The 57,671-nt window shown below is 66.9% G+C and carries 49 protein-coding genes and 3 pseudogenes (1 of these 52 running past the window's edge); 32 read left to right on the top strand and 20 right to left on the bottom strand.

Annotated elements, in window-relative coordinates:
* On the bottom strand, window positions 1–292 hold the 5' end (the start) of the coding sequence (locus ACLQ3C_RS17150; protein ID WP_425706287.1) for a DUF222 domain-containing protein. It extends 1,019 nt beyond the left edge of the window; the window shows 292 of its 1,311 coding nt (coding positions 1–292); the start codon lies at window positions 290–292; its stop codon lies beyond the left edge, outside the window.
* Between the two features lie 177 nt (window positions 293–469).
* A complete protein-coding gene (locus ACLQ3C_RS17145; protein ID WP_425706286.1) occupies window positions 470–1,369 on the bottom strand; it encodes a helix-turn-helix domain-containing protein in 900 nt (299 codons plus the stop codon).
* A gap of 113 nt (window positions 1,370–1,482) precedes the next feature.
* On the opposite strand from ACLQ3C_RS17145, the gene cysD reads away from it, so the two are divergent.
* From cysD to ACLQ3C_RS17125, 4 genes and pseudogenes are all read left to right on the top strand, one after another.
* Entirely contained in the window at window positions 1,483–2,436 is a 954-nt protein-coding gene (gene cysD / locus ACLQ3C_RS17140; RefSeq protein ID WP_425706320.1) for a sulfate adenylyltransferase subunit CysD, read from the top strand.
* Window positions 2,436–4,319, top strand: a complete 1,884-nt coding sequence (cysC, locus tag ACLQ3C_RS17135) for an adenylyl-sulfate kinase (RefSeq protein WP_425706285.1) — start codon at window positions 2,436–2,438, stop codon at window positions 4,317–4,319. Before cysD ends, cysC begins: the two co-directional genes overlap by 1 nt.
* A 1,623-nt stretch (window positions 4,320–5,942) precedes the next feature.
* Window positions 5,943–6,134 (top strand): annotated as a pseudogene (locus ACLQ3C_RS17130) (hypothetical protein); the annotation flags it as partial.
* Between the two features lie 133 nt (window positions 6,135–6,267).
* A pseudogene (locus tag ACLQ3C_RS17125) lies at window positions 6,268–6,461 on the top strand (YoaK family protein); the annotation flags it as partial.
* A 23-nt stretch (window positions 6,462–6,484) separates the two neighbouring features.
* Here the strand turns inward: ACLQ3C_RS17125 and ACLQ3C_RS17120 are convergent.
* Window positions 6,485–7,772, bottom strand: a pseudogene (locus tag ACLQ3C_RS17120) (ISL3 family transposase).
* 149 nt (window positions 7,773–7,921) lie between these two features.
* On the opposite strand from ACLQ3C_RS17120, the gene ACLQ3C_RS17115 reads away from it, so the two are divergent.
* Together ACLQ3C_RS17115 and ACLQ3C_RS17110 are read left to right on the top strand one after the other, a co-directional pair.
* Entirely contained in the window at window positions 7,922–8,320 is a 399-nt protein-coding gene (locus ACLQ3C_RS17115; RefSeq protein WP_425706319.1) for a DUF1275 family protein, read from the top strand.
* 197 nt (window positions 8,321–8,517) lie between these two features.
* Window positions 8,518–9,282: a 3'(2'),5'-bisphosphate nucleotidase CysQ gene (locus tag ACLQ3C_RS17110; protein ID WP_425706284.1), complete on the top strand. Its 765-nt coding sequence runs from the start codon at window positions 8,518–8,520 to the stop codon at window positions 9,280–9,282.
* 10 nt (window positions 9,283–9,292) lie between these two features.
* Here ACLQ3C_RS17110 and ACLQ3C_RS17105 read toward each other — a convergent pair whose 3' ends face one another.
* Window positions 9,293–9,742, bottom strand: coding sequence for a hypothetical protein (locus tag ACLQ3C_RS17105; RefSeq protein WP_425706283.1), 450 nt, complete (start codon window positions 9,740–9,742; stop codon window positions 9,293–9,295).
* Window positions 9,739–11,541 carry a type VII secretion AAA-ATPase EccA gene (gene eccA, locus ACLQ3C_RS17100; protein ID WP_425706282.1) on the bottom strand — a complete coding sequence of 601 codons (1,803 nt, stop codon included), beginning with the start codon at window positions 11,539–11,541 and terminating at the stop codon, window positions 9,739–9,741. The genes ACLQ3C_RS17105 and eccA overlap by 4 nt, the downstream gene beginning before the upstream one ends.
* Before the next feature lie 147 nt (window positions 11,542–11,688).
* Between eccA and purL the strand changes: the two genes are divergently transcribed.
* The 3 genes from purL (at window position 11,689) to ACLQ3C_RS17085 (ending at window position 15,637) form a co-directional block, all read left to right on the top strand.
* Window positions 11,689–13,983 carry a phosphoribosylformylglycinamidine synthase subunit PurL gene (purL, locus tag ACLQ3C_RS17095; RefSeq protein ID WP_425706281.1) on the top strand — a complete coding sequence of 765 codons (2,295 nt, stop codon included), beginning with the start codon at window positions 11,689–11,691 and terminating at the stop codon, window positions 13,981–13,983.
* Between the two features lie 115 nt (window positions 13,984–14,098).
* The gene (locus tag ACLQ3C_RS17090) at window positions 14,099–14,743 is read left to right on the top strand and encodes a hypothetical protein (protein WP_425706280.1); all 645 of its coding nucleotides are present in this window, start codon (window positions 14,099–14,101) and stop codon (window positions 14,741–14,743) included.
* Window positions 14,744–14,848: 105 nt separating this feature from the next.
* Window positions 14,849–15,637 (top strand): hypothetical protein, encoded by a 789-nt coding sequence (locus ACLQ3C_RS17085; RefSeq protein ID WP_425706279.1) that lies wholly within the window; start codon window positions 14,849–14,851, stop codon window positions 15,635–15,637.
* A gap of 24 nt (window positions 15,638–15,661) precedes the next feature.
* On the opposite strand, the gene ACLQ3C_RS17080 is transcribed toward ACLQ3C_RS17085, so the two are convergent.
* Complete coding sequence (locus ACLQ3C_RS17080) at window positions 15,662–16,510, bottom strand: glycerophosphodiester phosphodiesterase (protein WP_425706278.1); 849 nt, start codon at window positions 16,508–16,510, stop codon at window positions 15,662–15,664.
* Between the two features lie 72 nt (window positions 16,511–16,582).
* Here ACLQ3C_RS17080 and ACLQ3C_RS17075 point away from each other — a divergent pair, with 72 nt between their 5' ends.
* The 4 genes from ACLQ3C_RS17075 (at window position 16,583) to ACLQ3C_RS17060 (ending at window position 20,969) form a co-directional block, all read left to right on the top strand.
* Complete coding sequence (locus ACLQ3C_RS17075; protein ID WP_425706277.1) at window positions 16,583–17,680, top strand: diacylglycerol kinase; 1,098 nt, start codon at window positions 16,583–16,585, stop codon at window positions 17,678–17,680.
* 178 nt (window positions 17,681–17,858) lie between these two features.
* Window positions 17,859–19,082 (top strand): PepSY-associated TM helix domain-containing protein, encoded by a 1,224-nt coding sequence (locus ACLQ3C_RS17070; protein ID WP_425706318.1) that lies wholly within the window; start codon window positions 17,859–17,861, stop codon window positions 19,080–19,082.
* The gene (locus ACLQ3C_RS17065) at window positions 19,079–19,456 is read left to right on the top strand and encodes a hypothetical protein (protein WP_425706276.1); all 378 of its coding nucleotides are present in this window, start codon (window positions 19,079–19,081) and stop codon (window positions 19,454–19,456) included. Before ACLQ3C_RS17070 ends, ACLQ3C_RS17065 begins: the two co-directional genes overlap by 4 nt.
* A gap of 205 nt (window positions 19,457–19,661) precedes the next feature.
* On the top strand, window positions 19,662–20,969 hold the full coding sequence (locus ACLQ3C_RS17060; protein ID WP_425706317.1) for a DUF222 domain-containing protein: 1,308 nt from the start codon (window positions 19,662–19,664) through the stop codon (window positions 20,967–20,969).
* Window positions 20,970–21,066: 97 nt separating this feature from the next.
* Here ACLQ3C_RS17060 and ACLQ3C_RS17055 read toward each other — a convergent pair whose 3' ends face one another.
* Window positions 21,067–22,575: a glutamate--cysteine ligase gene (locus tag ACLQ3C_RS17055; protein WP_425706275.1), complete on the bottom strand. Its 1,509-nt coding sequence runs from the start codon at window positions 22,573–22,575 to the stop codon at window positions 21,067–21,069.
* 74 nt (window positions 22,576–22,649) lie between these two features.
* Here ACLQ3C_RS17055 and ACLQ3C_RS17050 point away from each other — a divergent pair, with 74 nt between their 5' ends.
* The 3 genes from ACLQ3C_RS17050 (at window position 22,650) to purM (ending at window position 26,005) form a co-directional block, all read left to right on the top strand.
* Window positions 22,650–23,051, top strand: a complete 402-nt coding sequence (locus ACLQ3C_RS17050) for a sterol carrier family protein (RefSeq protein WP_425706274.1) — start codon at window positions 22,650–22,652, stop codon at window positions 23,049–23,051.
* Window positions 23,052–23,294: 243 nt separating this feature from the next.
* Complete coding sequence (gene purF / locus ACLQ3C_RS17045; protein ID WP_425706273.1) at window positions 23,295–24,878, top strand: amidophosphoribosyltransferase; 1,584 nt, start codon at window positions 23,295–23,297, stop codon at window positions 24,876–24,878.
* Between the two features lie 71 nt (window positions 24,879–24,949).
* Complete coding sequence (gene purM, locus ACLQ3C_RS17040) at window positions 24,950–26,005, top strand: phosphoribosylformylglycinamidine cyclo-ligase (protein WP_425706316.1); 1,056 nt, start codon at window positions 24,950–24,952, stop codon at window positions 26,003–26,005.
* A gap of 189 nt (window positions 26,006–26,194) precedes the next feature.
* On the opposite strand, the gene ACLQ3C_RS17035 is transcribed toward purM, so the two are convergent.
* The 3 genes from ACLQ3C_RS17035 to ACLQ3C_RS17025 form a co-directional block, all read right to left on the bottom strand.
* A complete protein-coding gene (locus ACLQ3C_RS17035) occupies window positions 26,195–26,371 on the bottom strand; it encodes a DUF3073 domain-containing protein (RefSeq protein ID WP_425706272.1) in 177 nt (58 codons plus the stop codon).
* A gap of 170 nt (window positions 26,372–26,541) precedes the next feature.
* Window positions 26,542–27,216, bottom strand: a complete 675-nt coding sequence (locus ACLQ3C_RS17030) for an MOSC domain-containing protein (RefSeq protein ID WP_425706271.1) — start codon at window positions 27,214–27,216, stop codon at window positions 26,542–26,544.
* Window positions 27,217–27,233: 17 nt separating this feature from the next.
* Window positions 27,234–28,451 carry a YgfZ/GcvT domain-containing protein gene (locus ACLQ3C_RS17025; protein WP_425706270.1) on the bottom strand — a complete coding sequence of 406 codons (1,218 nt, stop codon included), beginning with the start codon at window positions 28,449–28,451 and terminating at the stop codon, window positions 27,234–27,236.
* 98 nt (window positions 28,452–28,549) lie between these two features.
* On the opposite strand from ACLQ3C_RS17025, the gene ACLQ3C_RS17020 reads away from it, so the two are divergent.
* The 7 genes from ACLQ3C_RS17020 (at window position 28,550) to ACLQ3C_RS16990 (ending at window position 37,797) form a co-directional block, all read left to right on the top strand.
* Window positions 28,550–29,440 (top strand): aminodeoxychorismate lyase, encoded by an 891-nt coding sequence (locus ACLQ3C_RS17020; protein WP_425706269.1) that lies wholly within the window; start codon window positions 28,550–28,552, stop codon window positions 29,438–29,440.
* Window positions 29,441–29,652: 212 nt separating this feature from the next.
* Window positions 29,653–31,245: a cytochrome ubiquinol oxidase subunit I gene (locus ACLQ3C_RS17015; protein ID WP_425706268.1), complete on the top strand. Its 1,593-nt coding sequence runs from the start codon at window positions 29,653–29,655 to the stop codon at window positions 31,243–31,245.
* Between the two features lie 11 nt (window positions 31,246–31,256).
* Window positions 31,257–32,336 (top strand): cytochrome d ubiquinol oxidase subunit II, encoded by a 1,080-nt coding sequence (gene cydB / locus ACLQ3C_RS17010; RefSeq protein ID WP_425706267.1) that lies wholly within the window; start codon window positions 31,257–31,259, stop codon window positions 32,334–32,336.
* An 8-nt stretch (window positions 32,337–32,344) separates the two neighbouring features.
* Window positions 32,345–34,024 carry a thiol reductant ABC exporter subunit CydD gene (gene cydD / locus ACLQ3C_RS17005; protein ID WP_425706315.1) on the top strand — a complete coding sequence of 560 codons (1,680 nt, stop codon included), beginning with the start codon at window positions 32,345–32,347 and terminating at the stop codon, window positions 34,022–34,024.
* Window positions 34,025–34,034: 10 nt separating this feature from the next.
* On the top strand, window positions 34,035–35,753 hold the full coding sequence (gene cydC / locus ACLQ3C_RS17000) for a thiol reductant ABC exporter subunit CydC (RefSeq protein WP_425706314.1): 1,719 nt from the start codon (window positions 34,035–34,037) through the stop codon (window positions 35,751–35,753).
* 390 nt (window positions 35,754–36,143) lie between these two features.
* Window positions 36,144–36,932 (top strand): hypothetical protein, encoded by a 789-nt coding sequence (locus ACLQ3C_RS16995; protein ID WP_425706266.1) that lies wholly within the window; start codon window positions 36,144–36,146, stop codon window positions 36,930–36,932.
* Between the two features lie 91 nt (window positions 36,933–37,023).
* The gene (locus ACLQ3C_RS16990) at window positions 37,024–37,797 is read left to right on the top strand and encodes a hypothetical protein (RefSeq protein ID WP_425706265.1); all 774 of its coding nucleotides are present in this window, start codon (window positions 37,024–37,026) and stop codon (window positions 37,795–37,797) included.
* A 33-nt stretch (window positions 37,798–37,830) separates the two neighbouring features.
* Here the strand turns inward: ACLQ3C_RS16990 and ACLQ3C_RS16985 are convergent, their stop codons facing one another.
* From ACLQ3C_RS16985 to ACLQ3C_RS16975, 3 genes are all read right to left on the bottom strand, one after another.
* Window positions 37,831–38,502, bottom strand: coding sequence for an FABP family protein (locus tag ACLQ3C_RS16985; RefSeq protein WP_425706264.1), 672 nt, complete (start codon window positions 38,500–38,502; stop codon window positions 37,831–37,833).
* A gap of 243 nt (window positions 38,503–38,745) precedes the next feature.
* Window positions 38,746–39,051 carry a DUF1416 domain-containing protein gene (locus tag ACLQ3C_RS16980; protein WP_425706263.1) on the bottom strand — a complete coding sequence of 102 codons (306 nt, stop codon included), beginning with the start codon at window positions 39,049–39,051 and terminating at the stop codon, window positions 38,746–38,748.
* Window positions 39,052–39,053: 2 nt separating this feature from the next.
* Window positions 39,054–39,893: a sulfurtransferase gene (locus tag ACLQ3C_RS16975; RefSeq protein WP_425706262.1), complete on the bottom strand. Its 840-nt coding sequence runs from the start codon at window positions 39,891–39,893 to the stop codon at window positions 39,054–39,056.
* 33 nt (window positions 39,894–39,926) lie between these two features.
* Here ACLQ3C_RS16975 and ACLQ3C_RS16970 point away from each other — a divergent pair, with 33 nt between their 5' ends.
* Window positions 39,927–40,256 carry a hypothetical protein gene (locus tag ACLQ3C_RS16970; RefSeq protein WP_425706261.1) on the top strand — a complete coding sequence of 110 codons (330 nt, stop codon included), beginning with the start codon at window positions 39,927–39,929 and terminating at the stop codon, window positions 40,254–40,256.
* A 9-nt stretch (window positions 40,257–40,265) separates the two neighbouring features.
* On the opposite strand, the gene ACLQ3C_RS16965 is transcribed toward ACLQ3C_RS16970, so the two are convergent.
* Window positions 40,266–41,231, bottom strand: a complete 966-nt coding sequence (locus ACLQ3C_RS16965; protein WP_425706260.1) for a DUF2993 domain-containing protein — start codon at window positions 41,229–41,231, stop codon at window positions 40,266–40,268.
* A 180-nt stretch (window positions 41,232–41,411) separates the two neighbouring features.
* On the opposite strand from ACLQ3C_RS16965, the gene ACLQ3C_RS16960 reads away from it, so the two are divergent.
* From ACLQ3C_RS16960 to pstB, 6 genes are all read left to right on the top strand, one after another.
* A complete protein-coding gene (locus tag ACLQ3C_RS16960; RefSeq protein ID WP_425706259.1) occupies window positions 41,412–42,206 on the top strand; it encodes a winged helix-turn-helix transcriptional regulator in 795 nt (264 codons plus the stop codon).
* Window positions 42,184–43,164 (top strand): mycothiol synthase, encoded by a 981-nt coding sequence (gene mshD / locus ACLQ3C_RS16955; protein ID WP_425706258.1) that lies wholly within the window; start codon window positions 42,184–42,186, stop codon window positions 43,162–43,164. Before ACLQ3C_RS16960 ends, mshD begins: the two co-directional genes overlap by 23 nt.
* A gap of 175 nt (window positions 43,165–43,339) precedes the next feature.
* The gene (gene pstS / locus ACLQ3C_RS16950) at window positions 43,340–44,464 is read left to right on the top strand and encodes a phosphate ABC transporter substrate-binding protein PstS (RefSeq protein WP_425706257.1); all 1,125 of its coding nucleotides are present in this window, start codon (window positions 43,340–43,342) and stop codon (window positions 44,462–44,464) included.
* 53 nt (window positions 44,465–44,517) lie between these two features.
* Window positions 44,518–45,606, top strand: coding sequence for a phosphate ABC transporter permease subunit PstC (gene pstC, locus ACLQ3C_RS16945; protein ID WP_425706256.1), 1,089 nt, complete (start codon window positions 44,518–44,520; stop codon window positions 45,604–45,606).
* On the top strand, window positions 45,603–46,532 hold the full coding sequence (pstA, locus tag ACLQ3C_RS16940) for a phosphate ABC transporter permease PstA (RefSeq protein ID WP_425706255.1): 930 nt from the start codon (window positions 45,603–45,605) through the stop codon (window positions 46,530–46,532). Before pstC ends, pstA begins: the two co-directional genes overlap by 4 nt.
* A gap of 65 nt (window positions 46,533–46,597) precedes the next feature.
* Entirely contained in the window at window positions 46,598–47,374 is a 777-nt protein-coding gene (pstB, locus tag ACLQ3C_RS16935; protein ID WP_425706254.1) for a phosphate ABC transporter ATP-binding protein PstB, read from the top strand.
* Window positions 47,375–47,400: 26 nt separating this feature from the next.
* Here pstB and ACLQ3C_RS16930 read toward each other — a convergent pair whose 3' ends face one another.
* The 6 genes from ACLQ3C_RS16930 to ACLQ3C_RS16905 form a co-directional block, all read right to left on the bottom strand.
* The gene (locus tag ACLQ3C_RS16930) at window positions 47,401–47,550 is read right to left on the bottom strand and encodes a hypothetical protein (RefSeq protein ID WP_425706253.1); all 150 of its coding nucleotides are present in this window, start codon (window positions 47,548–47,550) and stop codon (window positions 47,401–47,403) included.
* Between the two features lie 91 nt (window positions 47,551–47,641).
* Window positions 47,642–48,298, bottom strand: a complete 657-nt coding sequence (gene phoU, locus ACLQ3C_RS16925) for a phosphate signaling complex protein PhoU (RefSeq protein ID WP_425706252.1) — start codon at window positions 48,296–48,298, stop codon at window positions 47,642–47,644.
* A gap of 95 nt (window positions 48,299–48,393) precedes the next feature.
* On the bottom strand, window positions 48,394–50,658 hold the full coding sequence (locus ACLQ3C_RS16920) for an LCP family protein (protein WP_425706251.1): 2,265 nt from the start codon (window positions 50,656–50,658) through the stop codon (window positions 48,394–48,396).
* Window positions 50,659–50,823: 165 nt separating this feature from the next.
* Window positions 50,824–51,957 carry a tRNA dihydrouridine synthase DusB gene (gene dusB / locus ACLQ3C_RS16915; RefSeq protein WP_425706313.1) on the bottom strand — a complete coding sequence of 378 codons (1,134 nt, stop codon included), beginning with the start codon at window positions 51,955–51,957 and terminating at the stop codon, window positions 50,824–50,826.
* 140 nt (window positions 51,958–52,097) lie between these two features.
* Entirely contained in the window at window positions 52,098–53,090 is a 993-nt protein-coding gene (locus ACLQ3C_RS16910) for an acyl-ACP desaturase (RefSeq protein WP_425706250.1), read from the bottom strand.
* Between the two features lie 207 nt (window positions 53,091–53,297).
* Window positions 53,298–53,849, bottom strand: a complete 552-nt coding sequence (locus ACLQ3C_RS16905; protein WP_425706249.1) for a nuclear transport factor 2 family protein — start codon at window positions 53,847–53,849, stop codon at window positions 53,298–53,300.
* 147 nt (window positions 53,850–53,996) lie between these two features.
* Between ACLQ3C_RS16905 and ACLQ3C_RS16900 the strand changes: the two genes are divergently transcribed.
* Both ACLQ3C_RS16900 and ACLQ3C_RS16895 read left to right on the top strand, forming a co-directional pair.
* Window positions 53,997–55,400 (top strand): WS/DGAT/MGAT family O-acyltransferase, encoded by a 1,404-nt coding sequence (locus tag ACLQ3C_RS16900; RefSeq protein WP_425706248.1) that lies wholly within the window; start codon window positions 53,997–53,999, stop codon window positions 55,398–55,400.
* A 41-nt stretch (window positions 55,401–55,441) separates the two neighbouring features.
* Window positions 55,442–57,499 (top strand): NAD(+) synthase, encoded by a 2,058-nt coding sequence (locus tag ACLQ3C_RS16895; RefSeq protein WP_425706247.1) that lies wholly within the window; start codon window positions 55,442–55,444, stop codon window positions 57,497–57,499.
* Window positions 57,500–57,671 lie beyond the last annotated feature (172 nt).

Below are 57,671 nucleotides of genomic sequence, written 5' to 3'. Positions count from 1 at the left end.
CGGTGCCGATCCGTACGAACCGGGCGGCGACGGCGGGCGCGCACCCCATCACGACCAGCAGTTCCCGCAGGCGGCGCCCGTGGCCGTCGGCGACACCCAGGCGGTCGAGTTCACCGGTGAACGCGGCTGCATGATGGTCGGCGAGGTTGCGGATCAGCAGGATCTGTTGCAGTGCGGCGTGTGCTTGCGGCCCGGTCATGTCGGGGCGGGTGCGGAGTTCGGCCAGCTGGTCGACAATGCCGGCCAGAATGGCTGCGGTGTCAGTGCTTTCGATGGTGTCGTCGGCGATCATGGTGCCCCCCTTGGCGATCGATGCGATGTCTCCATCCTACACGCATGCGCCGACAATGGCACCCGAATCTGCGCATTCTGTGGATCGAATGCCGCTTGTGGACAACACGTTTCGAGGTATGAATGGGCGTTCGTTTCTGTCGGAGGGCTGTGCTAGCGCGCTGGCATGGCAGTGCAGCTACCCGTTTCGTGAAGCGCTCGCGCGCTGGGTTCCCGGTGCTGCGCCCAACTGCTCGGCGGCCGCTCGCGTCGCGGCGACGATGCGGTCCAGCTCGGGCACGGCGATCGAACGGTTGGGGCAACTCACCACCGAGGCCACCACGGAGCCCGAGGCGTCGAGAACGGGCGCGCCCACGGTCACCACCGCCACCCGCTCACCGGCGGCCGCGGCCAGCTCGGCGGGCAGGTAGTCGATGGCCGTCAGATGCCCGAGCAACTCGCCGACCTGGGATCGCACACCCTGCGGCACAGCCGTCCGTTCCAACGAGTTCAGTGCGGTCAGGACGGCGACGTGGTCGTCGGTCATCCGCTCGATGGATGCCCCGCGCTCGCGGACGGCGTCGAGGGCGAGGCCCAGTCGGGTGCGTAGCGCGACCGGGGCCTGCGCAATCCACTCCGCACGCACCTCGGCAGGCTCCCAGGCGATGAATTCTCGGCAGACCGGCGGCCGTAGGGGCAGGACCGAGCCCGCTGCCGTCCTGTCGGCACCGGTGTGGTGATCGGGGCCGGGGCGGTGATCGATGATGACGATCTCGTCGCCGACGCGCCGCGCCACAAAGCAGTCGACGCCGAGTTCGCCGGCGAGGGCATCGAGCGTCGGGCGTGCGCGGCGGGTGAGGTGATCGGCGCGCGTGATTCCTGCGGCGAGACCGATCAGCCGGGATCCGGTCGTGTATGTGCCGTCGGGCAGGCGCATCACCCATTCTCGATTGCAGAGTTCGGTGACGACGGCGTGTGCCGTCGCGCGGGAATGGCCGGTCCGGCGGACAATGTCGGCAAGGGCCAGTGGGTGCTCATCGGCGCAGAGGGCCTCGATGACCTGCACGACGCGTGCGGTGGGCGGTGACGGTGACCGCATCGGTTGTTGACCGTGGCCGTTCGACTCGCTTACCGTGTCCGTCACATAGTCAATACTCGGTGTCGACTATTCGACATGTCAAGGAGCGCAGAGTGACAGCGTCATCCGCGGAAATCCCCGCACGTGGACACGATGTGTCGAGGGGGCATGATGTGTCGAGGAGGCACTACGAACTGGGTCACCTCGATGCACTCGAGGCCGAGTCGGTCCATATCTTCCGGGAGGTGGCCGCGACCTTCGAGCGGCCGGTGCTGCTGTTCTCGGGCGGCAAGGATTCGGTGGTGATGTTCCATCTCGCCCGCCGCGCGTTCTGGCCGGCGCCGGTTCCGTTCCCGCTCATGCACGTCGACACCGGACACAACTTCGACGAGGTGATCGACTTCCGCGATCGGGTTGCCGCGCAGACCGGGGTGCGGGTGGTGGTCAGTTCGGTCCAGGACGACATCGACGCCGGGCGCGTGGTCGAGCAGACGGGTCCGGGAGCGAGTCGAAACCGGTTGCAGACCACCGCATTACTGCGCGGGATCACCGAGAACCGCTTCGACGCGGTGTTCGGCGGAGCCCGGCGCGACGAGGAGAAGGCGCGCGCCAAGGAACGGATCTTCAGCTTCCGCGACGAGTTCGGCTCCTGGGATCCGCGCGCACAGCGGCCGGAACTGTGGCACCTCTACAACGGCAGGCACCACAATGGCGAGCACATCCGGGTGTTCCCGCTCAGCAACTGGACCGAACTCGACATCTGGCAGTACATCGCCGCGCAGCACATCGAACTACCCCCGATCTACTACGCACACGACCGTCCGGTGATCGCCCGTGACGGAATGCTGTTGGCCGACACGAGATTTCTTGTGCGTGCACCGGGGGAGAGTGCGCACACCGAGCGGGTGCGATTCCGGACGGTCGGGGATGCCACCTGCACCGGATGCGTGCGCAGCGACGCCGACACCGTCGCGAAGGTGATCGAGGAGGTGGCCACCACCCGCGTGACCGAACGCGGCGCGACCCGCGCCGACGACCGCATCTCCGAGGCGGGCATGGAAGACCGCAAGAAAGAAGGCTACTTCTGATGAATGCCGTCCCCGTGACCGCCGGCGACATCCAGACACCGGGTGCGGCAGGCGAATTGCTACGGCTGGCCACCGCGGGATCGGTCGACGACGGCAAGTCGACGCTCATCGGCCGGCTGCTGTATGACGCCAAGTCGATCTTCTCCGACCAGCTCGAATCGATCGAACGCACCAGCGCCGCACGCGGTGACGAATTCTCCGACCTGGCGCTGCTCACCGACGGCCTTCGCGCCGAACGTGAGCAGGGCATCACCATCGACGTGGCCTACCGTTACTTCTCCACGCCGAGAAGGAAATTCATCATCGCCGATACGCCGGGGCACGTGCAGTACACGCGCAACATGGTGACCGGTGCATCCACCGCAGATCTGGCGATCATCCTGATCGACGCCCGCAAAGGCGTGCTGGAGCAGACCCGGCGGCACGCCTTCCTGGCGTCGCTGTTGGGCATCCCGCACCTGACGGTCTGCGTCAACAAGATGGACCTCGTCGACTTCTCGGAACGGCGATTCGCCGAGATCTGCGCGGAGTTCACCGATTTCGCGTCGAAGCTCACCGTCGGCGAGATCACCTTCATCCCGATCTCGGCGCTGCGCGGCGACAACGTCGTCGACGCCTCACCGGCGATGGCGTGGTATTCCGGCCGCACCCTGCTCGGTCATCTCGAGAACGTGCACATCGCCTCCGACCGCAACCTGATCGATGCGCGGCTGCCGGTGCAGTACGTGATCCGGCCGCAACGCGGCGACGGCGCCGATCATCGCGCGTACGCCGGAACGGTGGCCGGCGGTGTCTTCGCCCGCGGCGACGAGGTGGTCGTGCTGCCCGGCGGTTTCACCACCACGATCACCGGGATCTGGGGGCCCGGCGGCACCGAGGTCGACGAGGCGTTCGCCTCGATGGCGTGCTCGGTGGAACTGGCCGACGACATCGACATCGTGCGCGGGGACATGCTGGCCCGCCCGAACAATCGGCCCTACGTCGCACGCGACATCGACGCGATGGTGTGCTGGTTCAGCGCCGACACCACCCTGGCCGAACGGAGCCGCTACCTGCTGATGGCCGGTACCCGGGCGAGCCGGGCCGAGGTCACCGGAGTGAACTACCGGCTCGACGTCAACACCCTGCACCGCGAAACCGGACCGACATCGTTGGCGCTCAACGAGATCGGTCGGCTCACCCTGCACACGCAGCAGCCCGTCATGTTCGACTCCTACCGGCGCAACCGGGAGACCGGCAGCTTCATCCTGATCGACGAGACCACCAACGAGACCGTTGCGGCCGGAATGATCACGGCGCCGGTCAGTCACGACAGCCACATCGTGTGGCAGGCCACCAAGGTGTCCCGGGAGCACCGGCCCTACCCGGGCGTCACCATCTGGCTCACGGGGCTGTCCGGGTCGGGGAAGTCCGCGCTGGCAACCGAACTGGAACGTCGCTTGGTCGCCGAAGGGCGCCCGGCCTATCTGATGGACGGCGACAACCTGCGTCACGGCCTCAACTCCGACCTCGGCTTCGGCGACGACGATCGGCGCGAGAACATCCGCCGCACCGCGGAGGTCGCCGCGCTGTTCGCCGACTCCGGGTCGGTGGCCATCGTGTCGCTGATCTCGCCGTTCGCCGACGAACGCACCCGCGCCCGCGAGATCCACGCCGAACGCGGCCTGCCCTTCTACGAGATCTTCGTCGACACGCCACTCGACGAATGCGAGCGCCGCGACCCGAAAGGGTTGTACGCCAGGGCCCGGCGCGGTGAGATCGGCCAGTTCACCGGCATCGACTCGCCGTATGAACGGCCCGAACACGCCGACCTCGTTCTCACCCCGTCCGACGGCGCGCCGGCCGAGGCGGCCGAGACGGTGCTCCGAAACCTGGGTCTGTGACCGGGAAACGTAGCGCACAAGCCGAGATCCCATTCAGCTCCGGCGTACTCACGTAACTCGGATGAGCAGCGACTGCTCCACACTTCCCGATAGAGCCCGTGTGCCAATTTGCCGAAGCTTCTGCCGCGTGCTTTAGTTTCACACATTGAAGTTCAGAATGACACATCAACGGTGCGTGATAACGGATCGAACGGGCTAGGAGACTTTGATGGCAGTGGGCACGAGTTCGCGTGAACGACGGCGGGCAGGTAGGTCGCGTCGGGTGCCGGCTGGTGTTGCGGCTGTGGTGCTGGCGCTGACCGCCTTCGTTAGCGGAGTCGGCGTGGCTGGTGCGGCGCCGGGTTCGTTTGCTGATCAGGAGACGGTCAAGCGTGCGGGGTGACGGTGGGATATCACGCGTGTACCCGACTTCGAAGCCTGGTGCAGTGAGTCTGAAGCAACGATTGAGGGGGCGGGTAGGAATTTAGTATGGCGACGCCAACGCATTTGATCAGTACCGGTTTGGGTGACCTATACCTCGGTCCACACGAGACGGCCGACGATTTCGAAGTCGAGCTACGCGGACTCGACGGTCACTCCAACTGTTCGATAATCCTATGTAAGCTGCCAAGGCCTGGTTGGTCTGGAGACTTCGCATCTCCGGAATTGCTAGCAGCCAAGAATTTCTACATACAGGCTGCGGGGCGGGCTGACAAGATGACGCTCGAGATACGAAGAACTGAGAAAGGTCAGGTCGCCCAGTTTGTTGTCGGGTTAATTTCTGAATGTGATCAATCGAGACATCCAAACATTGTGATAGGGATTGGCAATAGCGCGACGACGGTGTACGAGAGCGAGGTCTTCAACGCGCGGTCGGCGGCACAAGTTCTCTATGAATATTACCTAAACGAGGATATTCCGCAGTCGTACGCCCTTAGAAGGATTGAAGTGTGAACTTCATTTGATACGCAAGTGACGTCACAATTGCGCTCTTGTGATGTAGATGTGGGTGGTCTGAGCGTGGTGTGGGGCGCGACGCCGGTGTCTCGCTTAGCCTAATTATTGGGAGCCAAGTTGCGTAAATTAACACATGCTGAATTGCAGCTCATAAGTGCGGGCATACTGAACGGTATTGATGCAACACCGAGCGACTACTTCTATCTCACGTTGGGAGTGGGGGAGAACCATGGCAATTTCAGAAATTCTAGATCCGTTCAATGATGCTGCACCGAATTCGCTTACGCCAGAGGAGATATCGCGATGCATTGAGTGCGCGAAGTTGTCGGTAATGTTTGTGGCAGACTTCGCATACCACGTCAGGATGGGTGTCGACAAGGCCGACGTTCTTGCGTTTATTGTCGCCATGGAGACCACCGGCGAACCTCCAGAGTACTACCCGAATAACCTGAGGTAGGTACTGCTTCGTGGACCGGTAGCGAACTACCTCAAGCGGTATACAAAGCCAACAGCTTCACAGCTGTGCCGGCAGATGGGCATCCGGCAGTCGATGGGCCGAGTCGGATCGTGTCTCGATACGCTGCCGCCGAGCGGTCTACTCGTCGGTGCAGTGGGAAGTGTTGTCACGCAACGCGTTCGAATCGCTTGCAGACGTGAAGCCCGGTGTGCCGTAACTGGTGTTACGGCTTCTACAACCACGAGCGTCGGCACTCCACGATGGGGCTGGTCAGTCCCATCGACTACGAGAACGCAGCTGTCGCGGCGCCGCACAGAGCAGTCCTTCACCATCTGGGGGGCACACACCTCAGGTCGCAGGTATCGGCGTGGCTCACTTGCGGTGACCGCGTTGGTCTACGGAGTCGGAGCCGACGTGGCTGATGGGGCCGCCGGACTCGTTTGTTGCGAGCGTACTGGACCCGGAGGTGATCGTTGATGGCGAGGCGGTTCTGATCAGTTGACGCCGATCGAAGTCGGGATCAACACCAGCCGTGATTACTGAGAGAATCATGACGTGACAGCAACCTCGACGTCCCTGCGTTCGCGCTGCTGTTGACCGCGGCCAACGGCTTTCTCGATTCTTACACCTCTCTGGCTCGTGGCGGGGTGTTCGCCAATGCGCAGACCGGTAACGTGATCTTCTTGGGAATCGGTCTGGCGCACCATCATTGGGTCCAAGCCATCGAGCACGTCGGTCCTATCGCGGCTCTTCGAGGTTAGCCGGGCACTGCTCAGCAATGGAATTGGATGTTGGCCCGCTGGGCGCGGGTGCAGTGGAATCGTATCCGGCGGCGTGAGTTTTCGGTATTGCGGAATCCGCAGGCGACGCGTTTGACCTGTTTGACAAGCCGGTTGTAGCCCTCGGTGCGGGCGTTGGTGATCCCGGTACGCAGGAACGCCAACACTGCCGGCCACCAGGTTTCGATCGTGGAAGCCAGCCGGGCGACCTCGGGGATGTTGGCGTCGGCGCACCAGGTGTAGAACGAGTAGAGCTTGTCGCGGATCTCAGCATCCTCGGCTCCGTGATGTGCGAGGGAAAGAAGTTGGCGCAGTTCTTCTTTGGCGATGTAGGCGACGATGATCTCGTGAGTGGGGTCGCTGTCGATCAGCGCATTCCACATCTTCGCAAAAGACTTGGGAGACAGTCGTTCATGCGCCGTCAACAGTCGCCGCCGGTTTGCCCATTCCGGGTCCCGGGCGCGGCCCCGACGGCCATGAGCGTCGAAGGTCACCCGGCGGCGGACCGCGGTCACCATGTCGTTGGCGAGTTTGACCAGGTGGAAGTGATCGACCACCACTTGCGCGTTCGGCAGCAACTCGGTGGTGACCGCTGCCGCGTACGCCGCCGACGGATCGATCGCGACGTGGGTGATCGTGTCCCGGAACTGCGCGGGTTGAGCGGTCAGCCAGTCGGTGACCGCGGCGCCCGAGCGTCCTTCGACCTGCCCCAACAAGCCCTGATTGCCACCGAGATCGACGAACCCGGTGTCCCACGGGTCCACGCGTATCCAGCGGCGCCATCCTTGTCGCGAGTCCAGCGGGGCTTGCCGCGGCGGGTTTCGTCGATCCCGAGGACTCGTACCGGTTCTGGGTCGGTCAACACGGTCTTGGCGTGTTCAACGAACGCGGTGTGCGCGGTCGGCCACGACACGCCCGCCGCGGCGGCGACCTCGACTACCGAACGCGCCGCCTCACCGATACTGCGGCCGATCTGAGTGCGCAGCCGGGTCGTGGTACGACGTCGTCGCGGCACCTGTGCGATCGATTCGGTGAACGAGCGCCGCTCACACGACCGGTTCCGGCAGTAGTACCGTGTTTTGTTCCAACACCACGTGATTGGATGGTCGCCGTACTGGATATCGCGGGGCCGGGTGACTGCGTGGCCCTTCACCGACGACGAGACTGCCTTGCAGTCCGGGCACCGCGTACCCCCGGACCAGCGGTCACCACATCCACCACCCGAGAACGATCGGCCAGTCGAGTGACCGCCCTGACCTCGAGACCTTCCAGACCCAACAACGACGTAGAGCATCAGCCATGCCCCTGGTACTCCTCACCGAATCGGAATGTTTCGCAACATCCAGATTTCACCGAGACCAGGGGCGTCTCACCTCAACGACACGCCAGCCCTCTGACCAGACACTGCCCGCTCACCTCGAAGAGCCCCTATCGCCGCATTCGCCCTGGGTGTGTTCGTGTATGCGCTCATCAAATCCGGGCGCATCGACCACGTGCTGCCGCACCCCCTTCGGTGGGTGATGGCAGCGCAAGCCCTGGTCCTGCTCGCTGCAGGATGTGTGCCACTGACCGTTCCGCACAGCTACGTCACCGTCCCGATCGCTTTCATGGCCGGTGTACAACTGGGTCTGTTCAGAAACATCGGCGACTTCAATTACGTGGCGATCGCGACCACCGGGAACCTCATGCGCCTCGTAGAGTCGGCTTTCGGCGTTGTCATCGACAAAGACCCCGTTGCCATCACAGCATTCGGGATCTACGTACGGGTGATCGGGATCTTCGCGGGCGGGGCCGTCATCGGGGCGTTCGCCACCCTGGCATGGCATTAATTAACACTCCGCTTGGATACCAGCTGCCCTGCTGGCCCTGACTCTGGCACTGTTCATCCTCGACGAACGGCAGCGGTAGTCGTTCCCACCCCGTACGTGGATCGAAGGCGTTGAGTATTGCGGCCCACGCCGAGACCATCGGTCTCGGTTCCCGATTAGAGTAGCGAAGGTCACGGACATCGAAGTGGGAGACGAGTATGGACGACGACCGCGCACTCGCGGGCGAACTGGCCACCGCGGCAGGGCGTTTGCTGCTCGATATCCGCGCGAACAGCGGACTGGCGGGTAAGGAACTCGGTGACGCAGGCGATCAGCGGTCCAACGAACTGCTGATTCGCCGGCTGGCCGAGGAACGACCCGACGACGCGGTGCTCTCCGAGGAGTCGGCCGACGACAAGTCGCGGCTGAGCGCCGCACGGGTGTGGATCGTCGATCCGGTCGACGGCACCCGCGAATACGGCAAGGGCGACCGGGCCGACTGGGCGGTGCACGTGGCGCTGTGGTCGTCGGCAGACGGCGGCGGCCTGATCGCGGGTGCGGTGGCGTTGCCGGCGCTGGGCGTCACCTACGTCGACGATCCCGGGCCGGTCCCGCCGACAACAGGTCTGGCGAGTTCACCGAAGGGTGACCGGCCGCGGGTGGTCGTCAGCAGCTCACGGCCACCGGCCTTTTCGCAGCCGGTGGCCGACGCCATCGGCGGCGAAGTGCTGTCGATGGGGTCGGCGGGGGCCAAGGCGATGGCGGTGGTGCGCGGCGAGGCCGACGCCTACGTGCACTCCGGTGGCCAGTACGAATGGGATTCGGCCGCCCCGGTTGCGGTGGCCCGGGCAAAAGGGCTGTGGTGCGGGCGCATCGACGGCTCGCCGCTGGTGTACAACCGCGACGACACCTATCTTCCCGACCTGGTGATCTGCCGTCCCGAACTCACCGAGCAGATCATCGCGGTGACCGCTGCTGGTTGAGAACCTTCGGTCAGTTCGGTAGGCGTCCGGCGACGAGGTCGGCGATGAGCGCACCGGGGTAGCCGGGACACACGGAGTTGTAGATGTCGATGGCCACCCCGAGTCGGGTGTTGTCGGCGGTGGCGCCGTTGGCGCGCAACACCGCCGCCTGGGTCGACCGATCGAGTGTCACGAACTGGCTGCACGTCATCGTCGTTGCGTTCGGTGGCGCGGGCACGTCGCTGATCGGTGCGTCGGTGCTCGAATGGGGTTCGGTCGAATCCGGTTCTGTCGCATCGGGAGCTGGGGAGTCGGTGGTGGCGTCGGGGTCGGTGGTCGTCGTGGAGATCGACGCGGCGGCCGGGTCGGCCACCGGGTCGCCGCTGACGGTGCACGCGGGCACCGCCGCGAACACCACCGCGGCGAGCGCGATCATTGCCACCCGGATTCGGCGGGTCCTCATGGATGTCCCTGTGGTCATGCGTGACTCCTCGCCGGTGCCAGCCCCGACAGCACCGACGTCAACGCGGCACGCAGGTCGGTGACCTCGATACGCATCAGCTGCTCGTGTGAGAGCGACTCGAGATCGCCCGTCGCCGACAGCCGGTGTTCGCGTTCCTCTTCGGCCGCCTCGATGACATTGCGGATGAACCGTCCGTTGCCGGCCAGGTCGGTGGCCCGTTGCGGACCCGAGGCATGCCGGCGCACATCGTGATACATCGGTGTGCAGGCCTGCTCGAGTTCGGCGACGGCGTCCTCGGTGAGGATCGAGTCGCGGCGGGCGGCGATGAATTCGCCGATGCGCGCCAGTTCTTCGGGTGTGTAGGACTCGAACCGGATACGGCGTGCGAAGCGTGAGGCCAACCCGTCGTTCGCCGCGAGGAAGCGGTCGATCTCGGCGTCGTAGCCGGCAATGATCACGACGAGCCGATCGCGGTCGTCCTCCATCCGGGCGAGCAGCGCGTCGACGGCTTCGCGACCGAACGCGTCACCGCCGGAGAGTCCCTGCTGGATCAGGGTGTAGGCCTCGTCGATGAACAGGACACCGTCCATCGCGGAGTCGATGAGCGCCGCGGTCTTGATGGCGGTGGAACCCAGGTGTTCACCGACGAGGTCGCGGCGCGTCGCCTCGATCACCTTGTCGGACTTGATGAATCCGAGTCCGCAGTACAGCTTGGCGATCACGCGGGCGACGGTGGTCTTGCCGGTGCCGGGTGGTCCGGTGAATGCCAGGTGCAGGCTGCGCGCCGACGTCGACAGTCCGCGGTCGGCGCGGATCCTCGCCAGCGTGGCCGCCGACTGCAGCTTGGCCACCTGCTCTTTGACCGAGGCGAGTCCGATCTGGGCGTCGAGTTCTTGCTGGGCCTGCGTCACGAGGTCCTCGGATCCGGGCGCCGAGCCCGACGACGTGTCCGGGGCGGGCACGGACGCCGGATCCCACCGGTCGCTGCGGGCCTCGATCTGCTCGGCGCTGGTGACGCTCAGCCGGATCGTCGGACTGCGCATCGCCTCGCCCGCCGCACCGAATGCCGGATCACGCGCAAACGCCTGCTCGAAGGCATTGCGCGCCTTGTCTTCCTGGCCCTCCTCGCGGAGGGCGAGGCCGAGGGCGAACAGGGCACGGGTCGCACAGGCGGCGATCGGACCGTCGACGGCTCGCTGCAGACGGCGCGACCCCTCACCGAACATGCCCAGCTGGACACAGGCGCTGCCGCCCATGTAGTCCGCGGCGGTCCGCAGATAGTCGTCGGTCCAGGTGTCGGCATGCGGCAGCGCGGTCAGGACGTCCGGCCAGCGCTGCGCCGAGAAATGCAGGACGGCCGTCATGAATTCGACGATGGGGGAGCCGGCGCGGATCTGCGCGAGCACCTCGGCCGCCCCGGCGAGGTCGTGGCCGCGGATGAGGGTGGCGGCGTAGGCGGCGGTGGCGTGGTCGGCGTCGATGAGGGGGTAGTCGATGAACATCCCCGTGTACCAGCGGCCGACGAGGAGTCCCGGCGGCAGCCCGAGCCGCCGCTGCTCGCGACCGAGCGCGTCGCGATTGCGGTAGATCGCCAGCAGGGCCTCGTTCACCCCGTCACCGGAGCCGCCGGTGGCGGCCGGCCCGCATGCGAGCCGCCCGATCCACGCATCGGCCATGCCGGGATCCCACTCGGTCGCCCGGGTGAACGCGAGCGCGGCCTGCTCCGGATTGTCGATCGGTTCGGTGCCCTCGACCGGAATACCCATCGACAGCACACCGAGTTCGAACAGCTGCCGTGCCCTACCGACGTCGATCATCGAACCTCCCCCTATGCCGGCCCCAGCCGGTCCCGCAGACAGCGTAATCGGTGGTGCGCGTCACCGTGGGGTGATGCGCGACGACGGCACCGACGCCGGCGGATCGGCGGTGGGTGGGGCGTCGGGGTGCACGTCTAGAATGGCCTGGTGAGCGATCAGACTCAGGTGGACACCGTCACCGCAGCCGCCCAGACGCCCGATCATCCCCAGCCCTACCGAGAGCTCGGCCTCAAGGACGACGAGTACGAGCGCATCCGCGAGATCCTCGGACGCCGTCCCACCGACGCCGAGCTGGCGATGTATTCGGTGATGTGGTCCGAGCACTGCTCCTACAAGTCGTCGAAGGTGCATCTGCGCTACTTCGGCGAGACGACCACCGACGAGATGCGGTCGGGGATGCTCGCCGGGATCGGTGAGAACGCCGGCGTCGTCGACGTCGGCGACGGTTGGGCGGTGACGTTCAAGGTCGAGTCCCACAACCATCCGAGTTATGTCGAGCCGTATCAGGGCGCGGCGACCGGTGTCGGCGGCATCGTCCGCGACATCATGGCGATGGGCGCCCGGCCGATCGCGGTGATGGACCAGCTGCGCTTCGGCCCGGCCGACGCCCCCGACACCCGCCGCGTCGTCGACGGGGTGGTGCGCGGGGTCGGCGGCTACGGCAACTCGCTCGGCCTGCCCAACGTCGGCGGGGAGACCGTGTTCGACGCCAGCTACGCCGGCAATCCGCTGGTCAACGCGCTGTGCGCGGGCGTGCTGCGCACCGAGGACCTGCACCTGGCCTTCGCCAGCGGCGCAGGCAACAAGATCATCCTGTTCGGTGCGCGCACCGGGCTCGACGGCATCGGCGGGGTGTCGGTGCTGGCGTCGGAGACCTTCGACGACAGCGGTGACGCTGCGGGTCCCAATCGCAAGAAGTTGCCGAGCGTGCAGGTCGGTGACCCGTTCACCGAGAAGGTGCTCATCGAATGCTGTCTGGAGCTCTATCACGCCGGGCTCGTGATCGGCATCCAGGATCTCGGTGGAGCCGGTTTGTCTTGCGCCACTTCCGAATTGGCTGCTGCCGGCGATGGCGGCATGCGCATCGACCTGGAGCAGGTGCCGATGCGCGCGGTCGGCATGACGCCCGCCGAGGTGCTCTCCAGCGAATCGCAGGAGCGGATGTGTGCGGTGGTGGCCCCGGAGAACGTCGAGGCGTTCATGGCCGTGTGCCGCAAGTGGGATGTGCTGGCCACGGTGATCGGTGAGGTGACCGACGGCGACCGCCTCGAGATCACCTGGCACGGGGAGACCGTCGTCGACGTGCCCCCGCGCACCGTCGCCCACGAGGGGCCCGTCTACGAGCGTCCGGTGGCGCGGCCGGACTGGCAGGACGAGGTCTCCGCGTCGACCACGGCGTCGCTGGCGCGGCCCGCGACCGCCGACGAGTTGCGGGCGACGCTGCTGACGATGCTGGCCTCCCCGGCACTGTGCAGCCGCAAGTTCATCACCGAGCAGTACGACCGGTACGTGCGTGGCAACACCGTGCTCGCCGAGAACGCCGACTCGGGCGTGATCCGCATCGACGAGCGCACCGGCCGCGGCATTGCGCTGGCCACCGACGCGTCGGGCCGCTACACCTACCTCGACCCGTACCGCGGCGCGCAACTCGCGCTGGCCGAGGCCTACCGCAACGTCGCCGCGTCGGGCGCCACGCCCAAGGCCGTCACCAACTGCCTCAACTTCGGGTCACCCGAGGACCCGGCGGTGATGTGGCAGTTCCAGCAGGCGGTCCGTGGGCTCGCCGACGGGTGTGCGCAGCTGGGCATCCCGGTGACCGGCGGCAACGTGAGCTTCTACAACCAGACCGGCTCGACCGCGATCCTGCCCACCCCGGTCGTCGGTGTGCTCGGCGTCCTCGACGACGTCGCGCGCCGCCTGCCCACCGGCTTCGGCACCGAGCCAGGGGAGACCCTCATCCTCCTCGGACAGACCCGCGACGAGTTCGACGGCTCGATCTGGGCGCAGGTCGCCCACGATCACCTCGGCGGGGCGGCGCCGTCGGTGGACCTCGATCACGAGAAGCTGCTGAGCGACATCCTCACCGCGGCCTCGCGTGACGGACTGGTCTCGGCCGCCCACGACATCTCCGAGGGCGGCCTGATCCAGACGGTCGTCGAATCGGCCCTTGCCGGGGAGACCGGCTGCCGCGTCCTGTTGCCCGAGGGCGCCGACCCCTTCGTCTGGTTGTTCTCCGAATCGTCCGGGCGGGTGCTGGTGGCGGTGCCGCGTACCGAGGAGTCGCGCTTCGTGGCGATGCTCGATGCCCGCGGCATGCCGTGGACGCGCATCGGCGTGGTCGATCAGGGCAGCGACGCCGTCAGCGTCCAGGACCAGTTCGAGGTGCCGCTCGACGAACTCCGCGAGGTCTACGAAGGAACGCTTCCGCGGCTGTTCGGGTGAGCCGCGGGGGTATGCGCCGTCCGGCGTTCTCGGTGCCGGGCCGACCTGCGCGTCGGTGACCGCGCCGGGCTCGTGTGCTTCGATGCGACGGAAACCAACAGAGAGGCCCTGTCACATGACCGCTCCGATCGGCGGCTCGGGACCGCAGCCGTACGGCCAGCCACCCGTATACGGGCAGCAGCAGCACCCGGGATATGGGCCGAATGTATACGGCCAGAATCCGTTTGGTGCCCAGCCGCAGCGGCAGGCGGCACCCGGTACCGCGTACGCGACTGCGGCGCTCGCCATTCTCGGCGCGCTCTACATGCTGCTGGACCTCGGCCTGGTCGTGGTGTGGAACGCCAGCCACCACTTCGAGGTGCTCCGGTATGGCAGTCCCGCGCAAGCCCTCGCCCTCATCCTGCTGGTGATCGTGCTCGGGCTCCTTGGGGCCGGGGGAGTCCTCGTCCTCGTCCGACGCCCCGCCGGCCGGATCCTCGTCGTCGTCGGCGCCGGGCTCTATGTGCTCCAGTTTCTGGGATGGTGCGTGTACTGGATGGTCGCCTACGGCGTACCCGGGCCCGACTCCATCATGGTGACGCAGGGACTGATCATGGGGACGCAGGGACTGCCCCACGTCCCCAACCTTGGTGTCCTCGACCTCCTGCTTCTCGTCTTCCCGATCGTCACCGCGGTCCTCGCGTTGTTGCCGTCGACGTCCCGGTGGCTACGAGCACGTCCGCAACGCGGTCCGGTCCCGAGCGGGCCTCCGCGCTGGTGACTGCGCCGGGCTCGTGTGCTTCGATGGAGCGAATCGCATCGTCGTTGTGCTGTCGTGAATACCCCGCGATGGCCGGCACCGAACCAACAGAGAGGCCCCGCCACCATGACCACTCCACCCGACGACCCCGGGTCGCAGCCGTACGGTCAGCAATCCAACCCGGGCTCGTCACCGTGGGACAAGACGGTCTACGGCGGCGTCCCGCAACCCCCGGCTCCTGGCCAGTCTTCCCCTGACCAGCCCGTCTACGGACAGCAGCAGCCGACCTATGGACAGCAGCAGCCGACCTATGGACAGCAGCAGCCGACCTATGGGCAGCAGCCGACCTATGGACAGCAACCGGTCTACGGCCAGCAGCCCGTGTACGGCCAGCAACCCGCATATGGTCAACCCGCCTACCCGCAAAACCCTCTCGGAGACCCGTATGCCGCAAAGCCATCCAGTGGGACTGCGATAGCCGCGGCCGTCCTGGCATTCCTCGGTGGTGTGGGAGCCATCGTGGGTATCGTCGGCGCGATCGCGGTGATCGTCGCGATCTCGGCGCTGACCACCTCCAGCGAACTCGACAAGATTCCCGGGTGGTACTCGGCAATTCTCGTGATCCAGATCATCATCGACATCGTCCTCGCGGTGCTGTTGATCTGGGGTGGCGTAGCAGTGCTCCGGCACAAGATGATCGGACGGATACTCGTCGTCGCCGGCTGCGCCGTGTCGATCGTGTTCGGCATCGTCGGTGCCATTGCGGGCATCGCCGTCCGGGCCGCGCTGTCCGACAACGGCGTCAGCGGCGGCTTCGGTACGGGCGCACTCGGATTCGTGGGGCTGGTCTTCCCGATCGTCACCGCGATCCTGGTGCTGCTGCCTTCGACCACCGAATGGATCAAGGCGCGCTGATCTGATCAGCGTCCCGCGCGCCGATCAGTCTGTGGCCGAACCGAATCGGGCGGCCACCCCCGCCGGATCGTCGACGGTGATCTGATCGGCCCGCAACCCGACGGCGCGGGTGATACCCGGATCGTCGGCACCGGCGAATGTGTAGACATCCACTTGTCGTGCAGCGGCGTGGAATTCGGCGACCAGATCGACACCGCGGTCCGCCGCGGTCAGCACCAGCCGCTTGTCGAGGTAGATGGTGTCGGCGCGCGGGGACGCGGCGACGGCCTTCTCGACGAAACGCCGAAACCGCCGCCACCGCAACACCCGATCGACCGCACCGTGGTGGCACGGGTCGTATCCGACCCGTAGCCCGGGCACCGCGTCGGTGAGGATGCGGACCGCCTCCGCGTCCTCACATGAAAGAATTGCGTTGCCCGCGAATGGGCCGACGGCCTCGGCGAACCGCTCGACCACCCGCGCGTCGAGATCGGGTGCGGACTGCTTGAAATCCAACTGCAGCAATGCTTTCGGGTCGACGTCGGTGAGCAGGCCGGCCAGATCGTCGAGGACCAGCACCCTCTCCGTGGTGGGTCGGCCCTCGTTGTCCCGCAGCGATAACGACCGCAGATATGACGCCGACGCCGCGGCGACGGTGCCGGTGCCGGTGGTCGCCGAGTCGAGCGTCTGATCGTGCAGGACCGCGAAGCCGGGTGGGTTTGCCTGCCCGCGGTGGATCAGCAGGTCCACCTCCACGCTCGCCCCGGCCCGCATGCCCTCGACGATCCGACTTCTGGTGAACGGCGCATCGTCGGCATGCTTGCGGGCCCGATGCCATTTGAGTCGGGTGCGGTGACCGCCGGACGTGACGGCGACCGGCTCGGAGGTACTCATCGCGGCGCACTCTACCGGCGTCAGTTGGCGAAAACGTGTACAGCGAAGTGAAACGTGTTCTAGTTTCGGCTCATGACGTTGCGCGTGGTGGAGTGGTCGACCGGAACCGTCGGACGGCATGCGATCGCCGGGATCGATGCCCATCCCGATCTCGAACTGGTCGGTGTGTGGGTCTCCGATCAGGCCAAGGTCGGCAAGGATGCCGGTGAACTCGCCGGGCTCGGTCGCGAACTCGGGGTGACGGCGACCAATGATCGCGACGCCCTGATCGCGCTCGCCCCCGATGCCATCGTGCACACAGCGATGACCGACGACCGCATCTTCGAAGCCATCGACGACCTGATCTCGTTCGTCGAGGCCGGCATCAACGTGGTGTCGAGCGGCCCGGTGGTGCTGCAGTTCCCCTACGGCATCCTCGATCAGAAACTCCTCGACCGGATCACGGCCGCCGGCACCGCCGGCAACGCCAGTCTCCACGTGAACGGCATCGATCCCGGATTCGCCAATGATGCGCTGCCACTGGCCATGACGAGCCTGTCGCAGCGAATCGACGAAGTGCGCTGTCTCGAGATCGCGGATTACTCGACGTATTACCAGCCCGTGGTCATGCGCGACATCTTCGGATTCGGGCAACCGATGGACGCGACGCCCCTGCTGTTGATGCCCGGTGTCCTGGCCATGGGCTGGGGCAGCGTCGTCCGGCAACTCGCCGCCGGACTCGGTCTGACACTCGACGAACCCCTGATCGAGCGGCACGAGCGGGTCGCCGCCGACCGCGACTACTCGACGTTGTCCGTGGAAATCGCCGAAGCCACCATGGCCGCATTGCATTTCGAGGTCGTCGGGCAGGTCGGCGGGGTGGACCGGATCGTCGTAGAGCATTACACCCGCACGCACCCCGAGCAGTGCCCGGACTGGCCGCGCCCGGCGGAGGGGGAGGGCTGCTATCGCATCCACATCAGTGGCGAGCCGGAGATGTCGGTCGAATTCACCCATCAGGGTGAGCATGGCGACCACAACGTCTCCGGCATGATCGTGACGGCCATGCGACTGGTGAATTCGGTTGCAGCCGTGGTGGACGCGCAACCCGGACTCGTCACGGCGCTCGACCTCGGGCTGATAACGGGCAGGGGACTCGTGGCCCGGACCGCGTCGGCCGCCCTGGGGTAGGCAGACCGCCAGTTCGCCACCCGTTCCGGCGACGTCCGGGCGGGACGCGCGTTGCGGCGGCAGCCATCTAACTTTGGTTATGCTAACCTTTGCCGCCATGGTCACGGAGCAAGTCGTCAGCCCGCCGGTCACACGCGGCCGCGCCGCCGTCCGACGCCGGCGCGTCACGCGAAAACCGATCCGCCGCGCCCTGATCGTCAGCCACCGCTGGGGTTCGATCGTGCTGGGCTTGTTACTGGTGGTCGTGTGCACCAGCGGCGCGATCCTCGTGTACGAGCCCGAGTTGGCACGCGCCACGAAGTCCGCTCTGTTCACCAGCACCGACACCGGCCACCAGGTGGGATTCACCAGCGCCATGGCATCGGTACATGCCGCCGATCCCTCCTTCGACGCCGCGTACCTGTCGCTCAAGGACGGCGTCTATTTCATCAGTTCGTCCGACACCGCGGCCGGCACCTGGGCGGTCGATGCCGGCACCGGAAAGATCAACGGCCACGGCAACATCGACGACGGGATTCTGGGATTCCTGGTCAACCTGCACGACTGCGGCCTGACCTGTGAGGGCTATCCCGGATATGTCGCCTGGCTGGCGAAGCCGTCGGTGATGGCCGACTGGGGATGGTTCACCGCCGACATGACCTGGGGCGCCGTGCTCCTCGGGGTCAGCGGAGCGCTCCTGGTGTTCCTGGCGATCTCGGGCATCGTCATCTGGTATCCCGGACTCCGGCGCTGGCGCAACGGGTTCCGCGTCCGGGTCGGCAAGGGGCGGTTCGCCCGGGACGCCGACCTGCACAACGTCATCGGCATCGTCGCCGCCGTCCCGCTGCTCATCTGGGGACTGACCGGGATGAACTTCGAGATCCCCGGCGTGGGCAAGGTGTGGTACGCGGCCACCGGCGGCATCGCACCCACCGACGACGCCTACGACATGCCGGCGCCGGGCTCCGCCGACGGCCCGCGGATCTCCCTCGATCAGGCCATCGATGCCGCGCAGGCGCACTATCCGGGTTCCCGTGCAACGTGGGTGGGCATGCCGTCAGAGGGGGCGGAGTACTATTCGGTGGATCTGCTTGTCGGAGAATCGGATCTGTGGTCGGGCGGTGCCACTTATCACGGTAACCGCGAGCTCGGTGTCGACGCCCATGACCCGGCGGTGATCAAGGAGTTCTCGGGTGCGCCGAAGACCGTCTCCAATGCGATCGCCGACGATTGGGCGCAGCCGACGCTGCACTACGGGGTGTCGGTGAACGGGTGGTGGCGGGCCCTGTGGTTCGTCTTCGGGCTGACGCCGCTGATGCTCATGATCACCGGGCTGAGTACCTGGCAGATTCGGCAACGCAACGCCCGTCGGCGACGTCGCCGGACCCGCGAGCGTGCCGCCGCGCCGGTGTCCGCGGCATGAACTCCTCGGTGGCGCTGGGTATTTCGGTGAGCTGTCTGGTTGCGGCCTTGTGGTCGCTGCGTGGGCTCGTGTCCCGGTCGTCGGTGGCGTGGCCGGCACGGGTGACCTTGGTTGTGGCGCTCGCCGTGATCGCCTGGACGGCGGGCGGTCTGGTGATGTGGGCGCTGGGCCGGGATGCACCGGCACGTCCCGGGGTGTTCCTCGGCTATGCGGCCACCGCGGTCGGCCTTGCCGCACTGGGTATTCCGGTGACCGGGAACCTCGGTCCACGCGCCGGGGCGGTGGTACGCGCCGTGGTGCTCGCGTTGCTCGCCTTCGTGTGTTGGCGCACCGAGTCCGTATGGCTGATCGGACCGTCCGGCGCCGGTCGGTGAAACATGCCATCGGGCGCGGTGGGTCAGACGATGCACCGGTGTGCGCTACCACACGTGGCCGACAGAATTCGTCCTTCGATAGCGACTCGAAACATGTTGTCCACAATCGGTATTCGGTCCACAGATCCCGACAAGATCGTGGGTGATTGTCGGTGGGTTCGCGTAGTATGGACACATCGAATTGATCACCAAGGGGGGCACCATGATTGTCGACACCACTGTTGAAAGCGCTGTTACCGCAGCTATTCTGGCCGGCGTTGTCGACCTGCTCGCCGAGCTGCGCACGGGCCCGGATGTGACCGGGCCGCAAGCACACGCCGCGCTGCAGCAGATTCTGCTGATCCGCAATCTCGCCGACCACCATGCGGCCACGTTGACCGGTGATCTTGACCGCCTCGATGTCGCCGACGGCAAGGGTCGCCGGTTGCGGGAACTATTGGTCGTGATGGGGTGCGCGCCCGCGGTCGCCTCGCGATTTGTGCGGATCGGTACTGCCACCGACATCGACCCACTCCTGCGCCGGGCCGCCGACGGCGCCATCTCGTCCGAACACGCCGACGCGATCGTGCGGGGGCTGTCGCACATCGAATCGCGGTCGGCCGAGCCCGTCGACGCCGACCTGCGGTCAGCACAGTTGATGTCACTGATGTCGTGGTCGTCGGCGGGCATGACGCCGGCGCAGATCTCCGATCATGCCCGTACCATCGCGAATGAGCTCGCCGCCGACACCGACGATGGCAAACCTGCCGCCGAAGACAAGTCGATCAACGAACTCGGCTACCACAAAACCGATGATGGCCGCCTCGATGTACGCGCCAACCTCGATGCCGTTGCCGGGGAAAAACTGCACAGTCTCGTCGAAGCGCTGTCGGCGCCGAAACCGCAACCCGACGGCTCGCATGATCCGCGGCCAGGACAACACAGGCGCGCCGATGCCTTCGAATCCATTCTCGAGCTCGCCGAGAAGGGTCTCGCTGACGAGACCGTGTCGTGCAAACCGACCGGCGGGGTCCTGTTGACCATCCCCGCTGATGCCCCGAAGCTTTCCGCTTTGGAGTTCATGGGATCGGTGACCCCTGCGACGGCAAAAGCGTTGGGTTGTGATGCCGGGATCACCGTCGTCATCGTCGACGGCGACGAGGTGCCGTTGAACGTCGGACGCGAAAAGCGGCTGTTCACCCCGGCACAGCGAAAAGCCTTGCTGCTGCGGGATAAGTGCTGCGTGAAATGCGGTGCACCCGCATCGCGCACCCAGGCACACCACCTCGTGTCATGGGTTGACGGTGGGGCTACCGACCTCGACAACGGCTGCCTGCTGTGCACCGCATGCCATCACGACGTCCATGACAGAGCCGGCGCCGGGAGCGCAGCGAGCGGGCCGAATGATCACTGGGATGTGGTGATGGGCTTCGACCGACATCCGTGGCTGATCCCACCCGCCACCGTCGACCCCAGACGGCGACCACAACCGGCCTACAACCGACGCACGCCACGACTCGACAGCGCTGCCTGAAACAGGCTCACCCACAAGACTTCCCGACCCCTGCACCCGGTCCGCCGGGACCGCAATTGTTGTTTGAGAACTTCATAGATAGGGCTTCGGCCCGGGGTCAGACAGCCCAGGAGTGCACCGGCTCGCCCTCGTGCATGTAGGTCACATAGTCGCCGAGCATCCCGCGCAGCGCGTCGGCGCGGTTCTCGCCGGCCGCTTCCCGGGCCTGCACCGCGCGCCGCTGCCACACCGATCCGGTCTGATGGCTGATACAGCGACCCTCGATCACCGAGAGGTAGCGGTCACGCGCCTTCGACGACACACCGAAGGCCTGCAGCCCGTCGTCGGCGAGGGGCAGCAGCCGGCGCAGGGTCAGTTCGTCTGGGCGCACCCACCCGACGTCGGGCCAATACAGTTGCGACTCAAGGCCTGCGCGGGCACCGGCCTGCAGGTTCTCGGCAGCGGCGTTGAACGACATCTGCGACCACAGCGGTCGGTCGGTCTCCACCAGGCCGCGCACGACGCCGTAGTAGAAGGCGGCATTCGCCATGATGTCGACGACGGTCGGTCCGGCGGGCAGCACCCGGTTCTCGACGCGCAGATGCGCCTGGCCGTCGACGACCTCGTAGATGGGACGGTTCCATCGGTAGACGGTGCCGTTGTGCAGGCGCAGCTCATCGAGTGCCGGGATGCGTCCGACGTCGAGTTCGGTGAGCGGATCGATCTCAGTCGAGACCGGCAGCAGCGCAGGGAAGTAGCGGGTGTTCTCCTCGAAGAGATCGAAGATCGTGTTGATCCACCGCTCGCCGAACCAGACGCGCGGCCGCACCCCCTGATTCTTCAACTCCAGCGGCCGGGTGTCGGTGGCCTGCTCGAAGACCGGGATCCGGCTCTCATGCCACAGCGCGGTCCCCGCCAGGAACGGAGCGTTACCTGCGAGTGCCACCTGCACGCCGGCGATCGCCTGCGCCGCATTCCAGTGCGCCGCAAAGTCCTCGGGCGCCACGCGCAAATGCAACTGCAGCGACGTACACGCGGCCTCGGGCAGGATCGAATCGGTCGACGTGTGCAGGCGTTCGGTGCCGTGATGGTCGTCGAGCGGCATCCCGGTGATGTCGATCTCGATGTCCTCGCCGCGCGCGGCGAAGATCTGCTGATTCAACAAGTCATAGCGCGGGTTCGTCGAAATCCATTGACGGGCAAAGTGTTCGGTGCCCAAGGTGGGGAGCATGCCGACCATGACGAGATGCGTACCGACCCGGCTCGCCCGCTGCTCGGCACGGTTCAACGAGGTGCGCAGCCCCTGCTCGAGCGACATCGTGTCATCGCTGACGAAGGGGCGCGGCGAAACGTTGATCTCGATGTTGAACCGGCCGAGTTCGGTCTGATAGTCCGGGTCGGCAATGGCGTCGAGCACCTCGGCGTTGGCCATCGCCGGATTCATGTCGGCGTCGACCAGGTTGAGCTCGACCTCCATGCCCAGCAGCGGTTCGGGGGGCCGGCCGTGGTCGGTGAACAGCCCCTCGGCCAGCATCCGCGCGATCGCCTCGGTGCCCCGGCCGACCTGCGTGCGGAAACGCATGCGGTCGGCCCCGGTGAATTGCTGTGCGCTCACGTCGGTGCCCATGGACCAATCCTGCCCGCGCGTCGGGCGGATGTCTGCCGAAGAGCGCCGTCGCGACGACCGTGCATGATGACTGTGTGCCTGCACGTAAACCGATCGATCCGGCCGCGGCCCGCGCAGCGGTCCTCGAGGTGGCGGGATGGCTGCGCGACGCGGAGCTGCCCGCTCCGCCGCGGCCGGCGCTCGCGGCCGCGGTCCGTCTGACCGCCCGCACCCTCGAGGACATCGCACCCGGCAACTCGGTGGAGGTGCGGGTGCCGCCGTTCGTGGCCGTCCAATGCATCGAGGGGCCGCGGCACACGCGCGGAACGCCACCCAACGTCGTGGAGACCGATCCGCGTACGTGGCTGCGCCTGGTCGTCGGCGATGCGGAGTTCGCCGACGTCGTCGAATCCGGCGCGGTGAACGCGTCGGGCAGCCGGGCCGACGAGGTGGCGCGATGGCTGCCGCTGGTGCCGGTGGCGCCCGGGTCGCCGTGACCTCGACCGGCAGGGCCCCGGGCCGTTATGACGCCGCTCACCCGGCGGAATATCGCCGGGCGTGTCGTCGCTGCACGGTTTGGCATCGAGGGAGTGTCGGTCGGTAGACTCCGAGAGGTCTCCATCGGCGTTGCCGCCCCGATCAGGATTTCACCGATCAGGATTTCACCGATCAGGATTTCACCGATCAGAATTTCACCGATCCGCATGTGCAGACAGCACCCAGCCCCAGGGAGTTCGTCGATGACCGAAGAGTCGATAGCCGGCCAGAACCTGCTGGCGCCGACGCCACGTGCGTGTCCGGCGGGCGGGCAGATGGACGAACCAGAGAGCGAGCCGCGCGAGGAGTGCGGCGTTTTTGGTGTGTGGGCCCCTGGTGAGGACGTCGCGAAGCTTTCCTATTACGGCTTGTACGCACTGCAGCATCGTGGCCAGGAGGCCGCCGGGATCGCCGTCGGCGACGGATCGCAGGTGCTGGTGTTCAAGGATCTCGGACTCGTCAGCCAGGTCTTCGACGAGCAGACCCTTGCCTCGATGGTGGGGCATGTCGCCATCGGACATTGCCGCTACTCGACGACCGGCTCGACGACCTGGGAGAACTCCCAGCCGATCTTCCGCACCACCGATGCCGGCACCGGGGTGGCACTGGGCCACAACGGCAACCTCGTCAACACCGCCGAACTGGCCGCCCGGGCGCGTGAGGTCGGCATCCGCAGCACTGCGGGGACGTCGGACTCCGATGTGGTCGGCGCCCTGCTCGCCCACGGCGCCGCCGACAGCAGTATCGAACAGGCGGCGATGGAGTTGCTGCCCACCCTGCGCGGTGCGTTCTGCCTCACCTTCATGGACGAGCACACGCTGTATGCGGCGCGCGATCCGCATGGGGTGCGCCCGCTGTGTCTGGGCCGTCTCGATCGCGGCTGGGTGGTCGCCTCGGAGACCGCCGCCCTCGACATCGTCGGCGCCTCCTTCGTCCGCGACATCGAACCCGGTGAGCTGCTGGCCATCGACGCCGACGGCGTCCGCAGTTCCCGCTTCGCCGAGCCCACGCCCCGCGGCTGCGTCTTCGAGTATGTGTATCTCGCCCGTCCGGACAGCGTCATCGGCGGCCGGTCGGTGCATTCCACCCGCGTCGACATCGGCCGTCGGCTGGCCCGTGAACACCCGGCCATCGGCGACCTGGTGATCCCGGTTCCCGAATCGGGGACCCCCGCCGCGGTCGGCTACGCGCAGGAATCGGGGATTCCCTACGGCCAGGGACTGATGAAGAACGCCTATGTGGGACGCACCTTCATTCAGCCCTCGCAGACGATCCGACAACTCGGCATCCGTCTCAAACTCAATCCCCTCAAAGAAGTGATCCGCGGCAAACGTCTTGTCGTCGTTGATGATTCGATCGTTCGCGGTAACACCCAGCGTGCCCTCATCCGCATGCTGCGTGAAGCCGGTGCAGCCGAGGTGCATGTGCGCATCGCGTCGAGCCCGGTGCGGTGGCCGTGTTTCTACGGCATCGACTTCGCCTCGCCTGCCGAACTCATCGCCAACGGCATGGAATCCGAGGAGCACATGGTCGAGGGGGTGCGGCAGGCCATCGGCGCCGATTCCCTTGGCTACATCAGCACCGAGCAGATGATCGCGGCGACGCACCAGCCGGCGTCGGCGCTGTGTGCGGCGTGCTTCGACGGCTACTACCCGATCGAGCTGCCGAAGGAGTCGTCGATGGGCAAGGCGGTGCTCGAACAGATGCTGTCCAATGCCGCTCAGGACGCCAACATCGACCCGTTGACCGCGACCAATGACAACGTTAGCGCCGTGATGCGCCCCTGAGGCACTCGGGTAGCGTGTCATCCGTGAACGAACCGGGTCCGGCCGAGAACATCAACTCCACGTCCGATGGCATGTCCTATGCGGGGGCCGGGGTCAGCATCGATGCCGGCGAGGCCGCAGTCGAGCTGATCGCGCCGCACGCCAAACGCGCCACCCGCTCGGAGGTCCTCGGTGGGCTCGGCGGATTCTCGGGTCTGTTCGCCCTCAAGGGCAATTACCGTGAGCCGGTCCTCGCGGCCGCCAGCGACGGTGTCGGCACGAAGCTCGCCGTCGCACAAGAAATGGGTAAGCACGACACCGTCGGCCAAGACCTCGTCGCCATGTGTGTCGACGATCTGGTCGTGTGTGGTGCCGAACCGCTGTTCCTGCAGGATTACATCGCCATCGGCAAGGTCGTCCCGGAGACGATCGCCGAGATCGTCTCCGGCATTGCCGACGGTTGCGTCATCGCCGGATGCGCGTTGCTCGGCGGGGAGACCGCCGAACACCCCGGGTTGATGCGTGATGACCACTACGACCTGTCGGCGACCGCCGTCGGCGTCGTCGAGGCCGATGCGGTGCTCTCCCCGGACAAGGTCCGGGCTGGTGACTCGGTGATCGCGATGGGCTCGTCGGGCCTGCACTCCAACGGGTATTCGCTGGCGCGCAAGGTGCTGCTCGACTGGGGTCACATGGATCTCGGCGGGGATGTCGAGGAGTTCGGCCGCACCCTCGGCGAGGAGTTGCTCGAACCCACCCGCATCTACGCCCGTGACTGTCTCGCACTGGCCGCCGAGACCGACGTGCGGACGTTCGCACACATCACCGGGGGCGGGCTCGCCGAGAACCTGGCGCGTGTCATCCCGTCCGGACTGGTCGCCGAGCTCGAGCGCAACACCTGGACTCCCGCACCGATTTTCGCGATGATCGGCCAGCGCGGCCGCGTCGAGCAGTCGGAAATGGAACGCACGTTCAACATGGGTGTCGGAATGGTCGCCGTGGTGGCGCCCGAAGACACCGACCGCGCGCAGGCCGTGCTGACCGCACGCCACGTCGACAATTGGGTGCTGGGCACCATCAAGCGCAATCCGGAAGCCAAGGGCGGAGCGGGCCTGGCCCACCTCGTCGGCGAGCACTCGCGCTTCTGAGTCGTCGGCGAAAGCCGACACCAGAAGACGCGGATTCGACGCCGAAGACCGACCAACGCTCCGGCCGCCGGACGCCCGGTGGTGGGACGTCCGACGGCCGGAGCGGGCACTCGATCTGGTGGAGCCAAGCGTGACGACGCCGGGGCGGTGGCGTCAGGTGTCGGCAGCGAAGAGTGGATGCGTACGCGCTCAGGCGCGACGCCACTCATCCTCTTCGACCAACTCCTCCACCGGATCCGGGCGGTCTGCCGGATCCGCCGACCCGGACAGTTCGCGCTGCAAGCTGTCGAAGTCGGTTTGGGGAGTGGAGTACTTCAGCTGACGAGCAACCTTCGTCTGCTTTGCTTTAGCCCGGCCGCGGCCCATATGGGACCCCCTCGCACAATGACGGGGCGGCCAAACTGGTGGCGGCCCCGTTCTCTCGGTAGTTGAGTATCTCGTGGGGACCAGTTTAGCGCGCGTTTCACGATTACGCGGACCGCCCCGGCGTTGGCACGCCGAGCAGTGCTGTGGACGCTGTTCGGCCGCCCTCGATCTCAGACCTCGGCGGCGCGGACCAGGTGCCGGCTCGCCTCGCGGCGGACTTTCCCCGGGAGGTCGTCGGCGGCCAGCAGGGCACGCAGCAGCCGCGCATCGGTGCCGGTCAGCAGGTCGCGAACGGTGACGCCGTGCTCGGGGCGGTGGATGACGCGGATCTGGTCGCCCGCGCCGACAGTGCCGGGTGTGAGCACCCGGAGATAGGCGCCCACATCGCCGGCCTGCATGAAGCGTTTGACCCATTGCGGCTCGCCGGCCCAGGCGCCGAACGTCCGGCATGGGGTGCGCGGAATCGTGGTTTCCAGGACGAGGCCGCCGGGGGCACGGCCGTCGCCGGAATCGGCGGGCGGCCCGATCTGCCAACGTTCGCCGACCAGTGCGTCGGTGACGGCGAGCCCGTCGACGCGCAGATTCTCACCGAACCACCCGAACGGCAGCTCGCGGCCGAGTTCGTCGGACCATCGGCGCGCCTCGCGCTCGTCGTAGGCGTAGACGGCCTGATCGTGACCGCCGTGGTGGGTGGTGTCACATACGTGGTCGGTGACCAATCCGAGCTCACCGACCCGCACCCGCCCGGTCTGTGGGCGCTTGTCGATGGCACTGATGCCGGCCTTACCGAGGTCGACGTCGGCGTGCACCGAGCAGACGGCGAGGATTCTGCCCAGATCGCTCATCGACTCGTCCGGTCGCCTCACGCACGCCCACGCAGGCGGTCGATGGCGGCACGGCCGGCCTGAACGCGGTCGTCGGAGTCCACCGAGTCCGGATCGATGCGCGCGGCGACCGGACCCTCGTCGGCATCGCCGGCGATGAGGAGCTCGGTGTCGGCGTCGACCCCACGCTTGACGAGGCCCAACGCGATCGGGCCGAGGTCGAAGTGGTCGATGGCCGTCCCGACACGCCCGACGGTGCGGCCACCGGCGGTGATGGGGGTACCCGGTGCCGGGCGGAGATCGGAACTGCCGTCGAGGTGCAGTAGCACCAGTTGCCGCGGCGCCTTGCCGAGATTGTGCACCCGCGCCACCGTCTCCTGGCCGCGGTAGCAGCCCTTGTCGAGGTGGACGGCCCCGAACATCTCGGGCCCGCCGATCCAGCGCGCCTCCTGGGGAATCGTGCGGTCGTCGGTGTCGACGCCCACCCGCGGGCGCGTCGCCGCGACGCGTAGCGCGTCGAACGCCCAGCTGCCGGCCAGGCGGGCACCGGCCTCGACGAGTTGCTCGGTCCATCGCAGCAGCAGCGACTCGGGCACCACGAGATCGACCACCGGCAACGCGGCGTCGCTGTGCGGACCCTCGGACAGTGGCGGCATCATCCGCCAGAAGCCCAGCGGCTCTTCCTCGTGGTGCGATTCGGGCAGGTCGCCGGCCTGATAGGGGACGGCGGCGGGGTCGATCTCGATGAGGTCGGCGATCGGCCCGTGCAGGACGTCGGGACCGATCAGCGTCAGAACCTTGAGGTCGGGTCGTGCCGCGGGGGTCACCTTGGCCCAGAACACCATCTTCGTGAGAAAACCCGCGAGGGCGTCGCCGCGGGCGCCCTCGGTGTCGATCCAGGTGACCTCGTCGAGGTCGGTGAGGACGAAATGATCTTCGACACGGCCGTTGGCGTCGAGGGACAACGACTCGGCGCTCGACCGGTCGGGCAGGCCGGCGACCTGTTGGGAGCAGATCGTGTTCAGCCAGGTGAGGCGTTCGGGGCCGGACAGTTCGATGACCGCACGGTCGCTGCGGTCGACGAGGACGGCGCCGCGGGTGGCGGCCCGCTGCTCACCGAGCGGATCGCCGTAATGCCAGGCCACCGATGATGATTCGGTACCGAGGCCGGTGGCGGTCGGCTCAGACGTGTCGGTCGCCGGGGCGGCGACCGCGCCTTCGCCGGAATACCTGGTCAGGATGGGTGAGCGACTCACACGGCGAGTCTACGCGGGCGCACCGCATCCCAGGGGGCTGCCGCGACACCTCCGTTGCACGCCGCGCTGCGCGGCGGTTCACGTCTTAAAGTGGCGTCATGCCGCAGTCCATCCTGGTGTCCCTCGACGGGACCGTCCTCGACCCCGACGCCCCCTTCTTGTGTGCCGATGATCTCGCCGTGGTGCGCGGCGACGGCATCTTCGAGACCTTGCTGATCCGCGACGGCTGGGCGCGCTGTGTCTCGTTGCATCTGCAGCGTCTGGCCCGTAGTGCCGCGATGCTCGAACTGCCCGAGCCCGACGCCGACGAGTGGCGTTTCGCGATCGAGGTCGCGACCGAGGCCTGGGTCGAGCAGGCCGGCGAGTCGGCCGAAGGTCTACTGCGCCTTGTGTATTCGCGGGGACGAGAAAGTGCGCCGGCTGGGACGGAGGCGGCGGGCGGGCCGACGGCCTTCCTGACGGTCGGCGCGGTCGCCGACCGTGCTGCCGCGGCTCGCTCGAAGGGGGTGTCGGTGGTGACCCTCGACCGGGGATATTCGATCGACGTCGCCGGTGATGCCCCGTGGCAGCTGCTGGGCGCCAAGACGTTGAGCTACGCGAGCAACATGGCCGCGCTGCGTCATGCCGCCGACAACGGCTACGACGACGTCATCTACACCAGCAGTGAGGGTGCGGTGCTCGAGGGACCGCGTTCGACGGTGGTCGCGGTGATGGGGAAGACGCTCGTCACCCCGCCCGTCGAGATCGGGATTCTGCCCGGTACCACCCAGGTGGCGACGTTCGCGCTGGCCGCCGAGGAGGGATGGGACACCGAGACCCGCATGCTGCGTCCCGCCGACCTGCTGGAGTCGGATTCGGTGTGGCTGGTCAGCAGCGTCACCCTCGCGGCACGGGTGACCGCGCTCAACGGCCACCCGCTCACCGCATCGGAGTCGGCGGGGGAGTTCGTCGAGCTGGTCGACCGGGCGGTGTCGGCCGACCGGCCGTAACGGATCTCTGCCGCCGACATGGCGGGCGTCGCCCGTCTCGGCGGGAGAGAGCCGGACCACACCCGAAAGCCCCGGTGACGGGACTTTTGTCGCTTGTTCGCGTCAGTGAACGGGGGTAGCGTCGTCGACACGGTTACTACATGCCGTAGTAGCCGGGTTTCGGCCCAGCCCGTGCCCCGCAGTCCGGGGCACGACCACGATTCGAGGCGACGTTGAACGCTCTGGATTTGTCCCGATGGCAGTTCGGTATCACCACCGTCTATCACTTCCTTTTCGTGCCGCTGACCATCGGCCTGGCCCCGATGATCGCGATCATGCAGACCGTCTGGCACCGGACCGGTAACGAGCAGTGGCTACGCGCCACCAAGTTCTTCGGGAAGCTGTTCCTCATCAACTTCGCGCTGGGCGTCGCCACCGGCATCGTCCAGGAGTTCCAGTTCGGGATGAACTGGAGCGAATACAGCCGCTACGTCGCCGACGTGTTCGGCGCCCCGCTCGCGCTCGAGGGGCTCGTCGCCTTCTTCCTCGAGTCGACGTTCCTGGGCTTGTGGATCTTCGGCTGGTCGCGACTCCCGCGCCGGGTCCACCTGGCCACCATCTGGCTGGTCGCGATCGGCGTCACCGCCTCGGCGTACTTCATCATCGCCGCCAATTCGTTCATGCAGCACCCGGTCGGCGTCAGATGGGACGAGACGCGCAACCGTCCGGCCATGAACGACTTCTGGGCCCTCATCACCAACAACACCACCCTTGCCGCCTTCCCGCACGTCATCGCCGGTGCCTGGCTCACCGCGGGAACCTTCGTCGGCGCGATCGGCATCTGGTGGATGTCGCGAAACATGTGGCGCGCCAAGAAGTTGCGCGAGGTCATCGACAACGTCGGGACGCAGGAGCCGGGTGCCGAGCCGGTCGCGTCCGGTCTGCCGAAGACGACCTCACCCAGCCAGATCGATGCCACCCCGGAGGATCTCGAGCGCGACGCGCACCGGCTCTGGCGGCCGGTGACCCGGTTCGCGTGCTGGGTGACGATCGTGTCCGGCGTGCTGCTGCTGATCACCGGGGACGTCCAGGCGGAGATCATGTTCAAACAGCAGCCGATGAAGATGGCCTCGGCGGAATCGTTGTGCGACACCGCGACCAATGCCGGATTCTCGGTCCTGTCGATCGGCCGGCAGAACAATTGCGACCACATCGATCACCTCGTCGAGATCCCCGGCATGCTCTCGTTCCTGGCGTCGCACCGGTTCGGCGAGACGCTGCAGGGCGTGAACCAGCTGCAGAAGCAGTATCAGGAGGCGCTGAACATGCCGGGGCAGAACTTCGCCCCCAACCTGTTCGTCACCTACTGGGGCTTCCGCGCCATGATCACCTGGGCGCTGGGTTCGGTCGTCGTGGCCTTCGGCGGACTGTGGCTGACCAGACGCAAGCGGGTGGTCGAATCCAGACGCCTGGGCCTGCTGGCCCTGTGGATGATCCCGACGCCGTTCCTGGCCAACGCATCCGGGTGGATCTTCACCGAGATGGGCCGGCAGCCGTGGGTGGTCGCGCCCAACTGGGAGGACAACCTGGACCCGCTCCGGATCCACATGCTCGTGCAGGACGGTGTCTCCAACCACACCCCACCGATCCTCTGGGTCACCCTGATCGGTTTCACCGCGATCTACGGCGGGCTCGGGGTGATCTGGTTCCTCCTGCAACGCCGGTACGCCGTCGAGGGCCCGTCCGCCTATGACCACATCGCTCCGGAGGTGGAGTCCGACGACTCCGATTCCGATGAGCCCAAACAGCTTTCGTTCGCGTACTGAGGAGTGGGCAGATGGCTCTGGAAAACTTCTGGTTCATTCTGGTCGCGGTCCTGTTCGTGGGCTACTTCGTCCTCGAGGGCTTCGACTTCGGCGTCGGGATGCTCATGCCGTTCCTCGGCGCGAGCCACACCGGCGGCGACGAGTCGGTCTCGCCGCAGGACGACGCCGCCGACCCCGACAAGCGCCGGCGGGTCCTGCTCAACACGATCGGCCCCGTGTGGGACGGCAACGAGGTGTGGCTGATCACCGCCGGCGGTGCACTGTTCGCGGCGTTCGGTGGTTGGTACGCAACGATGTTCAGCGCTTTCTACCTGCCGCTGTTCCTCATCCTGATCGGGCTGATCGTGCGCGTCGTCGCCATCGAGTGGCGCAGCAAGATCAACACCCGCCGCTGGCGGCAGTGGTGCGACGTGGGTATCGGTCTGGGCTCGTGGATTCCGGCGATCCTGTGGGGTGTCGCCTTCGCGAACGTGGTCCGCGGTCTGCCGATCGATGCGCAACACCAGTACACGGGCGGGTTCTTCAATCTGCTCAATCCCTATGCGCTGCTCGGTGGGGCGACGACGTTGCTGGCCTTCTTGACCCACGGCGCAGTGTTCCTGGGGCTCAAGACCGCCGGGGTCATGCAACGGGACGCGATGCGATACGCCAAGGTGCTCGCGATCCCGACGCTGGTGGTCGCCGCCGTGTTCCTGCTGTGGACGCAGTTCGCGTACGGTAACGGCTGGACATGGATTCCGGTGGTGATCGCCGCCGTCGCCGCGGTCGTGATGGTGGTGGCGACCCAGATGCAGCGGGAGGGCCTCGCGTTCGTGGCGAACTGCATCGCGATCGCCGCCACCGTATCCACCTTGTTCGCGGTGTTGTTCCCGAATGTCCTTCCGTCGAGCACGGATTCGGCATACAACCTGACCATCGCGAACACCTCGTCCAGTAGTTACACCCTGACCGTCATGACCATCGCCGCCGTCATCATGACGCCGCTGGTCATCGCGTATCAGGCCTGGACCTACTGGGTGTTCCGCAAGCGGATCAGCATCGAACAGATCCCGATGCCTGCGGGACTGTCGTCGCTGAAGGCGTGGCAGTAGCCGCCGGCGTGACGCGCCGGGCCGGCCCGCCGATCGATCCCCGGCTGCTGCGGTACTCACGCGTCACCCGGCGTTACGTGGTGGTGACCGCGATACTCGCCGCGGTGACCACCGTCGCGGTGATCGTCATCGCGGCGATGACGGCCTCGGTACTCTCCGAGCTCGTCACCGATCCGTCGCGACGCAGCCTGGCCGCGCAGTCGGGACACCTGTGGATACTGCTGGGCGCGTTGGTGGTTCGGGTGATCGCGTCGTTCGGACACGATCGGTATGCGCACCGGGCATCGGCGTCGGCGATCGCCGAACTGCGCGCCCAGGCGCTCGACGCCCTCACCGACCCCGACCGGACGCCGCCGCGCGAGTTGGTGCGTCGCCGCGAACATGCGACGACGGTGCTGCTACGCGGGCTCGGCGCACTGGGTCCGTACCTATCCGGATATGTGCCCGCCCTGATCGTGACGGTGCTGGTCACCCCGACGGTGCTCGCCGTCGTCGCCGTCACCGACTGGCCGTCGGCGGTGATCATCGTGATCACGCTGCCCCTGATCCCGCTGTTCATGATCCTCATCGGCAAGATGACGCGCGAACGCACGCAGCGCAAACTCGCGACGATGAGCCGGCTGAGTGCACAACTGCTCGACCTGGTGGCGGGGTTGCCGACGCTGCGCGCGCTCAATCGCGCACGCGCACCCGCACGGCAGGTCGCCGACCTGGGGCAGGCGCACCGGCGGAGTTCGATGTCGTCGCTACGGGTGGCGTTCCTCTCGGGTGGGGTGCTGGAATTCCTGGCGACCATCAGTGTGGCGCTGGTCGCCGTCGGCATCGGCCTGCGCCTGGTGACCGGCGAGATGTCCTTGTACGCAGGCATTCTCGCGCTCATCCTGGCGCCGGAGGCCTATTTGCCGTTGCGTCAGGTCGGCGCGCAGTTCCACAATTCCACCGATGGGATGGCCGCCGCCGCCGAGGTCATCGATCTCATCGAAACCGGCACGGGCCCGACGGCGGGCGCACGGTCGCGCACCTGCACCGTGGCCGGCGAACCGATCCGACTACTCGACGTGGGTGTCCACGGGCGGGACGGCTGGGCGCCGTACGAGTTGTCGGCGACTGCTGACCCGGCTGCGCTGACTGTGCTCACCGGACCCAACGGGTCGGGCAAGTCGACCGCCATCGCCGCGATCCTCGGGCTCGTCGCCCCGGACGAGGGGTCGGTGCTCGTCGGCTCGATCTCGGTGGCCGAACTCGATCCGGCCGCCTACCACGAGCAGGTGGCGTGGCTGCCGCAACAGCCGGTTGTGGTGCCCGGCACCGTCGCCGACAATCTCGCCGTGTTCGGTGCGCTGGATTCGGAGGCGCTCGCGCGTGCTTCGGCGGCAACGGGTTTCGACGCAGTGCTCGCGTCACTTCCCGATGGCAGCGCCACGGTGCTCGGCGGCGGGGGAGTGGGCCTGTCGGCGGGGCAGCGGCAGCGGCTCGCGCTCACGCGCGTGCTGGCGTCGCCGTCGCCGCTGTTGTTGCTCGACGAGCCGACCGCACATCTCGACGCGGCGAGCGAGGCGTCGGTGCTCTCCGCACTGGCGGCCCGCGCGCACGCCGGCGATACCGTCGTCGTCGTCGCACACCGCGCGGTGGCCCGCGCGTACGCCGACCGGGTGATCGAGCTACCGGAGGTGATCGGTGTCCGCTGAACCCGACCCACTGATTCGCGCGCTGGGTTTCCTCGGACTGCGCACCCGGCCACTGCTGCAGTCACTGCTGCTCGGGGTGGCCGGGGCGCTCTCGGCGCTCGGACTCGCGGCGCTCTCGGCGTGGCTGATCACTCGGGCCTGGCAGATGCCGCCGGTGCTGTATCTGTCGGTGGCGATCACTGCCGTTCGGGCACTGGGTATCTCGCGCGGACTGTTCCGATATCTGGAGCGGCTGGCCACCCACGACCTCGCGCTCGGCGCGATGGCGAGTGCACGGGAACGTGTGTATGTGGCCCTGGCGTCGGGCTCGCCGGCCTATTCGGTGACGCTGCGCCGCGGGGATCTGCTGACCCGGACCGGTGACGACGTCGACGAGATCGGGAACGCGTTGATCCGCGGCTTCGTGCCGATCGGGGTCGGATTGACCACGTCGGTGGCGGCGGTGGCGATCATGGCGACGGTGTCGGGTTGGGCAGCTCTCGTGCTCGCGATCGCGTTGATCGTTTCCGGGGTCGTGGCCCCGTGGCTGGCGGCGCGGGGATCCGAGCGGGCCATCACCGATGGTGCCGCGGCAGGCAACCGGTCCGCGGAGGCCACCACCACCGCGTTGTGGCATGCACCCGAACTGGTTGTCGCCGGGCGACGTGGCAGGGTGCTGGCGGCGGCCCGGCGCGCCGATGCCGATGCGATCGCCGCCGCCGACCGCGGTGAACGTGTGCAGGCCCTGGCCGCCGCGGCCACCCCGTTGTCGATGGGGGCGTCACTCGTCGCCGCCGCTCTGATCGGGATCGGGCTGGCATCCGACGTCGGTGGTTCGCTCGCGGACGTGTCGAGTAGCTCCGGGCTGCTGACCCCGATGGTGCTCGGCGTGCTGATCCTGTTGCCGCTCTCGTCATTCGAGTCGACGGCGCCGCTGACCGAGGCGGGCATCGCGCTCGAACGCAGTCGGCAGAGCGCAGCGCGGGTGATGGCGCTCGTCGACGCCGCACGTTCCGGCCGGGAACCGATGTCGGACAAGGTGATTGCCGATTCGGCGATCGACGACGTCGTGGTCCATCCCGGTCCGGCGACGTTGGTACTCGACGCGCTGCGCTGGGGGTGGTCGGCGAACACGGTGCTCGGTCCGGACGCCGGTCTGACCCAGACGTTGCCCCCGGGTTCACGGATGGCGGTCGTCGGGCCCAGCGGCATCGGCAAGTCGACGTTGCTGCTCACGATGGCCGGGCTGCTCGACGCGCGCAGCGGCCGGGTGACCGCCGTCGACGAGAACCATTCCACGATCGATGTGCGTTCGGCGACCTGCTATTTCGCCGAGGAAGCGCACATCTTCTCCACCTCGCTGGCGGAGAATCTGCGGGTGGCCCGCGGCGACGTGACGCTCGAGGAGATGACCGCGTCGCTGTCCGCGGTGGGCCTGTCCGATTGGGTGGCCGAACTACCGGCGGGACTCGACACCGAGCTCACCGGTGGTTCGGAAGCACTCAGCGGCGGGCAGCGCCGCCGCGTGCTGCTCGCGCGTGCACTGGTGCATCGCGCACCGGTCGTCCTGCTCGACGAGCCGACCGAACACCTCGATGCCGCCGACGCGGCCCGGCTCCTCGACCGGCTACTCGACCCGTCGTCGGGGCTCTTCGGTCCCGACCGCACCGTCGTGGTCGTCACCCACCAATTGCCAGCGCATCCGCCCCGGTCCACCTCGGTCGTCGACCTCGGCGCGGGCCCGGCGTGAGAGTCGGCAGGGCGGTCGGAAATTGCGTTGCCGGACTTCGGAACGCGGCGTAGTTTCGTCGGTACACACGGAAGGAGGTGGTCCGAAGTTGATTGGCAAACGGACATGTGAGGTGACCATCCGCTGACGCGGAGATCCATCTGATATCCACTGATCGATCCACCGTATCGGCGAATACCAGTTGGTCACCCGACCCCCGCACCCGACCTGGTCCGGTCGACCGGCCCGAGCACTCGGGCGGTGCGGGGGTCGCTTCATGTGCGGCCCCGTTTCTACCCGCTTCGTGTGCGTCCTACTCAGGCAACGTTCAGGTAGTGCGCTACTCGTGTTCCGGCGGTGCTGACGACGTGGACTGATACCAGGCATCAGCACACGGACACAGGAGCCATCATGAACAGCCGCGTGAGCACCACTCTCACCGCAGTGGCCACCCGCGAATTCGACGTACCGCTCGCCCGGCCGTCCCGGTTCCTGTCTCCGGGCGACTGCGACTGGACCGACGACGGCGCAGGCAACTGGCTCGCCGGCTATGCGGGCGGGTTGTGCTATTCGCTGACGCCGCGGCGTGCGGATTCGCACCTGACCCTGCACAATCGCGGAGGCCGCGATCTGGCGGTGCTCTCGATTCCCGGGTTCGCCGGAACAACGGACGCGCGATTGACGATGCTGCCGAGCGGGACGTCGGCGGCATTGCCGGACAACGAGTTCCACATCCTGCAGGGCGAGCGCCGCGGTGGACGGCCGGTCGTCGTCGGGCAGATCGTCGACGACGGCGAGCCGTGCGTCCTCGTGCATCCACCGCGAGCCGACGAGGTCGACTGGTCGCAGATGCCGGGTGCCGACGAGTTCTGGACGCCCTACTCGCCCGCGCCGACGAGCGAGGTGCGCCGATCCGACGTGAACCCCTCGGGGGCAGGCTCCCGCAACGCCCGCGGTCCGCGCAGCGCCGCAGACGCAGGTGTCTTCTGCGAGAGCGTCCACGGAATGGCCGTGGTGCACAATCGCGGGGAGCGGCGCATCGCCGTGTTGATGACCGGACTCGGCGGCGCCTTCGACCTCGTCGTCGCGCTTCCCGGGGAATCGATTCCGATCCCGGCGGGAGCGGGTATCCACTACGTGCAGGCGGCTCGGGAAGCCGGGCGGCCGGTCGTCGTCGACGTCATCCACGTACGCCGCTGACGTGTATGACGTTTCCCCCGGAAACCGGACAAATCGTCATACTGATCGGCACTCCGGGTGGGCCGGAGGGATTGCCGGTAGCGTATGCGCGGTGACCGAACCGGGGACCCCTTATCCGAATCCGTATCCGCAGCAGCAGTACCCCCTCCCACAGGGGGTTCCGCCGGCCGGGCAGCCGTGGGGTGGCGTCGGGTACCCGGGCGGCTACGGGATGCCCGGTGCCTACGGTGCCGCACCGTACGTGCCGGCCCCGAAGCCGCCGCTGCGACACGTTGCGCTGACAAGGACGTTCGCTGCGTGCACGATGCTCGCGTGGTTGCTGATCATGCTTTTCGGCTTCCTCACCTTCGCGACGGTGACCCGCATCGGTGCGGGTGACTCCACCTTCAGCGGTTGGGGCCACTGGACGTCGCAGGGTGAGGGGCTGCCGCTCATCGGCGGCGCCGAGGCGGTCATCTTCCCGGGTGTGCTGCTGCCCCTGCTCATCCTGTTCCCGACGCTGCTGTCGTCGATCCTCATCCTGTGCAACGTCGCCCGGCGCGGGTTCGCGGTGGTGAACATGGTGTTCGGGATCATCGGTGCGGGCGTTGCGACGGCGGCGGTCGTCGATCCGTCGCTGGTGGTCGCCACCTTCGACGATCGGTCGTCGCAGTACGTCGATGCCCACTACACGTTCTCGGCCGGACCGTCGGCGATCCTGAACGTCGTGCTCGGCGTCGCGGTCGTGCTGCTGGCGATCGGTGGAATCATCTGGGGCGGCAAGGCCCCGGTGCCGGTCCCCGCGTACACACAGCCCGCCTACCCCGAACCTGTCTACCCCCAGCCCGGTTACGCACAGCCCGGCTACCCACCGCCTTCGGTGTGAGGGGCGGGGGCCGCAACGTTCGAGATCGGCAGCTCAGCCGACGTGCCGACGCAGCTTGGCCGAGAGTCGTGGGGTGAGGTCGCCCTCGGCGTCGACTCGCTCTTCGACGTAGGCGAGGTCACCGTCGGACACGACCCCGTACAGACGCTTGGCGCCGCCGGTGTGCTTACCGGATTCGGTGCGGATGACGACGTCGGTGGTGAGGTTCCAGGATGTCTGGTTGAGCGGGCGGCCGTAGTACAACTCGATCGAACCCTCGGCGTGCGCCAGGAGCAGTTCGATGGCGTCGTCGTCGCCGATGCGCCAGAAACCGGACTCCCGCTGATCGGGGCGGAGGTAGTTGCCGTCTTCGTCGATGACCCAGGAACGCGCTTCCCAGTTGAGGAAGTTCTGGCCGTCATGGCTGACGACGATCTGCTGGGCGAAGTGGTAGTCGGCGCCGCTGACCGGGTCGTGGCCCTCGCCCTCACCGCGCCACACCCCGACCATCGGCAGCAATGCCAGCAAGCCCGGATGGAGGTCGGCGCCGAGGCGCAGGTTGGCCGTGTCGGCGGGCAACGGCAGATCGTCCCATGACGGGGTGTTGCGTTCGCGACTGCCGGACTCGGCTGCTCTGGACTCGGCCTCGGAGATCGCCTCGTCGCCCGAACGCAGCGGCACCGATACGCCTTCGGCGTCGGGTTGCCCGTCGGGTGGCAGGGTCACGATTCGTCGTTGACCAGGCGGTAGATGACGTACAGCGCGAACCACACGATCAGCAGCGAGGCCAGACCCAGCAGGATTTCGAAGAAGAGGACCACGCGTCGGAGTTTACCCCCCGACATGTACCCGGACGTCGCCGGACCTGCCGAGTGACGCACGGATCACGCCGACGAAAGACACCCCGGCACGAGCACGAGGGCCCGGCCACCGTGTGGGTGGCCGGGCCCTCGGGCCGTGCAGGGGGAACTACTTGCTGACGGTGATGTCGTGCGTGTGCACGCCCGGTCCGTCGGGGCTGACGGTGACGTCGCCGTTGCCGACCGAGCTCAGCGCACGCAGCGTCCACGTGCCGGGCGCGGCGAAGAAGCGGAAGTCGCCGGTCGGGCTGGCGACGACCTCGGCGGTGAACTCGCCGGTGTTGTCGAGCAGCCGGACGAAGGCACCGGCGACCGGGCTACCGGAGTTGTCGGTGACCTGTCCGGTCAGGACGGTCTCCTTCTCGACGTCGACGCCCGCGGGCAGCCTCTGTCCTTGTTTGGGTGCAGCGCACATGATTACTTACCTTCTCCCAATTCGACCGGAACACCGACGAGTGAGCCGTATTCGGTCCAGCTGCCGTCGTAGTTCTTGACGTTGTTGTGGCCCAGCAGCTCCTGCAGAACGAACCAGGTGTGGCTGGAACGCTCGCCGATGCGGCAGTAGGCGATGGTCTCCTTGTCGCCGTCGAGACCGGCCTCCTTGTAGAGCTCGGCGAGGTCCGCGTCGCTCTTGAAGGTGCCGTCCTCGTTGGCGGCCTTGCTCCACGGCACGTTGATGGCGCTGGGGATGTGGCCGGGACGCTGGCTCTGCTCCTGCGGCAGGTGGGCCGGCGCGAGGATCTTGCCCGAGAACTCGTCCGGGCTGCGCACGTCGACGAGGTTCTTGACGCCGATGGCGTCGACGATCTCGTCGCGGAAGGCGCGGATCGAGTTGTCCGGGTCGGCGGCCTTGTATTCGGTGGCCGGGCGGCTCACGGTCTCGGTCGAGAGCGGCCGGCCGTCGAGCTCCCACTTCTTGCGGCCACCGTCGAGCAGCTTCACGTCCTGGTGGCCGTACAGCTTGAAGTACCAGTAGGCGTAGGCGGCGAACCAGTTGTTGTTGCCGCCGTAGAGAACGACGGTGTCGTCATTGGCGATGCCGCGCTCGGAGAGCAGCTTGGAGAACTGCTCGCGATCGACGAAGTCGCGGCGGACCGGATCCTGCAGGTCGGTCTTCCAGTCGAGCTTGACCGCGCCCTCGATGTGGCCGCCGTCGTAGGCGCTGGTGTCCTCGTCGACCTCGACGAAGACGACCTTGTCGGTGTGCAGGTTCTGCTCAGCCCAATCAGCGCTGACCAGGACGTCGGAACGTGCCATGGGTATTCCTCCCGTAGATGTGGGTATCGGCTTGTGGAGATGAAAAACGGTGTAGATCGAAACAGCGATGAAGGCGTCGGCGTCGAATATGCGATGACTTCGGCAGATGATGACGGACGGGAGCAGACGCGGCGGGCGGCGCCGTCATGGGAGATGCGCCTGCACCTGGGACCGGCATCGGGTGAACGTGCCCGCGCGGCGGGACGATCACATCGTCTGGCGACAGCAACAGTCGGCGACGCGACAGAAGTCGATCGCCCGGCGGCGGGTGAGCATCAACTCACGGCGCTGTTGCATGCCCACGAGGGTACAACAGCGATCGCCGTCGACCACAAGCGCGTCCCCGGCGTGCAGGGGTTGTGATCGGTGCGGTCAGAAACGCTCGGGCTGCAGGTCACGCTGCCCGGACTCGGCGGTCAGCAGCACGTCGCTGCCCGAACTGTGGGCGCCGGTGGCCGGGAGGTCCCACGGCATGGGCAGCGGGGGCAACGTGGTGGTGAATCGGGCCAGGACGGCGTTGCGCAGGGACTGCTTGTCGTTGCCGTCGAGTGCCGGTGAGCTGACGTGCTTTTCGGGTCCGGTGTAGAAGCCGGTGGCCTGCAGATGCAGCCGGCCCGCGCGCACCGACAGGTCGACGGTGACGCTCACCTTGGTCCGGGGGCCGGGGTAGGCCGAGGCCGACGGCGCGCGCTCGGGCGCGGGACCCCGGCCGGTCGGTGGCGCGGAGTCGGGCGGCAGCGCGACCGTGCCGGTGAGCACGACGCCGGAGGTGCGTTCGAGGTTGCCGAACTGCGGACCGCCGCCACCCACGCGGTCGGGCGTCGCCGGGGTGTTGACGGTGAGGTCCACGATGCCGAGCATCCGACCCAGATTCACCGAGTTGAGTAGCGTGTATGCGGTGACCGACGTCGTCCGCAGGGTGTCGGTGGGGCTGATGCGGAAGCCGTCGGGGACGGTGAAGGAGCCCAGCGATGCCCCGAGTTCGGCGAAGCAGTCGCCCATGGCCGGGTAGGAGCAACCGTTGATCGGTACCCCGCGCGCGGTGATCGTGGCCGCACCGAAGGCGCCCGACGAGGCGTGGGTGATGAAGGGAAAGCCGCCGAGGGTCACCTCGGGCGGATAGGTGATGCCGGGCGCGCTTGCGAGCGACGCCGAGAGGCGGTGTTCGCTGCGGCTCGCGGCGACCACGTCGGCAACGATCCCGAGGACACACACGACGACCACGATCCCCACGGCCACCAGGGCGGCCCGGCGGAGCGCGAAGCGGGAGCGTATGTGGGGTGCTGCGTCCGAGGTCACGCCCTCCGAGTCTGCCTTGTTAACAGTCGAGCGTGACATTGCGGCTATTCTGTCATCTGTCGCGCACATGTTGGTAAGGCGGAGTAAACAAGTCTCACCGGCGCGATCGGTCGATCGCCTCAACGTCGAGGTGGCCGGGAACGGGGTCGAATAATCCCCGAGGCCCCTGCCTCGGGACGTCAGGTGCGCGAGGCACGACGAGGAAGATCGGAGTATTGCGTGGATCTCCTGTTGTTGACCGCCGACCCCAATCCGGAGTCGGTGTTGCCGTCATTATCGCTGCTGGCGCACACCGTGCGGGTGGCGCCGACAGAGGTGTCGTCGCTGATGGAGGCGGGCAACGCGGACGTCGCCATCGTCGACGCCCGGACCGATCTGGCCGCGGCCCGCGGGCTGTGCCGGCTGCTCGGCAGCACCGGTTCGGCAGTTCCGGTGGCTGCGGTGCTGACCGAGGGGGGTCTGGTCGCGGTGAATGCGGACTGGGGGCTCGACGAGTTCCTGCTGCCCGCCACCGGCCCGGCCGAGCTCGATGCGCGCCTGCGTCTGCTGATCGTGCGCACGCGTGGGGTCAGTACCGAAGAAGCGTCGGGCAAGGTCACCCTCGGCGAGCTCGTGATCGACGAGGGCACCTACACCGCCCGCCTGCGGGGCCGGCCCCTGGACCTGACCTACAAAGAGTTCGAACTCCTGAAGTATTTGGCGCAGAACGCCGGTCGCGTCTTCACCCGCGCCCAGCTCTTGCAGGAGGTGTGGGGTTACGACTTCTTCGGCGGTACCCGAACGGTCGACGTCCACGTCCGGCGGCTGCGTGCAAAACTCGGCAGTGACCATGAATCGCTGATCGGCACCGTGCGCAACGTCGGTTACAAGGCGGTGCGGCCGACACGGGGACGATCGGCATCGGCCGAGGACACCGCAGACGAGGGCGATGGCGCCGTCGACGAGGTGGCCGCCGATCTCGGCGGGCCCGCCGCCAAGGTCGATCCCTTCGATGAGGAGTTCAGTGCACCCTGAGCCCGCCGGCGCCGCATCCGAGAGCACCGAACCGGTTTTGTGCGACTCGCTGTCCCCGGAGCTGGCGGCGCACGCACATCGACTGATCTCGGCGGCCACCGACAACGACGGGGTGGATCCGCTATCGGAGCAGGCCGTTCTCGCGATCGACGATCGAAGCATGCCGGTGCGCCATGTGGTCTCCGCTGCCGGGTACGCCAACATCCGGCCCGGCCGCGACGATGAACCCGCCACGATCGAGGCCGTCGTCGATCCCGGCCGGCGCCGCCGCGGACACGGCCGGGCCCTGCTGGAGGCGGCATTCGGTGCCGGGGCGCAACTGGCGGGCGGCCCGGCCGGTACGTCATCGGACCGCGTACGTGCCTGGGCCCATGGAGACCTCGCCGGTGCGCAGGCGCTGGCCGCATCCCTGGGGTTGAGGAGGCGCCGGGAACTGTTGCAGTTGCGGCGAACTGGTGGCGCCGTCGGACTCGACCCACTGGTGATACCCGACGACATCGAATTGCGAAACTACGCAGGGCCTTCCGATGACGCGGAGATCCTGCGCGTCAACAATGCCGCATTCGCCTGGCACCCAGAGCAAGGCGGCTGGGCGCCCGAGCAGATCACCGAACGCGTCGGATCCGACTGGTTCGACCCGGCCGGGCTGTTCCTGGCGTTCGATGCCACCCCTGGTGCCAGCCCTGATGCCGATGAGTCAAAGGGCCGCCCGCTCTTGGGTTTTCACTGGACCAAGAAGCAGGGGCCGGGACTCGGCGAGGTCTACATCGTCGGAGTCGACCCCGCCGCGCAGGGCCGCGGACTCGGACGTCTGCTGACGCTTGCGGGCCTGCACTACTTCGCCGACCGGGGCATCGACGAGGTACTGCTCTACGTCGAGGGCGACAACACCGCGGCCCTGCACACCTATGAGCGGCTCGGCTTCACGCGCCACGCCATCGACGTCGCCTACGGCTGAGCGGGCTGTCGCAGGTCATCGCGGCCGGCGGACGTTTCCGAAGTGTCCGAGTCGTCCAATTCATCTCTCGTTCACCTTTCGTGGGGGAACCGTCCACCACTGCCCCCTATGGTCGGTCCGACCGGGCAGAGTCGCTTGGCGGGACTGCCGTGTTCTGATGCTGGAGGAACCAGAAGTGAAATTCAGTCGTACAGGTGCCGTTGCCGCCGTGCTGGCGGCCAGCTCGGGCCTCGTTCTCGGTGCGTGTAGCAGTAACGCGGACAAGGGAGACACAAGCGCGGCACCCGCCTCGGCCGTGTCGAATATCACGTGTGCCGGCAAGCAGTCGCTCAAGGCGAGCGGCTCGACGGCGCAGGCCAACGCGATGAAGATATTCTCGACATCATTGGCCAAGACCTGCCCGGGATTCGAGCTCGCCTACGGCGGCGGCGGGTCGGGTCAGGGCGTATCCGACTTCACCCAGGGCCTCACCGACTTCGGCGGCTCGGATTCCCCGCTGAAGGACGCCGAGATCCAGAACGCCGCGAAGCGCTGCAACGGCTCCGAGGCATGGCAGCTGCCGCTGGTCTTCGGTCCGATCGCGGTCACCTACAACGTCGACGGGGTCACCGATCTCGCACTCTCCGGCCCGACTCTCGCCAAGATCTTCAGTGGCGCGGCCAAGACGTGGAACGACCCGGCGATCGCCGCCGACAACCCGGGTAAGACCCTGCCGGCCACGCCGATCAGCGTCATCTACCGTGCCGATCAGTCCGGCACCACCGACAACTTCCAGAAGTACCTGACCGCCGCCGGCGGATGGACCAAGGGTGTTGGCAAGACCTTCAACGGCGGCGTCGGTGAGGGCAAGCAGGGTAACCCCGGAGTGGGTGCGGCCGTGAAGCCGACGCCGGGCTCCATCGCTTACGTAGAGTGGGCGTACGCGCAGTCCAACACTCTGCCGATGGCCAAGATCATCACCGACAAGGACCCCAGCGGGGTGGCGCTGAACGCACAGACGGGCGGCAAGACGATCGAGTCCGCCACGTTGAAGAACGGGCCGGACAACCACAACATGGTGATCGACACCTCGTCGTTCTACAAGCCCTCCGCCGCGGGCGCTTACCCGATCGTTCTGGCAACATATTCGATTGTCTGCTCGAAGTACTCGGATTCGTCGCTCGGCCAGGGTGTCAAGACCTTCCTCTCCGTGGCATCTGCCCCGCAGAACCAGGGTCAGGAACTGATCAACGCCGGATACATCCCGCTGCCGGGCGACTTCCAGCAGAAGCTGCAGTCGTCGATCAACGCGATTCAGTGATCCACCCGATCCGGTGATCGACGAAGAACCCCCGAAGCTAGGCGATAAGAGTTATGTCAGTGGATGACACCACCGGAACGGGCCGGGGTCGGACGGGAACGCCGTCCGGCTCCGGCGCGCAGCCGCCCGAAGTGCCCAGTCAGTTGCCGCCCGACGAGGAACGGCAACTCGACGAACACCTTCACCCGGGTCTGCGCAACCACCGGGGTGCCATCGGCGACCGCGTCTTCTCCTACCTCGCTCGGGGAACGGGGTTCTTGGTCATCGTCCTGATCGCCGGCATCGGCATCTCCCTGATCTTCGATGCCATCCCGGCGATCACGGCCAATCACGCCAACTTCCTGTTCTCCTCGGAGTGGAAGGTGGCGGCGTCGGACTTCGACGCAGGCACCGTGCGCTTCGGTGTCTGGGAATTGTTCCGCGCGACGGTCTTGACGTCGGTCTTCGCGCTGGTCCTCGCAACACCCGTCGCCATCGGGATCGCGGTGTTCCTGGTGGAGTACGCGCCGCGGCGGATCTCGCGGCCGCTGGGCGGGGCCATCGACCTGCTTGCCGCGGTGCCGTCGATCATCTTCGGCCTGTGGGGTATCTACATTCTCGCGCCGGTCATCGCGCCCGTCGCCGATTGGATCAACAGCACCTTCGGCTGGTTCTTCCTCTTCGGGTCGGGCAGCACGTCGGTGGCCGGGGGCGGCACCATCTTCACCGCCGGCATCGTGCTGGCGATCATGATGCTGCCGATCATCACCTCCATCACGCGAGAGGTGTTGCGCCAGACGCCGAGCGGGCAGAAGGAAGCCGCTCTTGCGCTCGGCGCGACCAAATGGGAGGTCATCCGGATGACCTCGTTCCCGTACGGGCGCTCCGGCATGATCGCCGCGGCGATGCTCGCCCTGGGGCGCGCGCTCGGCGAGACCATCGCGGTGATGATCATTCTCAGTTCGGCCGTCGGCCGTCTGCACTGGTCGCTGTTCGAGGGCGGTGACACGTTCGCCTCGAAGATCGCCCGTGATGTCGGTGAGTTCGTCGGCAGCCGCGACACGCAGAGCGCCTACATCGCGGCCGGCCTGGTGCTGTTCATCCTGACATTCGTGGTCAATGCGATCGCCCGATCGGTCGCCGGTGGAAAGGTGAACGGATGAGCATCAGGCTCGATGCAAGCCCCGGCGGCGGACCCGTCAAACAATCCGGCTCTGCCTTCCGCCCCGTCTCGGCGAGTCGCCGCATCCGCAACAATGCCGCCCGGGCGATCTTTGTGATCTGCTTCGTGCTCGGAGTGATACCGCTGGTGTGGCTGCTGTGGACGGTCGTCTCGAACGGGTTCGGTGCACTCACCGATCCCCACTGGTGGTTCGGTGACGCGTACGGCATCGACACCACCACGCAATTCGGCGCGGGCGCCGCACCGGCCATCGTGGGGTCGATCATCCAGGCGTTCCTCGCCGCGATCATCTCGGTGCCCATCGCCGTGCTGACCGCTGTCATGTTGGTCGAATATCCCACGTCGAAGCTGGTCAAGCCGGTGAGCTTCATGGTCGACATCCTCGCCGGCGTGCCGTCGATCGTGGCGACGCTGTTCATCTTCACGGTGTTCGTCATCGGACTGTCGATGGGGCAGAGCGCATTCATGGTGAGCCTCGCGCTCATCCTGCTGATGATCCCCATCGTCGTACGGTCCACCGAGGAGATGTTGAAACTCGTTCCCGACGAGCTGCGTGAGGCGTCCTATGCGCTGGGCATCTCCAAATGGAAGACGATCCTGCGCGTCGTCATCCCGACCGCGCTGTCGGGCATGATCTCGGGCATCGTTCTCGCGATCGCCCGGGTGATGGGTGAGACCGCTCCCGTGCTGATCCTCGCCGGTCCGGCCAGTTCGCTGGTCAAGACCAATCCGTTCGAGGGCGGGATGAACTCGCTGCCGCTGTTCATCAAGGACATGTGGTCGGCCAGCCAGCCGGCCTCGTCCTTCTACTACTGGGGTGCGGCTCTCACCCTGATCCTCATCATCGCCGTCCTCAACGTCATCGCCGCGGTGCTCTCGAAGTACCTGGCGCCCAAGACCAAGTAAGCCGGGTGCGCCGACGCGAAGCGCGTCGCCGTCACCGATCGATCGTCGGAGAAAGTAGCAGTGCCATGGCCAAGCGCCTCGACATCAAAGACCTGAACGCCTACTACGGCAAGTTCCACGCCGTGAAGGACGTGACGCTCTCGGTTCCGCCGCGCAGCATCACGGCGTTCATCGGCCCGTCTGGCTGCGGCAAATCGACCGTGCTGCGCACCCTCAACCGGATGCACGAGGAGGTCCCCGGCGCGTATGCGGAGGGCAGCGTGCTCCTCGACGGCGAGGACATCTACGGCAAGGGCGTGAACCCGACCAGCGTCCGCACGACCATCGGAATGGTGTTCCAGCGCCCCAATCCGTTCCCGACGATGTCGATCCGCGACAACGTCGTCGCCGGACTCAAATTGCAGGGTGGCTGCTCCAAGAGTCAACTGAACGAGGTCTGCGAGCGCAGCCTGCGTGGGTCGAATCTCTGGGAAGAGGTCAAGGACCGCCTCGACAAGCCCGGTGGCGGACTTTCCGGCGGCCAGCAACAGCGACTGTGCATCGCGCGGGCGATCGCCGTGTCGCCGGATGTCTTGCTGATGGATGAGCCGTGTTCGGCGCTCGATCCGATCTCGACCCTGGCCATCGAGGATCTGATGGGCGAGCTCAAGAACGAGTTCACGATCGTCATCGTCACCCACAACATGCAGCAGGCTGCACGCGTGAGCGACCAGACGGCATTCTTCAATCTCGAAGGCGTCGGACAGCCCGGTCAGCTCGTTGAGCTCAACGACACCGAAACGATCTTCTCCAACCCGACCAAGCGCGAGACCGAGGACTACATCTCGGGCCGTTTCGGCTGAGCGCGGGCCGGTTCACAGACCCCGGCTCACATGGTGACGTAGAGAATCACCAGCAGGGCCAGCAGCGACAGGATCACACCACCGTAGGCGATGAACTGGCGGCCACGGCCGGCGTGCGGATCGTCGTCCTCATCGGCGACGGCGTTGAAGTCCGGCTCGGGGTAGTGCAGGCCCATGGCGAGCTACCCTAGCCCCTCGGCGCCCGCCGGTGCACATCGATGCCCCCGCACATCGGCGCTCGCCACATCGATGTGCGGGGGCGGGGGCTCAGACCTCGAGCTGCTCGAGGGTCTTCCCGGTCGCCTGGAACACCACGCGGCGTCCGATCATCACGGCGTGGTCGGCGAAGCGCTCGTAGTAGCGCCCCAAGAGCGTGATGTCGACCGCGGCGGCCACCCCGTGCTTCCATTCGCGGTCCATCAGCACCGTGAAAAGATGCCGGTGCAGATCGTCCATCGCGTCGTCGTCCTCTTCGAGACGGATGGCTGCCTGCGGATCCTGGGTGTCGAGCGCCTCGCGGGCGTTGCGCGCGAGATGTACGGCCAGCCGGCCCATTTCCGCGAAGTAGCCTGCAACCTCTTCGGGCAGGGCCTTGGCGGGATGCCGGCGGCGCGCGACCTTTGCGACGTGCAGCGCGAGGGCGCCCATCCGGTCGGCGTCGGCGACGATCTGCAGCGCGCTGATGATGCCACGCAGATCTCCGGCCACCGGCGCCTGGAGGGCCAACAGCCCGAAGGCCTGCTCCTCGGCGCGGGTGGTCAGTTCGTTCATCCGGGCGTTCTCGCTGATGACGTCTTCGGCAATGGCGAGGTCGGCCTGCAGCAGCGAGCGGGTGGCGCGTTCCATGGCCGAGCCCGCAAGATCGCACATCTCACCCAAGATGGCGTTGAGTGAATGCAGTTGTTCCTGGTAGGCGGTCCGCATGTATCAAGGCTACTGCCATGATCACGCGGGGTCTCTCCCCAACCCGGTGAACAGCCCGTGAACGGTGATCGGCGGGCTGTCGGTGGCCGGACCGGTCACGAACAGGTGGTGTCACCGGCGTTGGTGATCGCCAGGTCATTGGGCAGATCCGAGGTGTTGGATGCCGGTGGCAGTGCCGCCGCCGACAGCGTGGTGCCGACCGCGGGCGCAGTACCCACCGAGCCGTCGAAACCCGACCCGAGGATGACCTCGACGCCGGAGCGTACCGTCCGGTCGAGCTGAATCGATGCGCCCGGGAACATCTCTGCGACGGTGGCCGCCGAGTCCTCGGAACCGGTGCCGTAGCGGATCACCGTGTCGGAACGGTTCTCCGAGGCGTCGGCCACGCCCTGCACGTTGAAGCCCTGTGCGTACATCTGGTCGGACACCTCGCTGGCGACCCCGCTGCGGCCGGTGCCGTTGAGGACGCGCAACTCGACGTTACCGGGATTCTGGGCCGTGGCCGACACCCGCGACGGTGCGGGCGGGGGCGTCGGCGCGGGCCGGCTACTCGACGAGCTGGAACCCGACTTGTCGGCCTTCTCACCCGGAAGGGGCCGGTCGTCGATGATCGCGTTGAAGATCGCGTCGATCGCGTCGGTGTTGGGCAACTCGTTGTTGCTGCCGTCGGTTGCGGTTCCGGTGGTGGGCACGGTGATGAACGAGACCCGCCCGGCCTCGATGCCCTGCATCGATTCGGCAAGTTTCAGCAGCGACTCGGTGTTGACGTTGTCGACGTAGCTGTACTGGATGAAGGTGTTGACGATGGAGTTCAGTTTGGACGGGTTGGTCAGCACATTGCTCGACAGACTCGAGCGCAGCAGCGACGACATGAACAGCTGCTGACGCTTGATGCGGCCGTAGTCGCCGTTGCCCTCGGTGGAGACCATGCGTGCCCGCACGTAGTTGAGGGCACGCCCGCCGGTCAGCTTCTGCTTACCCGGTTTACGCAGGATCTGACCGAGCTCGTAATCGTAGATGGGCTGGGTCGAGCACACCTCGACGCCGCCGACGGCGTTGACGACCTTCTCGAACCCGGCGAAATCCATGCCGATGAAGTGATTGATGCGCAGGCCGCTCATCTGCGTGATCACCCGCACCAGGCACTGTGGTCCGCCGAAGGCGTAGACGCTGTTGAGCTTGACCTGGTTCTCGGCGTCGAGGGTGGCGCCGTAGGTGCCTTTGTCGTTGTTCCATTGTTGGCATTGCGGTCGATCGACCTGCAGGTCCCGGGGGAAGGAGACGGCGACCACCCGGCTGCGGTCGGCCGGGATGTTGACGAGGATGACGGTGTCCGAGCGGGCGCCCTCCGCGTCGGCGGTGGTCCCCGCCCCGACGTCACCGTTCTTGCCGCTGCGGGTGTCGGTGCCGACGATCAGGTAGTTCTCGTCGCCGTACTGGGCGTTCTTGTTGCGGATGTTGGCGTCGTCGGTGTTGACGGCCATGATGTTGCGCCAGTTGCCGTTCACCGATTTCAGATAGCCCCAGACGAAGCCGGTACCGACGAGCGCGACCACACACGCCAGGGTGACCAGGATGCGACAGGTGACGGTGACATTGCGGCGCATGATCTGTCGCCGGCCACGCGGCGGAACCCGGCGGGGCTGCGACCGGGCCATCGCCGTCAGGTCGGGGGTGCGCTGCAGCGGCGGGCCGGCAGCCGCGCTCGTCGTGGGTTCGGCGGGTTCGGTGGTCTCGACGGGGGTGTCGTCGGCTACCGACGGCTCGGCTTCCCCGACGGGCCCGGGGACGATCGGTGTGCCCTGGGCCCGTGATTCCTCGGAGACCCGGCGTGCGGTCGCCTGATCGGAGAGGTCGACGCCGGTCGGGGGGTCGGTGACCGGCGGGATCTTCTGGGTCACGTCGGCGGGCTGGTACCGATCGGGGGGCGGGGCCGGTGTGCCGTTGTCCGGGCCGGTCCCACCACGGATGGGGCCGATCGCCTCGGTCGGCGCGTCGTCCTGCGGGGGACGCGCCGCCGCAGTCGGTCCGGCCGCGGGACGTGGCCGTCGCAGACGGGGCCGGCTGGTGGGAATCGCCTGGGTGGGGGAGTCGTCGTCGGCGGCGCCAGGGGCGGCCGATTGGCTCTCGGCCGCGTTCATCTGTTCCATCAGCTGGCGGACGGTGAGCCGGTCGCGGCCCCGGACGAACCGGTCGGCCGAGCGCGGTTCGCGCAGACGGTTCGCGTCGGCCGAGCCTCCGGACTCCGGCCCGGCGGATCCCGAACCGAGGTTGTCGTCGGCGCGGCGGCGGTCGCCTCGGTCCGGGCCGTCGTCGCCGTCACCCGGCTGTGTGCCCTTGTTCCGCGTCCAACGACTCAACTGACAGTTCCTCATGCCCCGGAAGTTCTTGTGGACCGCGTCGTCGGGGCTCAACGCAAGCGGCACGCACCACTGTGGGGCCTTGCTCGGCAAGGCCTTGCGACATCTTACTTACTATTCGCCGCCCGGCATTCCCGCCGGCCTGCTGGCGGGTTGGTGGTGGCCCTAGCCGCCCGAATGCATCACCTCGGCGCCGGCCGGCACGACGTCCTCGTCGGGGTCGTCGAGCCAGCCCTCGGGCAGCGCCACCTTGGCCGGCGAACCCTGACGCCCGCGCGGGCCGTGACCATCGTCGGGAAACGGGGTGTCGGCGGGCAGCGAGCCGACCAGCTCGCGCAGCTGCCCGAGCGTGGTCACCAGCGAAAGTTGTTGGCGCAGATCCGAACCCGCCGGGAAGCCGCGCAGATACCACGCGACGTGCTTGCGGATCTCACGCATGCCCTTGTCCTCGCCGTGATGGTCGGCGAGCAGCTCGCCGTGCCGCACGATGATCGCTGCGACCTCGCCCAGGGTGGGTGGGGTGGGGGCGGCCAGCCCGTTGAGCTCGGCGGCGAGCTCGGCGAACAGCCACGGCCGGCCGAGGCAGCCACGGCCGATGACCACCCCGTCGCAGCCGGTCTGCCGCATCATGGCCACGGCGTCGGCGGGCTCGAAGATGTCGCCGTTGCCGAGTACCGGGACGTCGGTGATGTGCTCTTTGAGTCGGGCGATCTCATCCCAGTCGGCCTGCCCGGAGTATCGCTGTGACGCGGTACGGGCATGGAGCGCAACAGCTTTCGCGCCCTCTGCGGCGGCGATCCGGCCGGCGTCGAGGTGCGTGTGGTGTGCGTCGTCGATGCCGATGCGGAACTTCACGGTGACCGGGATGTCGGTTCCCTCGGTGGCACGGACCGCGGCGGCGACGATGTTGCGGAACAGGGTCCGCTTGTAGGGGATGGCCGAGCCGCCACCCTTTCGGGTGACCTTGGGCACAGGACAGCCGAAGTTCATATCGATGTGGTCGGCGAGGTTCTCGTCGACGATCATCTTCGCGGCCTCGTAGGTGTAGCGCGGATCGACCGTGTAGAGCTGCATCGACCGGGGATTCTCGTCCGGGCCGAAGGTGGTCATGTGCATCGTCACCGGGTGCCGCTCGACGAGTGCGCGCGCAGTCACCATCTCGCAGACGTAGAGCCCGGACACGGTACCGGTGCGGGCGAGTTCGAGTTCCCGGCACAGCGTCCGGAAGGCGACGTTGGTCACCCCGGCCATCGGTGCGAGGACGACCGGGCTCGACAACTCGAACGGGCCGATGCGCAGGCCAGACGGGTTCGCGACAGACGGGTTCGCGCCAGATGGGGTTGGGCCAGACGGGGTTGGGACAGACGGGTTCGCGACAGACGCCGAACCGGCGTCCTCGATGGTCGAGGACGCCGGTGCGGTGGAAGTCGGTGCGGTACTCAGGACGCCCGCTGCTCCCGCTTCTTGGCCTCACGGGCGAGGGCGCGGTCGCGCATCTCCTCGAATCGGATCGTGTCCTTCTCGAGTTGCCCGAGGAAGGCGCTGAGCTCCTCGCGGGCTCGTTCGCCCTCGCTGCCCAGGTCGTCGCGGTCGAAGACGTTCCACTTGCGCAGTACGGGCTGCACGACCTCTTCGAGGTGCTGGCGCAGGTCGTAGATGCCGTGCTTGGCCATCAGCACGCCATGCCGGCGGAAGTTGGGCATTCCGGCGCCGGGCATCTGGAAGTTGGTGACGATGTCGGTGACCGCGCGCAGGGTCTGGTCGGGGGCGATGTCCATGCCCGCGGCGCAGATGTTGCGGTAGAAGATCATGTGCAGGTTCTCGTCGGCGGCGATGCGCTGGAGCATCTTGTCGGCGAGGGGGTCCTTGCAGGCCTTGCCGGTGTTGCGGTGGCTCACCCGGGTGGCCAGTTCCTGAAAGGTCACGTAGGCGACGGAATGCAGAAGGCCCATGTTCTGGCCCTTCTCCATCAGCTCTTCGACGCGGTCACCGGCGGCGGACTCCGGGGAGTAGCCGTTGGTCATGTGAACCATGCGGTCGGCCTCGAGGGCGGCCGGGTCGACGCCGCGGGTGACCACCAAGTAGTCACGCATGACGATCGAGTGCCGGTTCTCCTCGGCGGTCCAGCGGCCCACCCAGTGGCCCCACGCGGAGTCCATCGTGAAGTTGTTGGCGATCACGCGGTGATACGAGGGGAGATTGTCCTCGGTCAGCAGGTTGGTGATCATCGCGGCCTTGGCGACCTCGTCGAGCTGCGATTGTTCGGGGTCATAATCGGTGCCGCCGAGCGCTGCGTAGTTGCGGCCCTCGTCCCACGGGACGTAGTCGTGTGGGTTCCAGTCCCGGGTGATGTTGAGGTGCCGGTTCACGTTGTCTTCGGCAACCGGAGCGAGTTCCTGCAGAAGCTCCAGTTGAGTCAGTTCACGTGCCATGTGGGTTCCTCCGAACGGTGGTCGCATACGTGTGAGGCGCGGTGCGCACACGCTCTGTGTTGGTACAAGCGGTCGGTACCGGGGGTTTGGGTCGCTGCCAAAGGGTACGGCATATACCAAACCCAGCAAAAGCCGCTACTTACGGCATCGTAACCAGATGTCGCGATCTTGTCTCCGGCGAGCCATCGCGATGTTCATCCCCCGTGATCACCGGCGCGCGGCGAAGGCCGGCCCGATCCGGTGCATCCATTGCGCCGCGCTGTCGTCGAGCGTACCGAGGTCGGCGGCCTTTTCACACCATCGCATGGCGGCGGTGCCGAATTCGAGCGGGTTGTAGACGTCCTCCTCGCACGACCACAAGCCGTCGCCGGCGTAGGTGAGGATCGTGATGTTGGTGGCCGTGATCAGGCTGCCGTCCCCGGGATCGCGCATGGGATTGTCCACTTCGCTGATCACGCGGGCCGTCGAGGCGTCGACGACGTGCCACAGCGCGGGGAAGCCGGTCATGTGACTTCCCGGGAAGGCGGTCATCGTCCGCCAGATCCATGATCGGATTTCCTCCCGCCCGTGCATCGTGCCCAACGCATGCTCGATGTAATCGGCATCGGTGGTGAACAGCTCGGCGTACCGGTCCCAATCCCGGCTGACGCCGACCTCGGCGACGGTCTGCTGGAATGTCGCGAAGGCATCGGTCAGCTCGTGGGCACTGAACCGGCCCTGGGCGGCAGAGAGATCTTGGGCATGAGACGAGTTGGACACCTGTCCACCCTACGGCCGGTGGACAGTCGAATCGGTCGAATCGTGCAATTGCTGAAGAAGGAGAATCCGGGGAGCAGAATGGTTGTGGCCAAGGGGCCGTCACCGGAGTCTGCAAGCGCTTCGGCCGAGAACAACTGGAGGTCCGCAATGCAGCGGTTGAGTGGATTGGACGCGTCATTCCTGTATCTGGAGACACGCTCGCAGTTGATGCACGTCGTCGGACTCCTCGAACTCGACCCGAGCACCATTCCCGGTGGCTACAGCTTTGCCCGGATGCGCGGGCAGATCAACCGACGAGTTGCCGCGATGCCGGTGCTGCGGCGCAAACTCGAGAACTCTGCACTCAACATCGACCATCCGGTCTGGGTCGAGGACGATCACTTCGACATCGACCGGCACGTGCACCGCGTGGCACTGCCGTCCCCCGCCGGCGACGGTGAACTGCACGAGCTGTGCGGGCATCTGGCGGGGCAGACGCTCGACCGCGGCAAGCCGTTGTGGGAGCTGTGGATCATCGAGGGCAGCGCCGACGGCAAGATCTGCGCATTCCTGCGGATGCATCACGCCAGTGTCGACGGAGTCACCACGGCCGAGGTCCTCGGCCGGCTCTGCAGCCTGACTCCCGAGGAGCCCGACCCCGAACCGGAGAAGCTCGAAGAGAACGCGGGCGGGGCCAACCGCACGGGCATGGTGCTCTCCGGCGCACTCAACTACTTTGTGCAGCGGCCTGTCGCGATGGCCAAGCTCCTGCCGCAGACGGCAAGCGTGCCCGTCGAATGGTTCCGCCGTTCCCGCTCCCACACCGCGATGCCCGTCCCGTTCGCCGCTCCCCGCACCGTGTTCAACGGCCCGATCTCCCCGCACCGCAGCATCGCGACGACTCAACTGTCGCTCGATGACGTCAAGCGGGTGAAGAATCGCTTCGGGGTGAAGTTGAACGACGTTGTGCTCGCGATGGTGGGCGGTGCGCTACGTGAATACCTCGCCGACCACGGCGACCTGCCGGGCAGCCCGCTGGTGGCGCTGGTCCCGGTGTCGGTGCATGGTGCCGACGAAACCGACCTGATGGTCAACGGCACCAACAAGGTGACCGGAATGTTCACCGAACTGCCCTCCGATATCGCCGATCCGGTCGAGCGTCTCGAGCGGGCGGGCGAGTTGGCGCGCCGCGCCAAGGAGCATCACGCGGGCATCGACGCCAACATTCTGCGGGCGTGGGCGCAGTTCGCGCCGGGCGCTGCGTTGTCGACGCTGATGAAGTTCTACGGCGATCGCAAACTTTCGTTGAATCACCCGCCCGTCTACAACGTCACGGTGTCCAACGTCGCCGGCCCCGACTTTCCGATGTACTTCTGCGGGGCGCGGGTCAACGCCATCTACCCGCTCGGCCCGATCTTCCACGGGTTGGGACTCAACATCACCGTCTTCTCCGTCAATGGGCATCTCAACGTCGGCATCTTGACGTGCCCCGACGAGGTGCCGGATGTGGAAGTGATCGCGATGGCCTTCGATCACCAGCTCAAGGAGTTGCTCGAGGCGTGTGACGACTGAATTCGCGGTTCCGCGGCGGCGCCCGCACTAGGCTGAGGGACGTGTCTGTCTATGACCATGGGTTCGCGCGGGTCACCGGAGCTGTCCCGGTAGTTCGTGTCGCCGACCCGAAAGCCAACGCCGAGACGACGATCGACCTGATGCGGCAGGCCGCCGCCGACGGCTCCTCATTGGTCGTCTTCCCCGAAATGGGTCTGTGCGGTTACAGCGTCGACGACCTCGTCCAGCAGGACGCGGTGCTGTCGGGCTCTCTGCGCGCGCTCGCCGAGGTCATCGCGGCCAGTGCGGGTCTGGCGCCGCTAGTCGCGGTGGGGCTCCCACTCGTGGTCGGCGACGGGCTCTACAACTGCGCCGCGGTCCTCCGCGACGGCCGGTTGCTCGGCGTGGTCCCGAAGTCGTATCTGCCCAATTACCGGGAGTTCTACGACAAGCGTTACTACGCCGCCGCCCGCGACGCCCCGCGCGAGTCGGCGACGGTGCTCGGCACCGAAGTGCCCTTCGGGGCGGACCTGATCTTCGAGGCCACCGACCTCCCGGGCTTCGCGCTACACGTGGAGGTGTGTGAGGACGGATGGGTGCCGATCCCGCCGAGTGTATGGGCATCGCTGGGCGGTGCCACCGTCCTCGCGAATCTGTCCGGCAGCCCGGTGACGGTGGGCAAGGAGTCCTACCGAACCCTCTTGGGCACCAGTCATTCCGCGCGCTGCGTTGCCGCGCACCTGTACGTGGCGGCCGGCTTCGGCGAATCGACCACCGACCTCGCGTGGGACGGTGACGCACTCATCGCCGAGAACGGCTCGCTGCTGGCCCGCAGCCGCCGATTCGAGTTCGGCGGCCAATCCATCAGTGCCGATATCGATCTCGATCGCCTGCGTCAGGAGCGGATGCGCATGACGAGCATGCGCGACCAGGTGGGTGATCATGCCGATGATCTGAAACGACTGCGGCGCATCCCCTTCTCATTCGGCGCGCTTCCGGGCGCCGGTGCCCGGGCCGACGCCGCCGATGCGACCGGCAGTGCCGACGTCCTGCGCCGCGGCATCCCACGATTCCCATTCGTGCCCAGCGGCACCGGCGATCTCGCCGAACGCTGCCGCGAAGTCGGCAACATCCAGGTACAGGGCCTGGCGGCCAGATTGCGTGCGATCGGGCTGGACAAGATCGTCATCGGGGTATCCGGTGGCCTCGACTCCACGCTGGCGCTGTTGGTTGCCGTCGACACCTTCGATCGACTCGGTCTGCCGCGCACCAACATCCTGGCTTACACGATGCCCGGCTTCGCGACCGGCGATGCCACCCTGCAGCGCGCACACGCGCTGATGGATTCCCTGGGTGTCAGCGGCGCGGAGATCGACATCCGGCCGTCATGCGAGCAGATGCTGGCCGACCTCGACCACCCGTATGCCCACGGCGAGAAGGTCTTCGACGTCACCTTCGAGAATGTGCAGGCCGGTGAACGGACGTCACATCTGTTCCGGCTGGCCAACCATAACGGCGGGATCGTGCTCGGCACCGGCGACCTCTCCGAGCTGGCGCTCGGCTGGTGTACCTACGGTGTCGGTGATCAGATGTCGCACTACAATGTCAACGCATCTGTCCCGAAAACGCTGGTGCGCCACGTGATCCGGTGGATGATCGACTCCGGCGAGTTCTCGGATACGACCAGCAAGGTGCTCGCCGAGATCCTCGGTGACGTCATCTCGCCCGAATTGGTGCCGCCGGGTGCCGACGGCGCGATTCAGTCCACCGAGGATGCGGTCGGGCCCTACGAATTGCACGACTTCTTCCTCTATCACCTCACCCGCTTCGGCTATCGCCCCAGCAAGATCAACTTCCTCGCCCGGCAGGCGTGGGGTGCCGTCGACCGCGCGCCGTGGGACACCGAGCCGCTCCGCGACCGCAACGTCTACGACGACGCGACCATCGAGAAGTGGCTGACGGTGTTCTGTCAACGGTTCATGGCCAATCAGTTCAAGCGCTCCGCGATGCCCAACGGACCCAAGATCGGTTCGGGCGGTTCGCTTTCGCCACGCGGTGACTGGCGGTCACCGTCGGACGCGTCGTCGCAGGCCTGGCTGGACGAGCTGCACGGCGAGTGAATAAGCCGAGGCGGGTTCTCTGTGGAGTTGTCAAGGTACGGATGCGGTCCCGGTGGGCCGGGTGCGGGTCGGGAAAGTGTTGTGGGGCAGTGTGTTCAGGCGGCGACGTTGTCGAGGCGTAGGGTGCGTCGGTGGTAGGCGGGTTGTGGTCGGCGGTGTGGGTCGATCGTGG

The organism is Gordonia sp. DT30, from assembly GCF_049844915.1.
Classification (GTDB): domain Bacteria; phylum Actinomycetota; class Actinomycetes; order Mycobacteriales; family Mycobacteriaceae; genus Gordonia.
Note: the sequence above shows the minus strand (reverse complement) of the source record. Positions and strands in the feature narration are given on the sequence as shown.

Coding starts and splice junctions, on each gene's coding strand:
- ACLQ3C_RS16910 (WP_425706250.1), bottom strand. CDS start 53,090: ATGGCACGTGAACTGACTCAACTGGAGCTTCTGCAGGAACTCGCTCCG.
- mshD (WP_425706258.1), top strand. CDS start 42,184: ATGAGGAGTTCAGTGCACCCTGAGCCCGCCGGCGCCGCATCCGAGAGC.
- ACLQ3C_RS16975 (WP_425706262.1), bottom strand. CDS start 39,893: ATGGCACGTTCCGACGTCCTGGTCAGCGCTGATTGGGCTGAGCAGAAC.
- ACLQ3C_RS16900 (WP_425706248.1), top strand. CDS start 53,997: ATGCAGCGGTTGAGTGGATTGGACGCGTCATTCCTGTATCTGGAGACA.
- purM (WP_425706316.1), top strand. CDS start 24,950: ATGTCCTATGCGGGGGCCGGGGTCAGCATCGATGCCGGCGAGGCCGCA.
- ACLQ3C_RS16980 (WP_425706263.1), bottom strand. CDS start 39,051: ATGTGCGCTGCACCCAAACAAGGACAGAGGCTGCCCGCGGGCGTCGAC.
- ACLQ3C_RS17085 (WP_425706279.1), top strand. CDS start 14,849: ATGACCACTCCACCCGACGACCCCGGGTCGCAGCCGTACGGTCAGCAA.
- cydB (WP_425706267.1), top strand. CDS start 31,257: ATGGCTCTGGAAAACTTCTGGTTCATTCTGGTCGCGGTCCTGTTCGTG.
- ACLQ3C_RS17110 (WP_425706284.1), top strand. CDS start 8,518: ATGGACGACGACCGCGCACTCGCGGGCGAACTGGCCACCGCGGCAGGG.
- purF (WP_425706273.1), top strand. CDS start 23,295: ATGACCGAAGAGTCGATAGCCGGCCAGAACCTGCTGGCGCCGACGCCA.
- pstA (WP_425706255.1), top strand. CDS start 45,603: ATGAGCATCAGGCTCGATGCAAGCCCCGGCGGCGGACCCGTCAAACAA.
- ACLQ3C_RS17030 (WP_425706271.1), bottom strand. CDS start 27,216: ATGAGCGATCTGGGCAGAATCCTCGCCGTCTGCTCGGTGCACGCCGAC.
- cysC (WP_425706285.1), top strand. CDS start 2,436: ATGAATGCCGTCCCCGTGACCGCCGGCGACATCCAGACACCGGGTGCG.
- eccA (WP_425706282.1), bottom strand. CDS start 11,541: ATGATCGACGTCGGTAGGGCACGGCAGCTGTTCGAACTCGGTGTGCTG.
- ACLQ3C_RS17080 (WP_425706278.1), bottom strand. CDS start 16,510: ATGAGTACCTCCGAGCCGGTCGCCGTCACGTCCGGCGGTCACCGCACC.
- ACLQ3C_RS16995 (WP_425706266.1), top strand. CDS start 36,144: ATGAACAGCCGCGTGAGCACCACTCTCACCGCAGTGGCCACCCGCGAA.
- ACLQ3C_RS16930 (WP_425706253.1), bottom strand. CDS start 47,550: ATGGGCCTGCACTACCCCGAGCCGGACTTCAACGCCGTCGCCGATGAG.
- ACLQ3C_RS17145 (WP_425706286.1), bottom strand. CDS start 1,369: ATGCGGTCACCGTCACCGCCCACCGCACGCGTCGTGCAGGTCATCGAG.
- ACLQ3C_RS17075 (WP_425706277.1), top strand. CDS start 16,583: ATGACGTTGCGCGTGGTGGAGTGGTCGACCGGAACCGTCGGACGGCAT.
- phoU (WP_425706252.1), bottom strand. CDS start 48,298: ATGCGGACCGCCTACCAGGAACAACTGCATTCACTCAACGCCATCTTG.
- pstB (WP_425706254.1), top strand. CDS start 46,598: ATGGCCAAGCGCCTCGACATCAAAGACCTGAACGCCTACTACGGCAAG.
- pstC (WP_425706256.1), top strand. CDS start 44,518: ATGTCAGTGGATGACACCACCGGAACGGGCCGGGGTCGGACGGGAACG.
- ACLQ3C_RS17105 (WP_425706283.1), bottom strand. CDS start 9,742: ATGACCACAGGGACATCCATGAGGACCCGCCGAATCCGGGTGGCAATG.
- ACLQ3C_RS17090 (WP_425706280.1), top strand. CDS start 14,099: ATGACCGCTCCGATCGGCGGCTCGGGACCGCAGCCGTACGGCCAGCCA.
- ACLQ3C_RS17035 (WP_425706272.1), bottom strand. CDS start 26,371: ATGGGCCGCGGCCGGGCTAAAGCAAAGCAGACGAAGGTTGCTCGTCAG.
- ACLQ3C_RS16965 (WP_425706260.1), bottom strand. CDS start 41,231: ATGTCACGCTCGACTGTTAACAAGGCAGACTCGGAGGGCGTGACCTCG.
- ACLQ3C_RS17065 (WP_425706276.1), top strand. CDS start 19,079: ATGAACTCCTCGGTGGCGCTGGGTATTTCGGTGAGCTGTCTGGTTGCG.
- ACLQ3C_RS17055 (WP_425706275.1), bottom strand. CDS start 22,575: ATGGGCACCGACGTGAGCGCACAGCAATTCACCGGGGCCGACCGCATG.
- ACLQ3C_RS17020 (WP_425706269.1), top strand. CDS start 28,550: ATGCCGCAGTCCATCCTGGTGTCCCTCGACGGGACCGTCCTCGACCCC.